This window comes from Amycolatopsis regifaucium (assembly GCF_001613935.1).
GTDB lineage: Bacteria > Actinomycetota > Actinomycetes > Mycobacteriales > Pseudonocardiaceae > Amycolatopsis > Amycolatopsis regifaucium.
In genome coordinates this window covers 1-57,671 of sequence record NZ_LQCI01000002.1, presented here as the reverse complement: position 1 = coordinate 57,671, position 57,671 = coordinate 1, and the positions used below count along the sequence as shown (strand labels likewise).

Here is a 57,671-nt window from a genome sequence, read left to right as displayed (position 1 = left end):
GGAAGAGGACGAGCCGGACTCCGATTCCGGTGACAACGACCCGCCCGCGAGGGGACCGTCCGATGAGGACTCCCTGCACGGCACGCCGGAGGAAGTCGACCGACGAGACGCGACGAGGGCCGGAAACGCGCCGACCGTGCCTGCCGTCGCCTCGGCCGCACAGTCGCAGGCCGCACAGCCGCAGGTCGGTCTGGCGCTGCCCGGCGGGCAGCGTCTCCTGCGCGTCGAAGTGTCTCCCGGCGACAGGGGCGAAGACGCCGAACTTCGTGCTCAGGCCCGCGACGTCGCCCGCTTCCTCCTGGACAATCCGGGAGCCGAGACGCGGATCCGTGTCATCGGTGACGAAGCGGAGAGCACGTATCGAACACTGGTCGCACCCGCTTTGGAGGAGGCGGTCCACCTCGCGCAGACCTCGCTCCCCGGCACCGCCCCGCGGCCCGGGACGGCGGCGCTCGGCCTGACGAACGCACCCGAGATCGTCGCCGGTGCGGGAAACCCGGTCATCGAGATCTGGGGCAGGGAAAGCGAAGACGGCGCCGCCGCGGGCTCTTCACATCCCGGTAAGGGTGAATATCGCCGACTGGCCACGATCCGAGAAGAGGACGAGCCGGAGTCCTCGCTTTCGAATGGGCGAGAGGACGGTACGCCGTCCGCGAGCCCGGCGACGAACAAGCCGGGCTCGTCGTTCCGGGAGGCCCTCCCGGAATACGCCCGCGACGGCAGGGCTCTGGGTCTGGTCGTGGTGAGCGAGGTCAAGGACCGCGACAAGGTCGGTGAACGCATCAACGAGATGCTGGCCCCGATCGGCACCGCGGCTCCGGAAGGCGTCAAGGCCATCGTCGGGAAGCTGAACCGCGCGAGGTTCGAGACCTTCCTCGGATCGGCACCGGGGCGGCCGGCCGGGACCGAGGGTCCGCGACCGCCGGGGGGCCGGAGCTTCCAGGTCCGGGCCGGCGAGAAGTGGTTCGAGGCGCACGTCGTCGCGGTGATGGATCTCGACGGCGCGACGCCCGGTGAGGGCAAGCGTGAGCCCGCCAGGGCCGTCCGTGAGGTACGCGACCAGCAGATCATCGGGCACACGCGGTCCCGGGCGGAGAATTCGTCCTACCGGCTTGGGCTTTCCACGATCTCCCTGATGAGCGCCGGCTGGCCGCTCATCGCCGGTGGCGGTACGGGACTCGCCCGGCCAGTCGGCATCCGCACCTCCGACACGTCCACGAACGCGCAGACCATCTGGCGGCCCAACGCCGAGGTGCGGAGCGCGAAAGTGCCCGTGAAGTACTACATCACGCTGACCGGTGAAGACGGCCAGTCCCTCGTGGACACCAGCGACGGCGAGGTCACCCTGCTGCTTTCGGACTCGCTCGCCACCATCACGGAACCGGCCGGGGTCTCGGCGGGAAAGCCATACCGCGGCTGGGAAAAGAGGATGGGCTACCTCGCCGTCGACGCGGTGGACTTCGACGAGCGGGCGCTGTTCGACAAGGTCCAGCGGAAGGTCCATCCTTCGGTGACCAAACTGGGGGCGCCCGGCTGGGCCGCCTTGCGGGAATTCGTGTCCGCCGCGAACATCCGCGCGCTGTCGAGGAAGCTGTGGCCGGGCGAGCCCGCGCCTTCCGCGGACCTGGTGAGTCGCCATGGCGCCTACCGTGAAGCCGCCCGGATGACCTTCCGCCCGCACGACGTCGAGTTCGTCGGGGTGGTGCCCGCCGAGGGCGAGTCCCGCACGGAGAACACCGTGACGGCCGAGGAATCGATCGCGTACACCTCGAAGTCCGGGCCGGACGTCCTCGGCGGTATCGGCGGTGGGGCGGGCGTGCCCGGGGTCGCGGCCGGGTACGGCGGGGTGAGCGGGGCCATCGCGGCGACCGTCTCCGACACGGCCGTCGGGGGACGGTCGGCCACCACGGGGACCAGCATGTACGTCCAGGGCGACGTCGGCAGCTATCGAGTGACGGGCGAGGTCGCCGTGCAGACCTTGCACGGTGACTGGGTGACTGAGCCGGCGACGAAGTACGTCCGATTGGACCTGCACGAGGCCGCGGCCGAGAACCTGCCGGTCCCGCCGGGATACGAGAAGCGTTTCATCGACGTGGGGCCGCGCTTCGAACCTCCGTATCTGGCAGCCGCCGCGGCGGGCGGGCACGTTCGCGCCGGGATCACGCCGGTCGCCGCGGGTGTCCTTCCCCGGATCGAAAACGCGTTACGGCGTACTCCCGGTCTGCAGGATCTGCTGCCGAAATGGAGCAGTGGCGAGCCGAAGACGTCCCGCGGCTCCGGCGACAAGGTCGAGGAACGCCTTTCGAACCAGCGGAAGCTGGCGTCGGTGTTCTCGGCGAGCGCTCTGATGAACCGGCTGGACAGTCTCCTCGGCCCCGGTGTGTCGACCCAGCTCAAACGCCGCGGCTTCTTCCACGACGAGTTCATCAGTGTGCGGGTCAAGGCCACCCTCGGCGCGGGCCGCCATTTCGGGCAGGTGGACGGGCGCACGGTGGCCGGGATCCAGACCACGGGGACGACCGCCGCCGGCGGTGCGAGCGCGGACCGCGGCTGGAGCGGCGGGCCGGAGGCACGCGGACGGGTCGGCTTCACCGGCGCGCTGGACATCGGGGCGATCACCAATGTCGCGATGACGCCGGTCAAGTTCGCGGCCGGCCGGTCACGGAAGAACACGGGTTCGGCGGGCAGCGCCGTGACCGTCGAACAGGTCGGCGCCGACAAGTCCCATGTCTTCGGCCACGACATCACGTTCGACGTCGAGATCGTCAGCCACCGGCGTCCTCGCCGCTGGGTACGGCGGTTGACCCCCGGATCGCCCTTCCGGTCGACCCCGAAAGTGCGCACGCTCGCGGGCTCACGGCCCGGCGCCGTGGTCCCGCTCACCCCGCTGACGGGCAAGACCGAGTTGTGGGTGAGCGATTCCGCGGTCCACGAAACCGATCCCTCGAAGTTCGCTCCGGGAGCCACGACGGTCACCCACCTCGATCCCGAGCGGACACCCACCATCGACGAACTGTCCGCGACGACCACCAGGGTGCCGGAATTCCTGTACGTCGAGGCCTTCGCCAACGCCGGAGAGCTGGGGGACCTGGCCGTCGACCTGTCCAACCGGGTCACGGACGGCGACGAGGTACTGGTACTCCCGGGCAGCAAGGGACACCAGCTCGTGCACGAGTGGTTCGCTCCCGAGACGCTTCGCGCGCTGCTCGAATCCTCGTCGATACCCGCTTTCCGTCGCAACGGCCTCAGTTACGGGCGCCGCGCCACGAAACGCACCGGAGCCGTCGGCATGCGGCTGGAGCTGAGCGAGCCGGTGGTGGTCAAGGTGTCCGACGTCGGCCGCGACAAGGTGACTCGCAGCGGCGCGACCAAGGCGGCGTCGGAATTCTCCCGTGTGAAAGCACTGGGATCCAGCGCGAACATAAACTTCTTCGCGCCCGACGCGACGTCGACGTCCGCGGCGGGTGGACGGATCGCGCTGGGTGGCTCGGGCAAGTTCTGGGGCCGGAAACGGGGCCGGTCGAGCGAGCAGACCGTCGTGGTCGACCACAAGGAACGGGCGTCGGCGAACAGCCGCACCGTGCTGGTCCGTTACGACGTCAACGCACGTATGGTCCTCGAATCCAGGCAGAAACGGATCGTCGACGGCGCGGTCTCCACCGCCGGGGCCGACAAGTTCATGCCGGGCTCGCTTTTCCTCCGGATGAGCGAGCGGCAGGCCAGGGCGCAGGGGCTGCTTCCCGCGGCCGAACCGCGGGAGACGGTGCCCAAGCTCGGCGCCCCGGAACTGGCGCTCGGCTCCTCGGGTTCTCTCGGCAGCTACGTCGCCGAGGACCTGCCGGATCTCTCCCGGCTGCTGCCCGCGCTGCGCGCCGGTCTCAAGGACGAGCACCGGGACCTCATCCCGAAGTCCGTGCTGGACGACGTGATGGGCAACGCCCAACGGCTGGGTGATCTGGTCGAAGGCGCGAACGCGGCGTCGCTGCTCGACAACGCGCTCGACGGCGGGTTGCCCTTGCGCGTTCACAAGCCGGGAGTGCTGTGGTCGGACGACTACAACGTCGTGTTGAAGGCCACCGCGGAGACCGTCGAGTTCGACGGCTACGAGAACGACGGCAGTGAGATCGAGCAGGCGATCACGAACGCGGCCATGAGCAAGTCCGTCGAAGAACGTTCGAAGTCCAGGGGTGGCTGGCTCCGTCCCGGCTGGCGGTCGTTGTTCTCCACCGGTGACCCCAGTGGTGGAGGTGCGATGGGCGGCTCGGCGGGCGTGGCAGGCACACGCGAGCGCACCGACCGCCGGGTCACCGGATCCGGACTGACCTCGATCCGCGCGACCACCGCGTCCGGGCCCGGTGCCCGGTACCGCGTCCGGCTGCGGTGGGAACTGAAGATCGAGCGCCAAGGCCGCGAGATCGGGTCGAGCGCGCTGACGGACCACATCACGATCCGGGCGAGCGCCGACGACCAGAAGCTCGGCGGCGGTGGCGGCATGGAACACGAGAGCTCGGTGATCCCGCTCGGACGGCACACCGAAGACAGCGTGAAGGAATGGCAGAGCGACGGCCGCAAGCTCCCGGCGGACGTACTCGTGGAGGGTTTCCGGGGCGCCGCGGACATCCGGCAGGGAGTGATCCAGGCGATCAAGGGCGCCGGGGCGAAGGCAGGGCTGACCAACAGCGAAACCGGCGCGATGAACACGCTCGCGCTGTCGGTGACCAACACGGCCATCCGGGCCAATCTCGTGAAGAGCTCCGGGGCTTCGCTGCCCTTGCCGGAGCTGTACACCATGTCGCTCGCCGGTGGCCAGGCAGCGAAGGTCAAGATCTACTCCAGGCTCACCGGGGCGCAGGTCGTCGGCTTGAGCGACCACGTCCGCTTCGACCAATCCGCGAAGATCCTGGAAAGCTTCACCTCCGACACGGCTCGTTCCGGCGCCGCGGGCGGCCAGCTCGTCGGTGGTGACGGAGGCATCACCGACCGGGCCGACAACCTGCACATCCCCGGTGGAGCCGACACCCAGGCGACCACGGCGACCGGCCAGCTTTCCGGCGCCACCTCGGGATTGCGTTCGGTGACCCTGCAGGACACGGGCCGGAGTGGACTGACCAGGTTCGACACCGAGCACCTGATCGTGGCGGAAGTCGACGGGGTCACCAGCGCCGTCGTCGTCCGGCTTCCCGCCTCGGCCCTGCCCCGGGTGATCAACGCCGACCTGGCCAAGGTGCTGGGCGTTCCGCTTCCGGCGAAGGCGGCGCAAGCCCAGGACGGCGTCTCGCGGGCCGCCGCGCTGTGGCGGGCGAAAGAGTCGATCCTCCACCGGAAACAGGGTGTCGCCGACCAGAAGTGGTTCGATCACCAGGCCGTCGAGCAACGGCTTCGCGCGATCGCCGGCGTGCCGGGCGAGGTCGGGGTCGATCCGCGAATCGCCGCACAGCGAGCGCGGATCGCCGCGAGTGTCGCCGCACTCCAGTCGGCCGGAACCGGTTCCCATGACGAAGCAAGGGAACGAAGCAAGCAGCTGACCGCGGATCTGGCCAGGGAAGAGGCGAATCTCGACGCCGCCGCCGAGGAGCTGGCCCGGACGCGGGCGGAACTGACCGCCGCCGCCCGCGCGGCCGACGTGGCCAGGACCGCCTGGCTGCGAGCCAAGGCAGAACTGGAAACCGAACTGGCGGAGCTCAACGCGACTCTGCGAGGGCCGGACGGGAAAGACAGCGCCGGACCGGGGAAGGGCGAGGCCGCTCCCACCGGAAAGGACACCGAGGCCGTTCTCGACTCGACGCCGACAGAGTCCGCCGATGGCCGGCCGCGGAACTCGTTGCCGGACTGGGTGCTGCGGAAATCGGACTGGGCGCGGGGACTGCTGGCGTCCGCGCGGGTGCCCGAGGACGTGCTCGCCGGACTGGCGGCGGAAGCGCGGCGGATCTTGTCGGCGCGGTTCGCGAACCCGGGGATCGCGGAACGGCGGGAAGTCCTGCACACCATCCTGACCGCCGAACGCGTGCACTACCACCTCGGCGGCGAAAGCCCCGCTTCCGCCGCAGGCCTGCTGCAGGTGCTGGCGCGGGAGCTGGCCGACGCGGTGGGGACAGCCGAGGCGTCTTCGTCGAAGCCGGATCGGAGTGGCCGGGCGAACGTGGCGGAAGTCGGCGTGCTCGTCGGTGACGGGACCTCGAAGCTGGCGGGTGCGGCGAGGTGGTTGCCGAAGGAAGAGGGCGTGCACGGGGTGGTGCTGCTCGATCACGGTATGCGTGATGTGGACCTGATCGAGCAGGCGATCCGGGCTTCGGGATGGCGAGAGGGCGACGCGATCCGGCTGTACGCCTGTGAGACCGGCGACCTGGAGCAGTTGGCCGTCGACCTGCGGGACAGGCTCGGCGTTCCGGTCGGGCATCCGGTCGATCTGCTGTGGCTGGGTGTGCCCGGGGCCGGGACCGCCGTCCGGGTCGGGCCGCTGGGCCACACCGAGGACGGGAAGCCGGTCTGGCCCGATGCCGACGGCGGTGGCTGGGTTTGGCAGGTTCCGCCCTCCTCGGGAAACCGTGAGGGCCGGATCGAGGGGAGCTACCGGCTGCCCGTTCCGGTCACCGCACCGGCCGGTCTTGGTCTCGACGCACCACGGCATTTGGGGCCCGTGGTCTTCCCAGTGCCGGCGGACGTCCTGAACTGGCGGCCCGAACAGGACGAGACGAAGCCGCAGACGTTGAGGGAATATTTGGTCCAAAGAGGACTTCCGGACGGCTTCGCCCTGAAATCGGGCACGCGCCGGACCTCGAACAAGGCCGCCAGGACCTGGATCCGTGCCTGGGCGGCGGGATTTCACGGCGTGAACGACGTCTTGGGAAATCCGTACACGCAAAGTGAGGTCGTCCGCATGTCCGGGGGACTGATCCTTCGTGAGGAACTCGGCCTGCTGTGGAAGGACCTCGCGCAGGGTAAGACGCTGGAGGAACTGGAACTGGCGGCGCCCGTGGCGGCGGAATCGGCAGCGGCCGGAGCCCAGACCTCCGGCAGGGTGACCGACGTCCCGGTGCCGGAGGAAGTGGTGCGGTGGCGGCCGGGCCCGACCGGGCCGAAGACGTTGCGGGCCTATCTGGAAACACTCACTCTGCCCAAGGGGATCTCGGTTCCCGCCTCGTCCGGCAGGTTGAACCAAGCCACCACGAAGTGGGTGCGGGCGTGGGTGGAGGGGTTGGCGAACGAGGACGATCCCGACACCGGACGGCCTTACAAACCGGCCAAGGTGTTCGCTCTCACCGGTGGACTGAGCAGTCTCCACACGGTGCGCGAGTGGCTCAAGGCGGCAAGACCGGCCGTCGAGGAAGACGAGCATGCCGCGGGCCGGTCGCGGGCCACGGGCGCCCGGGCCCTCCCACCGGGTGCCGACGTCGTCTACGAGCCACCGGTCGTCGAGTGGACCGGGCATCTGGCCGCACGTACCGAAATCGGGTTCGTGACCGCGCGGGACATCGACGAGCTGGCTCCGGTGGTGGACCGGCTGGTGCGGGAGATCCTGCGGCGTCGCAGGCAGGGATTGCAGGCTCCCGATCTCCGCTTGCGCCTTCATGTCGATCACAAGGACACGCATCGTCCGATCCAGCGGGAGCGGCTGGAAGTCGTCGGCAAGTTGGTGCGGGAGATGATCGACGACAGGATCGCCGCCTTGGCCGCGGCGGGCGAGGAGGTCCCGGTCGTCCCGGCGGAACTTCGGGTGAAGCTGGACCTGGGAACCCAACGTCTGGCTACCGGGAAGCGAACCCGGTTCGAGCTGGTGCGGCATGCCGATCATGGGCTGAAACCGGACGATTATCGCGAAAAGGCTCAGCTGGCGGTCGCGTTCGCCCAGAAGGCGGTCGGTCTGCCCGCAGCGCACTCCGATCAGGTCCGTTGGGTCCTGCAGGGTGAAACGATCCGAGCGCTGCTGTCCGGAGAAGACCGGATGAGCCCGGTCACCTTCGTCCTGGATCCCGCCTTCCATGGTTCGCCGGAGTTGCGAGAGCAGCGCGAGCGCCGTCTGAAGGACGCGGTCAAGGCCGCGGTGACGACGGTCTCGGTGGCGTACCAGAAGATCGGTGGTTCCGAAATCGACGTCGACGCCTTCGTCGGCGAGGTGAGGTTCGAAGACTCGGGTCGCGCCGCGAAGACGCTCGGCCCGGACCTGGTGGACATGGTCCTCGAGAACCCGTCCGCCGAATTGCCCGACTCGCACACCCTCGATTCCGAGATGGTGCCCTCGACGACGGATCTCAAGGCCGCCCTGCTGACGGCTCTCGTGGCGGGTGACGAGTCGATGCCGGTGACACCGAGCAACGCGGTGTCCTTCGCGGCCTTCAAGGCGATCGGAATTCCTCGGACGGAATGGTCGGCGCCACTGACGCGCGACACCTCGTTCACTCTCTCGCCGGATGACCTGGTGGCGTTGCGCGCCGCGGTGAGGGCCTTGGCTCCCGAAGTGCTCCGGCGTCAGCGGGCCGGAGTGCAGGCCCCCGACCTCCGGATCGTGCTGTCCATCAGTCCGCGAACCGAAGGCACTCCCGCGCACACGACGCGGCTTCGCGATGCCGCCGTGCTCGTACACGAAGAATTGCGGTCGGCGGGGGTGGACGAGGCCGGCATCGAAGAGTCCTTGAAACTGAGGATCAGCCTGGGAACGCGCATGAGCGACCAGAAAATGCGGCTCGAATTATTGCGGTACGACGAAGAAGGAAAGTCGCCACGGGAGTATCGGCGCATGACTTCACTCGATGTCGCTTTCCCCTCGCGGAAGCCCGGCCTGACCGCGGCGCAGGGCAATCGGGTGCGGTGGCTGGCACAGGGTGAGGCACTGCGGGCCCTCAAGGCGGGCGAAACCCGGATGCGGCCGTTCACCTTCACCGTGGGCTCGGCCAAGAGTGAGTCCGAGGAGCTGGCGGTCCAGCGCAAGGAGTACATCCAGGAACTCGTCCGCGAGGGTGCGAGGACGGTCGCGCTGGCGCTGGAGGCCCAACGGCGAATCGGGCCGGTCGACATCGCACAGTTCGCCGCCGAGGTGCTATGGGAGCGCTCGGATCACGTGGCCCGGCCGGGCGCACATGTGATGGCGAGTGTCCGGGTGGGGGAGCCGAGAGACGGCCGCGGGGCGGGCCCGTCCGAAATTCCCGCCGGCTCGGCGAGAGAGGCGGAACAGGCACGGGAACGACGGCGGAGGGCATCTCGTCTCGATCCGGAGGAAGCGGATGAAAGCGGGTTGGTCTCGGGGATCGCCGACGTCCGGGTCAGTGCGGGGCAGGACCTTCGGCCGATGGCTTCGCTGTCGGGGGAAGAACCCGCTGACTTCTTCCAGGACCTCATGGCCCCGGGGCCGGATTTGCTCCTGGAAGGCTTCGATCTCGACGCGATGATGGAAACCATGCCGGACTGGCTTTCCACGTTGCCGTGGGACCCGACCTTCTGGGAGATGCCGGAATGGGCCGATCCGTTCGGCGGCACGTCGATCGCGGACGTGGGAGTGCTCATCGGGGACGGTGACTCGAAGGCGGCCGGTGCGGCGAGGTGGTTGCCGAGGGAAGAAGGGGTGTTCGGGGTGGTGTTGCTGGAGCACGGGTTGCGTGATGTGGAGGCGATCGAGCAGGCGATCCGGACGTCGGGCTGGCAGCCGGGCGAGGCGATCCGGTTGTACGCCTGCGAAACCGGTGATTTGGAAGCACTGGCCGTCCGACTCTGGGAGCGGCTGGGAACACCGGTGGGGCATCCGGTCGATCTGCTGTGGCTGGGTGTGCCCGGGGCCGGTCCCGCGGTGCGGGTCGGTCAGTTCGGTCACGACGAAGACGGCAGGCCGATCTTGCCCGACAACGACGGTGACGGCTGGATCTGGCAGGTTCCGCCCTCGCCGCAAAATCGCGACGGCCGCGTCGAAGGAAGCTACCGTCTTCCCGTCCCTCTCGCGGCTCCGCCCGTCCTCGGTCTCGACGAGCCATTGCATCTGGACCCGGTGAGGCGGATCTCGGGCGGGACGGCGCGCCGTCGGTGACTCACGATGGCGGGGTAGAGATTTCGTTGAGTCCGGTTTGCTCGACTGTGTCCTGGACCCGTCCGCCGTCCGGATCGGTGCGGGTGAAGCGGACTCGAGAGGACATCTGATGGGCAACGGGAAGGCGGGACGCCCCGGCGTTCTGGCGATCACGGTGGTCACGGGCCTGCTCTGGGCGTCGTCACCCGCCGCGGCGCAGCAGGCACCCGCTCCGCTGCCGACCGAGCAGAAGGGCTGTCTGCAGGCACCGGAGACGACCGAGGCAGGCGTGCCCTGGGCCCAGCAGCGGATGGCGGTGGACCGGGTCTGGTCGTTGACGAAAGGCGCCGGCGTCACCGTGGGGGTGGTCGACACCGGTGTCGACGGGAATACCCCCCAGCTGTCCGGCGGACGCGTGAAGCCCGGCCTCGATGTCACCACCCCGGAACGCAAGCCGGCGAACGACGACTGCTTCGGGCACGGCACGTTCGTCGCCGGGATCATCGGTGCCGCCGTCCGGCCGGGGACCGGATTCGCCGGGGTCGCGCCCGAGGCCACGATTCTCCCGATCCGGTGCGCGATCACGACCGAGGACGGCTCACCGCCGGTCCTGACCGCGGCCGAAATGGCCAAGGGCATCCGCGCCGCCGTCGACGGCGGCGCCCGGGTGATCAACATTTCGGCCAGCACCGACAACCCGGATCCGGAACTCGCCGAAGCCGTCCGGTACGCCGCCCAGCGCGACGTCGTGGTGGTCGCCTCCGCCGCGAACACCGCCCAGCAAGGGGACCCGATCACTTACCCGGCCTCGTATCCCACCGTCATCGCCGTCGGCGCGATCGACATGCTCGGCAAGAAGGCGGACTTCTCACAGACCGGGAAGTTCCTCTCCCTGGTCGCTCCCGGCGTCGGGGTCACCAGCCTCGGGCCCGGCGGCGCGGGGCACTGGGTGGGCAGCGGCACCAGCTACGCCGCGCCGTTCGTGGCCGGCGTCGCCGCACTCGTGCGCGCCTACCGGCCCCAGTTGTCCGCCGAGCAGGTCAAGCACCGGCTGGAGGCGACCGCGGACCATCCGGCCGCGGCACTGCCCGACGCGCGACTGGGCTGGGGAACGGTCAACGCGATGGCCGCCGTGACGACACTGCTGCCTGAGGAATCCGGCACCGCGGCGCCCGTCGTCGCGGCCGAACCGGCGCCGCTGCCGGTGCCCATCCGTCCGGACGGTCCCGGCGAGGTCGTCGCCGTCGTCGCCACGGTCTCCGTGCCGGTTCTCGCGCTGCTCGGCCTGCTGGTGTTCCGGCTGTGCCTGGGTGCCAAGCGCCGCCGCTGGAAGCGGGCCCGGGTCGTCGAATTCTCCCGCCCCCGCACTCATTGAGTGACGACACTCCGCAGTACATGATGGCCCCCTTCCTTGCGCCTAGCGCAAGGAAGGGGGCCATCATGTACTGCGGAAGAGGCCTTCACACGCTGCGTTGGGTCGACCCTCTCGAGTGAGCCTGTTCTCCCTATGCCCCCGGTGCCGGCCCGCCCTCCACCAGCGGCGTCTGGACCAACCGGACCGATCGGCGCCGATTGATGAACTGCGCGCGCCCCGGCGGAAGTACCCGAGGCTTGAGGTTGCCGAGGAAGGAACCTTCGGTCTTCGGGCAGGACAACAGGAGCGCCGGGGTGCCCAGTTCCCACATGCGCCGGATCGCCGGGTTGCTCATCGACCGGCTCGCCCCCGCGGTGCTGCGCGCGAGGATGATGTGCACGCCGACGTCGGCGGCCTGGGCGAGCACCGGCATCAGGCCCTGCAGCGGACCGGCGCTTCCGGCGGATTCCGACAGTTCGAAGTCGTCGATGATGATGTAGAGCCGTCCACCGGTCCACCAGTCGCGCAACGGGAGCCTGCTCGGGCTGATCTCCGGACCGGGAATGCGCTTCTCGATGACGGAAGCCGCACCTGCGATCGACTTCGTCAGTGCTTCAGCGCCCACGGCGTATTCCAGCTGGTACTCGGCCGGGATCGAATCGCGCAGTTCGCGCCGGAAGTCACCGAACATGACGCGGGCTTCGTCGCTGCTGTGGTGCGCCACGATCGAGCGGGCGATGTGCTTGAGGATGTTGGTCTTGCCCGATTCCGCGTCACCGTAGATCAGCAGGTGGGGCGTGACGTCGAAGTCGTGCCATTCCGGTTCGAGACGCTGGTCTTCGAGACCGAGCGGCATGCGCATCTCCGCCGCGGGGGATGGCGCACGCGGTGCCGGTAGTTCCCGCGCGTGCAGGGTCTGCGGCAGGAGCCGGACCTTCGGCGCGCGCGGCGCTCCAGGCGGTGCCAGCGCTTCGGCGAGTTCCACCGTCGCCTCCGCGAGATCCTCGGTGCGGGAGTCGCCGTCGATCCGGGGGAGTGCGGCGAGGAAGTGCAGCCGGTCCGGGGTGATCCCACGGCCGGGGATCGACGGCACGGTCGCGGCGAACCGGCTGTTGATTTCGGAGTCGACGGGGTCGCCGAGTTTGAGTTCGAACCGCGTGCCCATGACGTCCCGGAGCCACGGCCGCATTTCCGACCACCGGTTGGACGCGACGACGAGGTGGATGCCGAAGCTCAGCCCTCGTGCGGCGAGTTCGGTGAACTTCTCCTCGATTTCCTCGAAGTCCTGGCGGATCGTGTACCAGCCGTCGACCACGAGGAACACGTCGCCGTAGGGATCGAGGTCACGGAAACGGCCCTCGGCGCGGGCCCGGCGGTAACTGACCATCGAATCGACGTTGTGCTCGGCGAAGATGGTCTCCCGCCGCGCCATCAGGTTGGTGATCTCCAGGACCGTGCGAGTGACGCGGTCGCGGTCGAGCCGGTTGGCGATACTGCCGATATGCGGCATCGCCGCGAGCGAAGACAGCGTCCCGCCGAAATCCAGGCAGTAGAACTGGACCTGTTCGGCGGTGTGGGTGAGCGCGAGGCCGCAGATCAGCGTGCGCAGCATCGTGCTCTTGCCGCTCTGCGGTCCGCCGACCACCGCCGCGTTGCCCTTGCTGCCCGACAGGTCGGCGATCAGCAGCTCACGCCGTTGCTGCGCGGGCAGGTCGATGAGCCCGACGGGCACGGTCATGTTCGCCGTGTTCAGGTCGCCGACCGGACGCGGGCCGTAGGTCGGGTGGTCCACCAGCGGCGGCAGCAGCTGATCCAGGGTCGCCGACGTCTTCAGCGGTGGCAGCCAGACCTGGTGCGCCCTCGGGCCGATGCCTCGTAGCCTGCCGATCAGCACGTCGATCATGGTCTCGGTGGCTTCGTTGGGCTGGTCCTCTTCGACGGTTTCGGGCTCTGGCGCCACCGGAGGTTCGATGTACCGCTGTCCGAACGCGACGATGTGCTGTTCGACAGCGAGCCCGGTCTGTCGTCGCTTCGGCCGGTAGGGCGCCGAGGAGAACGCGCCCTTGAACCGAACCAGGGTCTGGGTATCCGGCCTGAGGTAGCCGTTGCCAGGGCTGTTGGGGAGTTCGTAGGCGTCCGGGACGCCGATGACGCTGCGGCTCTCCATCGCGGAGAAGGTCCGGAGGCCGATCCGGTAGGAAAGGTGCGTCTCGACCTTGTGGATCCGGCCTTCGTCCAGCCGTTGTGAGGCCAGCAGCAGATGTACCCCGAGGCTGCGGCCGAGCCTGCCGATCATGGCGAAGACGTCGATGAACTCGGGTTTGCTCGAGAGCATCTCGCTGAACTCGTCCACCACGATGAACAGTGCGGGCATCGGCTCGAGCGGCACACCTTGGGCGCGGGCGGCCTCGTAATCCCGCCGGGAGGCGTAGTTGCCGGCCGCGCGCAGGTGTTCCTGACGCCGGTTCATCTCGCCGGTCAGCGCGTCCTGCATGCGGTCGACCAGTTCGAGTTCTTCGGCGAGGTTGGTGATCACCGCCGAGGTGTGCGGCAGCTGGTCGAAACCGAGGAAGGCCGCGCCTCCCTTGAAGTCCACCAGCACGAAGTTGAGGTCTTCCGGCGAATGGGTGGTGGCGAGCGCGAGCACCAGCGTGCGCAGCAGTTCGCTCTTGCCGGAGCCGGTGGCGCCGACGCACAGTCCGTGCGGTCCCATGCCGTCTTCGGCGGATTCCTTGATGTCGAGTTCGAGCGGGGAACCCGCTCCGGCGATGCCGATCGGCACGCGTAACCGCCGTTTGCCGGTCATCCGGTCGCGGCGGTACTTCACCGGATCGAAGGTGGCGACGTCGCCGATGCCGAGCAGGGTGGCCAGGTCGTAGTCGACGGCGAGTGGCTCGTCGTCCTCGGAGACCTCGCCGATCCGGAACTGGGCCATCGTCCGGGCGAGTGCGTTCGCGGCGACCTCGCTCATCCGGTCGGGACGGCAGAGCCGGGCGGTCTGCTGCTTGCCGACCCGGTCGAACGACACCGTCCGGACCTCGTCCGCGTCGACCTCCAGGAACAACGCCCCGGCCCGTTGCCGCCAGGGCAACGAGCCCGAGACATCCAGGACCACGGTGTTGCGGTAGCCCTCGTCGGCGACCCGATGGTCGGCCGGCACCGAAATCCCGTCGAGTACGAGGACGACGAACGGCTCCGACGCGGTGATCGGCGTGTCGGCCTCGAACCGCGGCCGCCCGGTGAACGAGGGCCCGCCGAGCAGGAGTTCGGCCTGCGTGATGTCGTCGGCGGCGAGCCGGCGCGCTCCGGCGGCATCGCGGCTTTCGGTGTCCTGGTGGTGGGGGAGCCACTTCAGCCAGTCCCACCGGTCCAGATGCTCTTCGGAGGCGCAGACCGCGACCCGGACGTCACCGGGGGCGTGCGCGGTGACCAGCTGGGCGAGGATCGCCCGCGTCAGGCCGAGGACGGCGTCGTCGTCGCCGGAGAACTGGATCTGCCCGAAACCCCGCAGGTAGACCGCGATCGGCGCGTCCGGGAGCGTGTTGTAGGCGCGCATGAACCGGCGCAGGGCGTGTGCGGTGAGCGGTTCGAGGTCTTCGATCGGCTGGCTGTTCGGGGGGACCAGCTTGAAGGTCGAGCGCTGAGTGCCCAGGCCGAGCCTGATCTCGCCGAAGTCGTCGTGGGCGGGGCGCCGTTCCCAAAGGCGGTAACCCAGTGCCATCGACCACAGCGCGTGCGGGTCCGGGTGGATCCAGCGGGCGGCCTTCCGCTGCGCGCCCAGCGCGTCGCGGGCCTGTTTGCGCAGTTGGCCGAGATAGCGGATGTAATCGCGCCGGTGGCCGTTCAGCTTCTGCTTGTGGGTGACCGAGTTCCGCACCATCTGCGTGATGAGCATGCCGAGCGCCGACAGCACCATGAGGCCACCGCCGATGTAGGCGAAGGCGCCGGCGCCGGGACGGACGAACATCATCACCATGGCGAGTGAACCGAGTGCCATGGGCGCGTACATCAGGACGCTGCTGATGCCGCCGCCGGTGTTCTCGGGCACGCCGGGTGGCGGCTGGAGCTCGGTTTCGATCTCGGGGGCGGGCGGTTTGGGCCGTCGCGCGCGCCGGGCGAACAGCGTGGTGCTCACAGGCTCTCCCTTGGTGAGTGGTTCTCCCCGTTTTCGGGGATCTCGGTCCGGCTTGGCCGCCCGCGGTGCGGCCGGGCTTAGCTTGGATGCCGGGACGAGGGCCTGGACCTGGAAGAAAGGGCCTGTCACCTGAGGTAGAGCGAACACAGCATCGCACAAAGAACGCGGCGAAGCTACCGTCCATTTCGGACGGTGAGAACAAACCGGCCGGAGGCTCCGGCCGGCCTGGTACACGTGCTGAACAGGGGCTGATCCGTGACGGCGTCCGAACCGGTACCGATCGTGGACCCGGAGATCGAAGTGCTGACCTTCGAGCAGCTTGTCCAGCTGGTCAACGAGGTCAGCCCGGACTCCTACTACGAGCGGGCGCAGGCTTTCGACACGGCGACAGCACGGTTGGAACAGATCCAGGACGACCTGGCGCGCGGGACTCGCGAATTGTGGGATGCCTGGCGAGGCGAAGGTGCCGAAGCCTTTGGCGACGACGTCCGGAACGTCAACGCCCTCGGCAACACGGCGATCCAAGCGATGGCCAGTCCCGGTTACGGTGCCACGCTCCGCCGGGCCGGGGACGCTCTCGCGCTCGCGCAGCAACGTATCCGCGACCTGCAGGCGCAAAAACGGGAGGGCGACCTCCCGGCCGCTCGGCAGGTGGTGCACGACCTCGGCGTCGCGTATCAGGAGATCGGAACGGCGATCACTCCGTTCCCCGGTGCCGAGACCGACGTCCCGGTGAACGGTCAGGGCCCGGCGGCGAACGCGTCCGCTCCCGCGGGGGTGACGCCTGCCATGGGCGCCACCCAGCCCTCCGCCGAAGGTCAGCTGGGTCGTCATGGCGGCGGGACGGGGACACCAGGAGGTGCCGGGATCGTGCCTGCCGCAGCCTTGCTGCCGATGGGCGTACCGATGGCGGAAGGGCGGCCGGGTCGGCAGGGCGACGTCTGGGCCGGGTTGCTGGAAGATACGACCCAGGGCACGACCGCCTCGGTGTCGCCTGCGGTCGTGGGGAAGGAAACGCCGGCCGCGCGACCGGCGTCGAGTGGCGAAACCGTCGACGGGCAAGGAAACGGCGCCTACTTCGCGGTACTGGGCCGGACACAAGGGGTGCAGGCCGGGCTTCGGAACACCGAGTCGAAGAAGGACAAGCGAAAGGATTCGTGCCGGGACGAAAGCGCAACCGCGGAGCAGGACGAGGCGCCGTTGAAGCCTGAGATGCCGAACGCGGACCTCACTTCGCCGGGTGCTTCGGCGCGCGCGGAGACCACCTTCGACGCGGATCTTCCGGAGCGCACCGCGGAGCCGGCCCCGTCGGTGGCGACCGTGTCCGCGACCGACGCTTCGTCCACGGCTCCTGCGAGTCACGAACCGGTCCATGCCAAGGGTCCGGCTTCCGAGCTTCCTCCGCCTCCGGCCACCACTCCCGTTTCCGAGACAGCGTCTTCGCCGTCTGGAACCGCCGCACCGGCGGAGGTCCTCAAGGCACCTCCGCTACCGCACGGCTCCGGCGCCGGTCTTCCCAACAACGCCACTCCGGCATCGCTGGGCGTTCCGATGCAACCGGCCGTCACGCCGGTCGCGGGGGAGACTTCCTTGCCGAGCGCGTTGCCCGCTTCACCGGCGTTCCGGCCCGCCGGCGGGTTCGACGCCAGTTCCACCCCCGGGCTTCCTCCGGTGGTTCCCGGCGGGACCGGTTCGCCCCGGGTTCCCGGGGAGGCCATGCACGGCACCGGTGGCGGTTTCATGTCGCCGATGCTCGGGGGCGGCGCGGTCGGCGGAGGCCAGGACACGGAGAACGAACGGCAACCGATGGGTCTGCTCGGCGTCGACCCCAAGGTCTGGGACGCCTCCGGCAACGCACCCCAGGTGCTGGGCCGCTCGGCCGCCGCACCGCCGCCGCGGGCACTCGACCTCGACGACGCGAAGAAGAAGGCCATGGAAATGGTGGACTCCGTGCTCGGACGCCCCGATCGGAAAGACGACGATCGAATCGCCGAGTGAGAACGAAGCGATCGCGGAAGTGGCTATCGCGTGTCCGTGAAGGCCTCCTTTCCTACCTTCAGAGTAGGGAAGGAGGCCTTCACGGACATTCGGCAGCCAGACGCGGCAGACCGAGAAGTGGCCGTCGCCTGTCGTGACTTTGTTGGGGCGCAACGATATTCACCGTGCGAGCGCATGTCACCGATCTCGCCGGTGCCTGTCGTCACACTCTGTCGATAATGACTATCGTTGCCAATAACATGGCCATACTTCGATTCGGATGCCGGTGCTCACCGAAGCCATTGTCGAGGAGTGCTGAATCCCGACCTCGACAACGCCGGACTCGACCGGGTGCTCGACCTGCCCGGTGACGGCCATCCGCTGATCCCCTCGGCCATCGCGTGTTCGTCACGCGCGCGCCGAACCGATTTTGAGGACGACGAACCATGTGTGGAATCACCGGCTGGGTCGCCTTCGACAGCGACCTCACCACGAGCGTGCCCGTCATCGAGGCGATGACGGAGACGCTGGGCAACCGCGGCCCGGACGCGGGCGGGACCTGGATCCGCACCCATGTCGCGCTGGGTCACCGACGGCTGGCGGTCATCGACCTGCCAGGAGGTATGCAGCCGATGGAGGTCCGTACCCCGTCCGGGACCGTCGCGCTCACCTTCTCCGGTGAGGTCTACAACTTTTTGGACCTGCGCGCCGAACTCGAGGGCCGGGGGCACCGGTTCACCACCCGCAGCGACACCGAAGTGGTGCTGCGCGGTTATCTGGAATGGGGTGAGGCGGTCGCTGAGCGGCTCAACGGCATGTACGCGTTCGGGTTGTGGGACGAGCGCTACGGCAAGCTCGTGTTGATCCGCGACAGAGTCGGCGTGAAGCCGCTCTACTACCACCGCACCTCCGACGGCGTGTTGTTCGGCTCCGAGCCGAAGGCGATCCTCGCCAATCCGCGGTTCCCGCGCGTCGTGGACACCGGTTGCCTGCGTGAGCTGGTCGGTTTCACCAAGGCTCCCGGCTGGTCACTGTGGAAGGACATGTACGAGGTCGAGCCGGGGACCGTCTTGACCGCGACCCGTGCGGGCATCCGGCACCACACCTACTGGCGGTTGGAGACCACGGCGCACACCGACGACCCCGGCACCACTGTGGAGAAGGTCGGGGAGTTGTTCGGGGACGCGGTGCGGCGGCAGACAGTGTCCGATGTGCCGCAGTGCGTGCTGCTCTCCGGCGGCCTGGACTCCAGCGCCGTCACCGCGGTCGCCGCCGCGGAACTGCGCACGCGCGGGGAGAAGACCCGCACGTTCTCGGTGGATTTCGCCGGGTACGAAGAGAACTTCCGGCCCGACGAGTTGCGGGAGACACCGGACTCGCCGTTCGTCCGTGCGGTCGCCGCGCACGTCGGCTCGGTGCACCACGACATCGTGCTCGACTCCCACGCGCTGGCCGACCCCGCATTGCGGCGCGCCGTCGTCGCGGCACGGGACATGCCGATCGGGCTCGGTGACATCGACTCCTCGATGTACCTGTTGTTCCGGGCGATCCGCGCCGAGTGCACGGTGGCGCTGTCGGGCGAGTTCGCCGACGAGCTGTTCGGCGGATACGCCTGGTTCCATCACCCGGCGGCCCGCGACGCCGACACGTTCCCGTGGCTGGCGTTCAGCAACGCCTACACCGGTGACCGGACCGAAATGCTGCGACCCGAACTCAGCCGCGACCTGGACATCGGCGCCTATGTCGCCGACGAGTACCGCACCGCCGTCGCCGCCATCGACCATCTCGACGGTGAGGACGCGCTGGAGCGCCGGATGCGCCGCAGCAGCCATCTGCACGTGACCAGGCTGGTGCGCGCGATGCTCGACCGCAAGGACCGGATGTCCATGGCCGTCGGGCTGGAGGTCCGGGTGCCCTTCGCCGATCACCGCCTCATCGAGTACGTCTACAACGTGCCGTGGTCGATGAAAGCCGACGGTGGCAGGGAAAAGAGCCTGCTACGCGGGGCGGTCGCCGGGCTGTTGCCCCGATCGGTCACCGAGCGCGTCAAGAGTCCGTATCCGTCCACACAGGACACCGGTTATGCCGAAGCGTTGCAACGGCAGGCGAACGACGTGCTCGCCGAAGCCGGGCATCCGCTGTTCGCGATCTTCGACGCGGAGTGGGTCCGCGGCGCGGCCACGCGGGATCCCGCCGCGGTCACCGGCAGGCTGCGCACCGGCCTGGAACGACTGCTCGACCTCTACCACTGGTTCGACCTTTACCGACCCGAGCTCCGGCTCGGCTGAACCGGTGCCGCACAAGGAGAATTACATGAACACAACCGTACCGCACGTACTCGGTGACGACTTCGTCCAAGACGCGCACGGCGTCGGGGCGAAGTTACGCGAAAGCGCGCCTATCCGCCCTGTCGTGCTGCCCAGCGGCATGCCCGTCTGGCTGGTGACCGGGTACGAAGAAGCCAGAGCCGTCGCGGCGGACCCCCGCTTCAGCAGCCACCGGGTGTACGACCGGATGCATCGGTCGGCGCTGGGCGAAGACGAGGAAAGTCCGTTCTCCGAGGACTTCGCGATGAATCTCCTCAACCTGGACCCACCGGAGCACACCCGGCTGCGCAAGCTGGTCGCGAAGACGTTCACCGGCCGGGCCGTCGAGTCGCTGCGACCGCGGATAGCACAGATCGCGGACGAGTTGCTCGACGCGATGACGGACCGTGATTCCGTGGACCTGCTGGAGTCCTACGCCTACCCGCTGCCGATCCGGGTCATCACCGAGCTGCTGGGGGTGCCGTTCGAGGACCACGAGCAGTTCACCGCGTGGTCGAAGACGATGGTCGACGGCGGAGCGACCGAGGAGGCGGGCGCGGCGACCATGCGGATGGCTGGCTACCTGCACGGGCTGATCGCGGCCAAACGCGAGAACCCTGCCGACGACCTGCTTTCCCGGCTCGTGCACGCCGGTGAGGACGGCGACCGGCTCTCCCCATCGGAGTTGATCGCGGTCTCCGTCGTCCTGCTCATCGGTGGCTTCGAAACCACGGTGAACCTGATCAGCGGCGGCGTCCTCAGCCTGTCCCGCCACCCTGCCCAGCTCGCGCTGCTGCGGGCGGACCGGAGCCTGATGCCGACCGCGATCGAGGAGTTCCTCCGGCACGAGACACCGAACATCCTGTCGTCGCCCCGCTACACCACCGAAGAGGTCGAGATCGCCGGTGTGGTGATCCCGGCGGGCGACTTCGTCATGGTGTCGTGGCTGGCCGCCAATCGCGACCCGGCCCGCTTCACCGACCCGGACCGGCTGGACATCACCCGGCCGCGGGGCGGTCACCTGGCGTTCGGCCACGGCCCGCACTTCTGCCTCGGGGCACCACTGGCCCGGATGGAGGGCGAGATCGCCTTCGGGCGCCTGCTGGACCGGTTCGCCGACATCGAGGTGCTGTCCGCCGTGGACGATCTGCGCTGGCGCGACAGCACGGCCATGCACGGCCTCGAATCGCTGGTGCTGAGGCTGCGATGACCGCAGGCCTCCGCGGTGCCGGAGGTCGCCCGGAACCGGGGTATTCGGGGTCAGGACGAGTGTCCACTTCGGGCAGACCGGGTGCGGCGTGCCGCGTTCCGGATCCGCCGCTTCCTATCCTCCGGTCATGGTCGTGGTGTACCAGCAGAAGAGCGCGCCGTTCGCGGTGTACGAAACCATCGGCGACTGCAACCTCGCGTACCCCTACGCGCGTATGCCGAGTAAGGGCGAGGCCCGCGGCGGCGTGCGCAGCTTCACCTGCGCGGCGGCGGGGTTGTGGGACGATCTGACCGTCAGCGGGCACAAGTACACTTTGGACTTCCTGCCGGACGACATACCGGTCCGGGGCGAGCCGGACCGTCTGGGTGCCGTCGTGGCGACCCAGTGGGGGCATCCGCCGATTCTCCTGTTGGCCGGACGCGTTCCACTCCACTGGGCGTGGGAGGCCATCACCAAGGCATGGCCCACCACGCTGGACGGTGCGGCGCGTGTCCTGCACTCGATCTCGCGGTAAGCGAGGCGAGCGGGCTCCCGCTATTCCCGGGCGAGGTCGACGATGTTACGCAACCCGTCCACCACGACGGTGTTGTAGTTGAAGAGGAGGATGCCGGCCCCGCGGCTCCGCCATTCCTCGATCTGGTCGGGGCGATGCACGAGCGCGCACAACGAACACTGTGGCGCGGACTTCACCGCCTCGGTTATCCGGTCGACGGCCGACCGGTAGTCCGCATGCTCGAAGTCCCCTGGTATACCCAGCGAGAGTGACAAGTCGGTCGGTCCGATCCAGACGGCGTCGACGCCCTCGGTCGCGGCGATCGCGGCGCAGTTCTGGACGGAGTGCCGGTCTTCGGCCTGGACCACGACGACGGTTTCGCGCGCGGACCTGGCCAGATGCTCGTCCAGGGTCAAGGTGCCGTGACGGCCTGCTCGGGTGCTCACCGCGAGGCTGCGGATTCCCCGGGGCGGATAGTGCGCGGCGCGGACCGCGGCCTCGGCGTCCTCGGCGTTCGACACGTGCGGGAAGACGATTCCGGCGGCACCCGCGTCCAGTGCGTGCAGCGCGGACGAAGGATCACTTCCGGCGACACGCACCAGTACGGGGATGCCGGCGGCGTCACCCGCCCGGATGTGCTGCTCGACCTCGACCGTCTCGGCGGACGCGTGCTCGGTGTCGAGCAGCACGAAGTCGAAACCCAGGTGCCCGGCGAGTTCCACCGCCGAATGAGCCGGGACCTTGAGAATCAGGCCGAGCAGCGGATCGCCGCCGACGACGCGGGAACGCAGGCTCACCGCGCACCGCCCGGCCGCGGACGGTTCCAGCCACGCGCCTCGTCACCGGGGGCTTCCCAACCGTCCTCCGTCACGATCAGGGTGTCCTCCAGTTTGACGATGCCGACTTCGGGATTGGACAGCGTCGTCTCCAGGGACAGGACCATGCCCGCTTCGAGTGGGGCCTCCGCGTGATCGGCGGGGTAGGGGACCGGCCCGGTGCCGGTCAAGCGAGGGGCTTCGTGAGTGATGAGACCCATCCCGTGCCCGACGAAGAACATCTCGTTCGCGTGGGGACACTCGGCGAGCGCCTTGTCGGCCAAGGCGAAGACATCGCCACCCCGCCTGCCGGGCGCCACCGCCGCGCGCACGCTCTGTTGCACCGCTTCGACCTCGGCCAGCAGATCGCGCATCAAACCGGTCGGTTCACCCGCCACCGCCATCCGCGCCAGATCGCCGATGTACCCCTGGTACATGCCGCCGGAATCGAGCGACAGCAATTCCCCCTCCCGCCACACCCTGGACGACGGGGCGCGATTGAACTCAGGACCGCACGACACCAGGCAGTAGTCGAAGACCAGTCCTCGATCGGTCTGTTCCCTGCGGAACCGTTCGACGATCTCACGCTTCGTTTCACCGGGACGGGACGCGGCGAAGGTGGCCGCCATGGATTCGATGATCCCGACCGAAGCGGTCCGTACCAGATCGAGCTCTTGAGCGGATTTGATCGCGCGTACCCCTTCGAGGACAGGATGAGCGTCCACGAAGGTCGCCCCCGGCAGCTCGGTGCGAAGCACTTCACCCGCGTCGAACGGAAGAAAGGCCTTCTCCACGGCGATGGTCGTGTTCTCCAGGCCGCGTTCCCGCAGCCCGTCCACGATCGAGCGGGCCGTGTCCACGCTGGACCAAGACAGATGTCGGACGTCGGGTACCCAGAGCGGGAAAACGGCGGTCCCCCATTCCTCGTTGCCGCAGCCGACATAAAAGGACTTCTCGGGTGCGCCCTTGAAATAGACGAGTGCGGGAAGGTAGCGGGACACGCCGATCGCGTCGAGATTGGCGAAAAAGAAGTACCGATATCCACCGAGCAGGTGCTGGATGGAGAAGCGAGTGGTGGCGATCACCGCGTCGGCGCCGAACTTCTCCATAAGCGCGTCCATGCGGCTCTGGTCGAAAGGCAGGTCCATGACACTCCTCAAAGAATTTCCTGTGGAAAAGCACGCCGGGTCAGTATAGTTTCGACCGGTGAGTTCCCCTTCGGGCGAGAATCGAGTGCAGATATGAACAAATCATCCGGCGGTACGCAGGCCGCTTCCGATACCCGATCGATCATGGACCGATTCCGGTTGACCGGCAAAGCGGCCATGGTGACCGGAGCGGGGCAGGGCATCGGCCGTGCCTTCGCACATGCCCTCGCCGAGGCGGGTGCCAAGGTGGCGGTCGTCGACCTCAGCGCGGACCGCGCGGCGGAGGTCGCCGACGAGTTGAAGGAGAAGGGCGCGGAAGCGATCCCGGTCCACGGCGACGCCGCCGACGAACGTTCCATCGAAGAGTTCGTGCACACGACAGTGGAGACGTTCGGCCGGCTGGACATCGCGGTGAACAACGCGGGGATCAACCTCAATTCGGCTGCCGAGGAAACAACGCTCGACGAATGGGACATGGTGCACAACCTCAACCTGAGGGGTGTGTTCATCGCGTGTCAGCACGAAGCGAGGGCGATGTTCCCGAACGGTTACGGAAAAATCATCAACACGGCGTCGATGGCGTCGCTGATAGTGCCTCACCCCCAGAAGCAGGTGTCGTACAACGTTTCCAAGGGAGCGGTGGTGAGCCTGACCAGGACACTGGCCGCGGAATGGGCCGACCGCGGGATCCGGGTGAACTGCATATCGCCGGGAATCATCAGGACCGCCCTGATCGAAGAATCCGAGGCACTTGCTCCACTGGTGGACGAATGGATTTCGACCATCCCGGCCGGCCGGCTCGGTGAAGTCGCCGACCTGCAAGGCGCTGTCGTCTACCTGGCCAGTGAGGTCTCCGACTACATGACCGGGCACAACCTCGCGATCGAGGGCGGCCAGACCTTGTGGTAGACCGGTTCCCGTCGTGCGTCACGCGACTTCCAGTGAACCGCGCAGGGCCATTTCCCGTTGCAGTTCGATGGCCGAGACCAGTTCCTCGTCGCGGACGTCGTTGACGAACAGATTCTTCCCGATGCCGACGGGCAGTGGCAGCCGCTGCTGCCCGTCGCGGCGCCGGACCGTCGCGTGCAGCGCCTGCATCAACACCTCTGGCGTGTGCAGGGGGCTCCAGGTGGGCAGTCCGAGATCGGACATCACCGCGAACACGCGGCCGCACTCGTCCTCGTCCATCAGTCCGCGCCCGTAGGCGAGCGCGGTGCTCAGCGCCATGTCGAGGCACACGGCTTCACCGTGAAGCATCGACGGGAGGCCGAGCATTTCCACCGAGGGACTGAACGTGTGCCCGTAGTCCATGCTGCGTTCCAGCGTCTCTTCCCACAGATTGGGTTCGAGTTCTTCCAGCATGCCGCTGATCGCGGCTTGGAGGATGGCGGTGGCGGCACTGTCTCCCTCGGCCGACAGCCCTTGGAAGTGCTCGTCCAGGACGAGCCGGCCGTGTCGCTCGAGAAGGCCGAAAAGGGCTTCGTCCTTGATCAAGCCGACCTTCAAGATCTCCGCGAGACCGTTGCTGATGTGACGACGGCTCAACGTCGAGAGGAAACCCGGATCGAGCAAGGTGAGTTTCGCGGCCGCGTACGTGCCCAGCTGATTCTTGTGACCGTTGAAGTTCACTCCGGTCTTCACCCCGACCCCGGCGTCGACCAGGCCGACCAGGGTCGTCGGGACCCGCACGAAGGGAGTTCCGCGACGGTAGAGACTGGCGGCGAGCCCGACGATGTCCATGACGACACCGCCGCCCACGACGATGACCGGCTCGCGCCTGCGGTCGATCCCGAAGTGGTCGAGCCGCTCCACGAAACGCAGTACCACGTCGATTTCTTTGCGTACTTCGCCCGACTTCACGACCATTATCTCGTGGGTGACGTGATGGTGATCCAGGTACTGCCGAAGGTCGGCTCCGTACAGCCTGTCGACGGCTTCGTCCACCACGACGAAGCGGCGCGGCGCTCGGCCATCGCCCGGGCAGCCGGCGTCAAGCAGGTCGGTACGGTCCACGTCGAAGACGCGGTGACACAGCCGGACCTCGTAGTGGACCGGTTGCGAGGCCTTGACATGCCAAGAGGAGTTCCCTGCCATGGGCGCGACCTTCGTCGTGGCGGGCTTCCTCGGCGCGGGCGGCGCGAGAGGGTTCGGCGCGCCTTCGTTTTCCGATCGACGGAGAGCTTTCGACGAATCAGGCATTTTCATTGCCTTTTCTTCCTTGGTGAGAGACCCGGGTCAGGGCCGGACGAGGTGCTGCTCGGCCGCGACGGCGATCAGCGATCGGGCGTAGCGCGCGGCGGCGGCCGGGTTGAGGTGGAAGAACTTCACGGGTGCCACCGACTCGATCTCCAGCAGCAGCAGCCTCCCGGTGGCGGGATGGCGGAGGAAGTCCAGCCGAACCGACATCGGCTCTACCGGAACGGTCTTCAGGTAGGCCTCGTAGGCGGCGTCGATGTCGGCGAGATCCTCGCCGTGTTCGGCGTAGCCCGCTCGGGCGTTCGGATGGAACTGTGTTCCGGCGCGTCCCGCCGCGAGGATGGCGTCTTTGGTGATCGCGTGGGAGAACTCGCCGTCGATCATGATGATCCCGTGTTCTCCCAGAGTGTCGATGCTGGAGATATAGGGCTGCACACAGGCGGTCACCCCGGCCTGCTCGAAGGCTGCCAGCTTCGCGACCAGGTCGCGCTCCTCGGTGACCCGCGCGGCACCGAGTGTCCCGCCGGACGAGATGGGCTTGACGACGACGGCTCGCTCGCCGAAGTCGCGTTCCGCGCGGTCGATCGTTTCAGCGGCGATCGTGCCGATCCGGTCGCCGGGCCGGACCAGGGTGGTCGGGATGGTCCTTGCTCCGCACTCCTCGACCAGCGGAAGGTATTCCTTGCTCATGCCGCCCACGATGATCGGGTGCGGGTTCGCCAACCGGACACCCTGCCGATGCAGGGAATCCACCCACTCCCGGAATTGCCCCAGCTTCAACCACATACTCCACGGGGACTGCACGGCGACCACGTCGAACGCGGTCCAGTCCACGCCGGGACAGTCGTCCCAGCTGAGGATCCGCGTGCCGCAGCCCTGTTCTTCGAGGCTGGCTTGCAACAGCGGGGTGTCCCGGTCGGACCAGTCCTTGCCGGGAAAAGCGCTGGAGGTCACGAGTGCGATGTCCACGGATTGCCTCTCCATACGTTCACGAGCGCTTCGATCGGCAGAAGCCGAAGGTATTTCCGAAGGAACCGCCCACAATGCCGATTCCGCGGACTGGAACATCGGTCCATCCCGGACACCGGCCGCCGGCGGGGACGTCCCGTTTCTCGTGAAGCTACCGGTAGAGCCCGTCTTGCCGGCGTCCCTGTGGACATTCGGGCAGGATCGTTGGACGAAGCGCGTGGGGACGCGCCGCGCCCGCTTTCGTGGCCCGCGCGAGTCCGCGGATCAAGAGCCTCGCAGCGATCGGAACGTCATCCGGATCTGGTCGACGAGAGCGTCCGGCTGCTCAAGGGCGGCGAAGTGACCTCCGCGTTCCAGCTGGGCGTAATGCAGTACGTGCCGATAGCGCCGCTCGATCCAGCGCCGCGAGGCTTGCACGGCCTCGCCGGGAAAGATGCTGAAGCCGGCGGGGACGGGATCGGGTTCCGTCGAAACGCCGGACATCGCGCCGTTTCGACGCTCTTCCCAGTACAACCGGGCGGAGGACGCGGCGGCGTTGGGCAGCCAGTAGAGCATGATGTCGTCGAGGATCTCGTCTCGCGAGAGAACGTTTTCGGGATTGCCGGCGCTGTCGGTGACGTCTTCGAACAAGGTGTAGATCCAGGCGGCCAGTCCGGCCGGTGAGTCCGCCAGTGAATAGCCGATCGTCTGTGGCCGAGTGGCTTGCTCACGGGCATAGGCGTCCAGTTCGTCGCGGTAGCGTCGCGCGTGCGCCATCATCCGCTGTTCTTGTTCGGTCGCCTCGGCCATCTCCTCTTCCGTGGGGAAGACCAGCGGCAGGTTGAAATGCACACCGCGACATCGGTGTGGCGCCTTGCGGGCGAGCTGCTCGACGACGGACGCGCCCCAGTCACCGCCCTGCGCGAACCAGTCGTCGTACCCCAGGCGCCGCATCAAGGTGATCCACGCGTCGGCGACCCGGGAGATGTTCCAGCCCGTCGTGGCGGGTTTGTCGGAAAAGCCGAAACCCGGCATGGACGGGACCACGACATGAAATGCGTCTTCGGCGCGGCCACCGTGCGCCACCGGATCCGTCAGCGGGCCGATCAGCTGCCGGAACTCCAGGACCGAACCGGGCCAGCCGTGGCACAACAGCAGTGGCCGCGCGGCCGGTTCGGCCGAGCGAACGTGCAGGAAATGAATGCCGATCCCGTCGACGACGGATCGGTACGAGCCGAGGGTGTTGATGTCCCGTTCGGCCCGTCGCCAGTCGTAATCACCGGCCCAGTATTCGCAAAGCGCACGGATACGAGCGAGCCGAGGTCCTTGGCTCCCGTCCGTGACCGTCTCCCGGTCCGGCCATCGGGTAGCGGTCAGACGGCGCCGAAGGTCCAGCAATTCGGCCTCGGGAACCGCGATCGTGAACGGCTCGACGACCGCGTCGGTGGGGGTGAGTGTCATCGGTGCTCCTAGGGCCTTCGACAAGGGACGACGCCACCCTAACGCATAAGTGGAAGAACTATTCAACTTGGAATTTTTCCTCCACTTAGGTATCGTCCGGTAGGTGACCGACCAGCCGCCCCCATCCCTGCGTCGCGATGCCGAACGCAACCGGCAGCTTCTGCTGCGCACGGCGTTCGATCTCATGGCCTCGAAGGGACTGGACGTCTCCTACGAGGAAATCGCTCGAGCCGCGGGCACCGGGATGGGCACGATGTACCGCCGCTTCCCGCAGCGACAGGATCTGCTCGACGCCTTGTTCAGCGAGCACATCGAGACCGTTCTCGGCTTGGCCGAGGAGGCTTCACGGCGCGATGATCCTTGGGAGGGGCTCTCGTGGTTTCTCGAGCGGCAACTCGAGATCGAGGCACAGAGCCGGGGGCTGGGTGAATTGCTGCGCAGCCGCGACCAGGCCACCACACTGGTTCAGCGGGCACGCCGTCAGATGACCCCGCTGGTAGCCGACCTGATCGACAGGGCTGTCCGCGCGAGGCAACTGCCTCCCGGTGCCACCCCTGCCGACTTCGTCGCGGTGCACGTCATGGTGGGCAGTGTCATGGACGCTTCCCGGAGCTTCGCCCCACAGCTGTGGCGACGCGCGCTCCGGATCGCCCTGGCCGGCATGCGCCATGCCGACCTTTCCGGTCAGCCTCCGGAAGAAGCGGTCATCGAACGACTCTACAACGAACAATCAGACTGAAAAGGAACTCATGATCGCTCTACCCGGCCCTTTGATCGCGGTGCTCAACGCGAAGGCCATCTGTTTCGTGACGACGCTCATGCCGGACGGATCACCGCAGATCTCTCAGACCTGGGTCGGCACGGACGGCGAACGGGTCTTGATCAACACAGTGGACACCCACCAGAAGACCCGCAATGTCCGGCGTGACCCGCGCATCGCCATCGGTATCGCCGATCCCGAGTCACCGGCCCGATGCTGGGCGCTGCGCGGCAGAGTCACGGCCATCACTCCCGACGGTGCCCGAGACCACATCGACGAGTTGTCCCGGAAGTACCTGGGCCGTCCTTATCCCGGCTTCGAGGGAGGGGCCGAGCAGCGCCGCGTACTACTCGCCGTCGAGGTGGACAAACTGCACACGCCGTAACCCGGTGCGGATGCGGTTCCGCACACCAGTACATGAAGGCCCCCTTCCTTGCGACAGGCGCAAGGAAGGGGGCCTTCATGTACTTCAACTCCGAGAACCGGGCAGGCCCGGCCCGATCAGGCCCTTGTGGACGTTCGGGCAGTCGCGTTGGACGAAGCGCGTGGATATGCGCCGGGGCCCGGTTCGCTGACAGAGGATCTAGCGCGAGGCCACTTCGAGAGCGCTAGGGGCGACTGACCAGATGAGCCCGATTGAAACCGCAACCACAGTCCTTGACCCTTCCGTTCCCTTCGACCTGAAGCAGTTGGATCTCGTCGGACGTCCGACGAAGGTCGAGTTGTCGGAGAACGCGATCGCGAGCATCACCCGCGGCCGCGAGTTCGTCGAGGGGGTACTCGCTCGCAACGGGCGACCTGTTTACGGGGCGACCACCGGCTTCGGCCCGCTCGTCGTCTTCGAAGGCCGGGACAGCACCACCGACCAGTGCGACAACGTTCTGCAGCATCTCACCGTCGGGCAGGGAGCCGACCTGCCGATCCCCGTCGCACGCGCGTCGATGCTCGTGCGTGCCCGGTCGCTGGCGCATGGTCTGTCCGGCGCCTCACTATCCACTGTGGACGCTCTATGCCGGATGCTCGCCACTGGCTTCACTCCCGCCATCCCGACCTGGGGTTCGGTCGGGGCCAGCGGCGACCTCGTGCCGCTCGCCCACGCGGTCCAAAGCCTGCGCGGAGTCGGGCACGCCTACGTCGACGGCGAGCGGATGCCCGCGCGGGACGCACTCGGCGTCGCCGGGCTCACGCCGCTGGAACTGGACGGCCGGGACGCGCTGGCCCTGGTCAACGGCACGTCGGTGACCACGGCCGCGGCCGGACTCGCGGCGCTGTCCGCGCGGCGGTCGCTCCAGGTCGCGATAGCGCTGACGGCTGCGCTCGCCGACCTGCTCGGAGCCGCGCCCACGTTCGCCGCACCCTCCCTGCTGAAGGCCTTCGGCCATCCGGACGTCGCCACCACCGGGCAGGAACTGGCCTGGTGGCTGGAAGGGTCGATACCGTCCCCGGACCGGCCCCTGCAGGAGCCCTACAGCATCCGGTGCACTCCACAACTGCTGGGAGCCGCGCGTTCGGCGATCGGGTGGTCGACCGAGACGGTCTCGCAGGACCTGCGAGGGGTCAGCGACAACCCGCTGTTCTTCCCGGACGAGGATCTCGTCGCCCACGGCGGCAACTTCTTCGGTCAGCCTTCCGCTTTCGCCTCCGATCTGCTCGCCTCCGCCGTGACCCAGGTCGGCAACCTGGCGGAACGGCAGATCGACCTGCTGGTGGATCCCGGCCGCAACGGCGGACGGCCGCCGATGCTCGCCGCCGAACCGGGCAGGCAGCACTCGATCCAGGGTCTGCAGGTGATGTCGACCGCGCTCGTCGTGGCGATGCGCCGGGCCTGTACACCGGCGGCGATGCAAAGCGTGCCCACCAACCTGCACAACCAGGACGTGGTCCCGTTCGGCACGCAGGCGGCGCTGACCGCCTACGAGCAGTCCCGCATGCTGCGTCTTCTGCACGGAGCCCTCGGCGTCGCGGTGCGGCAGGCGGCGCACCTCGACGACCGCGGTTCGACCGCTTCGCACTGCACCGGCCTGGTGGCCGCGCTGTCCGACCGGATCGACCCGATCACCCGCGACCGGCCGCTCGACGAGGACATCAGGATCGCCGCGGACGTGCTCGACAGCTACGTCCAGGAGGCGAATCCATGGACACCCCGGTAATCCCGAGGATCGTCATCCCGCTGCCTTTGGAGCACCTCAGCCCGTGCTCGGCGGAAAAAGGTATCGCGACCGGTACGGTGCCGCGTCAGCGAGCCGCCTCCTGTCCGGCGGCGCTGAACGTCCAGCCCGTGCCGCCGCCCCCCATCGATTCGGAAGCCGAATTCGCCTGGTACCGCTGGGTTCTGGGGCATCACGGGTCCTTCGTCACCTGGCGGCTGCTTTCCTCGGCCCTCGATCGTCGCGACTTCGACGAGGCAGCGGCCCTGTACGACGCCTACTCGGCGTTGCTGCTCTATGCGGGCAGTTGCACGCCGGAGGTGTACGCGGCGGTGGTCCGGCCGCGGATGACGGCGCGGCACCCGGCGATGAGCGGCACGTGGGCACGCGACTACCGCCACATCACCGCGCAACTCGCCGAAGTCGTCCCGGCACGCGGTTCGGCGTTGAAAGAGGCGGTCAAGTTCAACCGCCTCGTCCATATGACGGTGGCCTACCGTCTCGTGCCGACCGGACGGTCCCTCCTGCGGGACGCCGGCCACGACGTCCACCAGGAGCCCACCGAGGAAGAGCAGTCGATCATCGACGACTTCTTCCTGATGGACCGGGCGCCGAACTGCGTGCCCGGTTTCGTGGCCGCACTGCGTGCCCGGGTGTCGGCGATTCTCGCGGACGTGCACCTGAACCCGGCGCGGGCGGGCTACGACCGGGAAGCGGTGAACCGTTTCCAAGAGGAAGTGCCGGAACACATCGGCCGCCTCGTCTCGATCGCCGAGGCGAAGCTTTGGGAAGGAGCCAACGCATGACGAACACCGAGACACAGCCGGAGAAGGCGGTCTCGCTCACCCCCGAGGTGCTCGAGTACGTGCGTGGGCAGCTTCCGCCGTTCACCGAGGTCCAGCAGGAGCTGATCGACGCCACGCTCGCGCTGGGCGGGGTCGCGGAGATGCAGGTACCACCGGAACAGGGCGCCTTGCTGACTCTCCTGGCGAGGCTGACCGGCGCGCGCGTCGCCGTCGAGGTGGGCACGTTCACCGGGTACTCGACGCTCGCGCTGGCCGAGGGGGTCGGCCCGGGCGGCAGGGTGATCACCTGCGACATCTCCGACGGCTGGCTGGAAATCGCTTCGAACGCCTGGACCAAGGCCGGCGTGGCCGACCGGGTGGAAACCGTCGTCGGGCCGGCGGCGGAGACCCTCGGGCGGCTTCCCGATGAGCCTTTCGTCGATCTGGCGTTCATCGACGCGGACAAGGTCGGCTATATCGGCTATTGGGAGGCGCTCGTGCCGAGGATCAGGCCGAACGGTCTCATCGCGGCCGACAACGTGCTCTACGCGGGTGAGGCGGCCTCGCCCGACGCCGAAGGCAACGCGCGCGCGATCCGCGCGTTCAACGAACACGTGCTGCGTGACGACCGGGTCGAGTCGGTCATGCTTACCGTCGCGGACGGATTGACTTTGGCACGCAAGAAGAATTGAGGTCGGGCCGTGGGAGACGCACAGCCGGCCGCGGCGTGGGAAGTGCCCGCCGAGGTGAATCTCCATGACCACGTCCTGCGCTCCACCGCGGCGGCGGGGGACCATCTCGCGATAGTGGATCTTTCGCGAGGTGCCCGCCGTGAATGGACCTACGCGCGGCTGCGCGCGGCCGTCGCGGGGCTCGCGGGCTGGTTGCGGCGGAACGGGGTCACCGACGACGACGTCGTGGTGGTGCTGACCGAGAACAGCGCGGAATTCGTGGTGGCCTACCACGGGATCCTGGCGGCGGGCGGGGTGGTGCTCGCGCTCGACCCGCGGGACACCGCGGAGCACTGGCGGGCCACGATCGACACCTGCGGCGCGAAGGCACTGATCGCCGAAACGGCCCTGAAGCCGCCGGAGTCCGCGCTGCCGGTCGTCTGCGTCGGTGCGACCACTCCGGGCGGTACGGCCTGGGAAGACGCGGTCGCGGCCGAGCCGGCTCAGGCTCGGCCGTCCGGGGGCGACCGGACCGCGGTGCTGATGAGTTCCAGCGGCACGGAAGGCGTGCCGAAGCTCGTCGAGGTGACCCATCGCAACCTCACCTCGAACCTCGGCCAGATCGACCATCTGCACCTGGTTCACGGCGACGACGTGGTGCTGTCGGTGCCGCCGCTGCGGCACATCTACGGCATGCAGATGGCGATGAACCCGTCGCTGCGTGCGGGGGCGACCCTGGTGCTCGGATCCACCCCGTTTTCGGCCGAAGACTTCCTCCGCGACGTGACCAGCGAAGGGGTCTCCCTCTCCTACCTGGTACCCAGTGTCATCGCCGAGCTGGGGAAGACCGGACGGCCGCTACCGTCGTTGCGGATGATCGTCTCGGGTGGCGCGCCGCTTCCTTCGACGGACGGCACCCGGTGCGCCCAAGCCCTCGGCGTGCCGGTGGTGCAGGGCTTCGGGATGACCGAAGCGGGATGCGTGAGCTTCAGCCCGGACGGGGTGGAGGTGCCGGAGGGGTCCACCGGGGTGCTGGTCCCGGGCACCGAGGTCAAGTTCCTCGGCTCGGCGGACGGAACCGAATCCGGTGAACTGTGGTTGCGCGGGCCTCAGATCGCCCCCGCCTCGGCGGACGCGGACGGCTGGCTGCGTACCGGTGACCTGGTGACCCGCGACGCGGACGGTTTCCTGCGGATCACCGGGCGGGCGAAAGCCCTGATCAAGTACAAGGGACATCAGGTCTCACCCGTCGAGCTGGAAGAGGTGGTGACGAGTCACCCCGCCGTGTCCGAAGCCCACGTCGCGGGTGTTCCCGACCCGGTCGCGGGGGAGATCCCGAAGGCGTTCGTCGTCCTCGAAGAGACTGTCTCGCTGGCGGAGATCACCGCGTACGTCGCCGAGCGGGTCGCACCGCACAAACGCGTGCGGGCGATCGAACGGGTCGGCGCCATCCCGCGGTCTTCGACCGGCAAACGAGTGCGACCACCGGCTTTGCGCGTGCTGGTCACCGGGGGAGGACGCGGGCTGGGGAAGACCTTCGCCCTCGCGCTGGGCGCCTCGGGCGCGAACGTGGTCGTCGCGGGCCGCGATGAGGCCGCTCTGGCCCAGACCGTCCTGGAGATCCGCCAGGCCGGCGGCACCGCGACACACGTGGCGTTGGATGTCACCGACGAGGCTGCCGTGACCAGCGGCGTCGCCCAGGTGATCAACGAATGCGGTGGTCTCGACGTCGTGGTCAACAACGCGGGTACCCCGGGCCCGACCGGTCCCCTGTGGGCGGTCGACGAGCGGGAGTGGCGGCGCGCGGTCGAAGTCAATCTGTTCGGCTCGGCCGCCGTGACCAGGGCCGTAGCGCCCGTGCTCACCGGGCGCGTGGTGAACGTGGTGAGCCGGGCGGGCCGGGTCGGCTGGCCGAACGCGAGTGCGTACGCGGCGTCGAAAGCGGCCTTGATCTCGTTGACCGCCAGCCTGGCGGGTGAGTTGGGCGAAACCGGCCGGGTCGCGGTGGCGTTCGACCCGGGTTTGGTGGACGCGGGCATCACCAGGGCTCATCTGGACCGCGGCCCGACGGGAGTGCCTTGGGAGGACGAGATCCTCGCCTGGACACTGAGAGCCCGTGAAGCCGGGCGTTTCACCTCCACCGAGGTCGCGGCCGACGCGCTGGTCGCCGTCGCGACCGGAGCGGCGGATCACCTGAGCGGCCGCTATGTGCGTGTGGAGGATGTGAAGACCGAACGTGTCGTGTCGCGTTGAGGTGTGTGGAAACAGGGACCTTGAGCGTCCCGATTTCCCCACACCGGTCACGTTCGGTCACACCCTCAGGTCCGGCGATGAGGCAGGACCTCGCCGGCCAGCGCGCGCCGTCCGCGGATCCCGAGTTTGCGGTAGACGTTGGAAAGGTGGAACTCGATCGTGCGCACGGTGAGCACCAGGCGAGTCGCTATCTGCTTGTTGCTGTAGCCGTCCTGGGCCAATTCGGCGATCTTCAGTTCCTGCGCGGTCAGCGCAGTCCGCTGCACCGGAGTCTCCAGTTCGCGCAGCAACTCCTCGATCTTGCCCGTCAAGGTCGCGTCACCGATGAACCGAGCCGCCTTCCCGGCTCGGAGAAGCTGGGTCTTTCCCTCGAGATGCTGGCCGGACGCGACGAGTCTTCTGCCCTGTTCGTAGCAGACGGTCGCGATCCCGACGGGGGATCGGGCGAATTCCAGCAGGTCGATGGCGTCTCTGAAGCGGGCGGACGGCAGGTCGGAGTCCTCGATCGTCTCGAGGACATACAGCCCCCAGGCCATTTGGGCGTGTGACCGCCACGCCGTCGCGAACTCGTACTCGTGCGCCGCCGCGGTGACGGCGATATCGGGCTTTCCGGCGGCCGCGGCGGTCAAGGCCAGCAGCCCCTTGCGGCGCGCGACCGAGTACGTGGCCGCCACGTCCCTCACGGGAAGTTGCGAACACTCGCGCAGGTCCCGATAGGCCTCGTCGGCCCTGTCCGTGATCAGATGCAGCCAGCCGCGCACCCCCAGCAGCAACGGGCGCATGGCCGGCCATTTTCGCGCGAGCAGGCCGAAGTCGTGCCTGCGGAGGACCTGATCGGCCAGATCTGCTTCGTTGACCGCGACGAGCGCTTCGATGTAGAGGGGAACCGCGAGATCACGCAGGCATGACGGGGACGCCGTGTCGGCGAGCCGCGCCAAGGCTGTCCTCGAGCCCACCAGGTCACCGGAGTGCTTGGCGTGCTCGGCCCGCATCAGGGCGACGTGGTCGGCGAAGCCGGCACGGTCTCGCTCCAACCTCCACACATGTGCGTCCGCGCTCTCGAGTTCACCGGTCCGCAGGAGAATCGTCACTCCGTGCCAGAGGCAGCCGGGGTCACGCGAACACGTTTCGTCGCTGAACACGAGTTCGGCCTGCGCGGCCGTCGCCAGCCGATCTGTGCCGCGGATAAGCATCGCCAGCGCCTTCGTCGCCTGGCAGTTCGGATGCGGTTCCGGCAACAGGGGCCCGATGAACTCAGGGTCCGCCGGCGGAAGCGCCCACTGTGGCATTTGATCGAGCTTCACCCGGCCTCCTCAGGTCCTTGGGGGACATTGTGCACGTCCTCCCGGGACATTCTGCACGATCGCGCACGTCGTGGTTCGGCCACTCGGGTGAAGGAGCTCGCCCGGATGCCGGAGTCACGTCACCGAGCCGAAAGCGTGGCGGGTCGCATCACCGCTTCTCAAGACGCGTATCGGAGGCGCGCGAAAGATTCTTGACCGCGCCTGTCGAGACCAGGATGGACAACAACGAGTAAATATCTCGCGCTGATCGCCCATGAATTGATCGAGTGAAGACAGCCGGCGTGATGCAGGCAGTGGACCTCTTTTCCGTAATGCGGTAGTCCTCGTTCGCTACTTACGGTGAGCGAGGTGCATGTTTTTCGCTTTCCATTGCACAAAAGGGCCGAAACTTATCTCCTATCATTCGGACGTGTTAATATTTGTCGCGCGGAATTGTATCCTCCTTTTGGCGTGAAATGCAGTGTGAAACCGAGATATCCGGAGTTCCTGTGCACGCGAATCCTCTTTCTTCGACCTTTCTCTTTCCCGGCCAGGGTGCCTATCTGGCCGGTGTCTTCAGTGGCAGTGAGCAGGCGTTTCCCACCATGGCCGCGGAACTCGGCCGGTTGGATGGATATTCGTTACGGACAGGTGGCCCCGAGGTGACGCACCTGCTCACCGATCCCACCTCGCCCACCTTGGACCACCTTTTGGAGAACGACGTCCCGGCGCTGAGTCTGGCGATCTTCGCCTCCCAAATCGTGGCCGCACGGCTTTACCAAGAAGAGTTCGGCCTTTCACCGGCGCTGCTCATGGGCCACAGTTTCGGCGAGTTCGCCGCGTTGGTGGTCTCCGGCGCCTTGACGCTGGAAGAAGGAGTCACCCTCGTGGTGGCGCGTGACCGAGCGTTACGGGCTTCGGGAGCGACCGGGGGAATGGTCGCCATCGAAGCGGGCTTCCGGCGGGTGGAGAACCTCGTCGCCGCGATGGCCGACGGCAGCCTCACCGTCGCCGCGGACAACGCCTATGACCAGGTGGTGGTCTCCGGTTCCGGGCAGGCCGTCGCCCGTCTGGCGTCCGTCGCCGGCGAACTGGGCGTCAAGGCCACGGTCCTCCGGGTGCCTTACCCGTTCCACAACCGCCGTCTCCTGGACGGAGCCAACGAACTGTTCGCCCGCACGGTGGCCACGATCGTTCCCCGCGTGCCGCGCATCGCCGTCCACTCGCCGGTCCTCGGGCGTCGTGTGGAGACGCCCGAGGACGTCTTGGAGGTGCTGTCGAGCCATCTGGTCCGGCCGGTGCGCTTCCTGGACGCCCTGCACGCGGTCCGCGGGGAGGGCGAGACCCGGTTCGTGGAGTGCGGCGCGCGGTCGACGCTGGTGGACCTCGCGAGCGCGACCGTGGCCGGGATCAGCACCAGCGCGCCGTTCCGCCGCCGTGCCGACCACGCGGGTGTGCTGGCCGAGGTACGCCGGCTCGAGGCCGGGCCAGATGGCTCGGAGACGGCGCCCGCACCGGCGCCCGTGACTCCGGTCGTCCCCACGCCCGCACCGGCGGCACCCGTGGAACCGGTGCCCACTCAGCGGGTCACTTCGGTCTCGAGCGAGACCGGTGACGAGGGAGAAGGTCTCTCCGAGCCGAAGGTGCTCGACGAGCTCAAGACCCTTTATGCCGACGCCGTCGGCTATCCCGCCGACGTCTTCGAAACCGGCGTGGAACTCGAGGCCGATCTCGGTATCGACTCCATCCGCCAGACCGAACTCCTGCAACGGGCGAGGAAACGCTACGACGTTCCCGAGGCCGATCACATCCGGATCACCGACTACACGACCCTCGAATCCATCGCCGGGCTGATCGTCGAACTGAGGCACCAGGGAGAGCGGGTGTGAACGGCCAGGACTTCCGCGGCAAGATCTGCCTGATCACCGGCGGCTCGAAGGGGCAGGGCCGGGCGATCTCGCACGAACTGGCCGGACGCGGCGCCCATGTCATCGTCAACTGGTTCCACGACGAGGCCGCGGCCGAAGAGACCGTCCAGGCCATCGTCTCCGCCGGTGGCTCGGCGGAGGGCCTGCGCGCCAGCGTGGCGAAGGCCGAGTCCGTGGACGCGATGTTCGCGGAGATCGGACGGCGGCACGGGCGGCTCGATGTACTGGTCAACAACGCCGCCCGCGGTGTCTTCGAACCGCCGGAGGTGCTGACCGAGCACGACTGGGAACGCGCGATCAACACCAATGTGCACGGTCCGCGCCGCTGTTCCAGGGCTGCTTTCCCGTTGATGCGGCAACACGGCGGTGCCATCGTGAACCTCGGCTCGATCGGCACGAGCGTGGTCATCGACAACTACCTGTGCCCGGCCGTCTGCAAGGGCGCGCTGGAACAGCTCACCCGATACCTCGCCGTCGAATTCGGGCCGTACGGCATCCGGGTCAACATGGCGTCCGCCGGAATGCTGGAAAGCCGGACCGTCGAGCTGTTCCCGGACAGCGAAAAGGTGCTCGAAGCCACCGTCGCGGGCACGCCGCTGAACCGGCTGGGCACCTTCGAAGAGAACGCCAAACTCGTCGCCTTCCTGGCGTCGGACCAGGCGTCGTGGATGACCGGCGAAGAGGTCGTCAACGACGGCGGTCTCCGGCTGGGCGGAGCGTTGATCCGCGCCGGAGGCACCTGGGGCGGGCGGGAGCGGATCGCGGCCGCCGCGGCCACACCCCAGGTCACCACTCCGAAACCGGTCGTGGCACCTGCACCGGCCCGCACCGCACCGGTGGCTGACAACGCCGAAGACGGCTGCGTCGCGATCGTCGGCATGGGCCTGGTCGTGCCGGGAGCGGAATCACCGGAAGAGTTCTGGAACCTGCTGCGGACCGGGACACCCGCGTTCTCCGCGCCGGGTGACCGCTACCCGGACGAGACCTTCTGGGCGGCTGCACCGGGAGAGCGGGACCGCACCTATGCCGGTGTCTCCGGTTTCGTCCGGGCCGGCCGGTCCGACGACGTCGCCCCGGAGGCGAGCCTGTCCGCGTCCTGGCTGCGCGGCGCATTGCGTCAGGCACTGCCTGCTTCGGCGGTCCGCGGCTTGAAGACCAGCTGCCATATCGGAGCCTGCTCCGACGGCGATCAGCACTTCGAACAGGCGATGGTGGTGGAGGGCTACGCCCGGCGACTCGCCGAGCAGTGGCCGGGAGAAGAACCGGTTTCGCTCGACGAACTCCGTGCCGCCCTGCGCACCCGCTACGACCTCGACAGCGGGCAGGCCGCGGGACATCTGCCGGACGGAATCGTCCGGCACGCCATCGACGGACTTCTTCCGGGGGACACCGCGTTCACCGTGATCGACACGGCCTGTTCGTCTTCGCTGTACGCCCTCGACCAGGGGATGTCCGCGGTGCTCGAGGGCCGATCCGAACTGGCCCTTTGCGGGGGCTATTTCATGGTCACCCCGCGCTTCAACGTGCTGTTCGGCAAGCTCTCCGGGCTCAGCAAGGCGGGCAAGGTCGCCTCCTACCAGCGGTCGGCCGACGGGACGCTGTTCTCCGACGGTGCCGCCGTCATCGCGTTACGCCGTCTCTCCGACGCCCGGCGCGACGGCGACGAAGTGCTCGCCGTCCTCACCGGCTTCGGTGCCGCCGCGGACGGCCGGGGTCGCGCCATCGCGGCGCCGAACGCCCGAGGCCAGGGACTGGCGGTGGCGAGGGCGGGCACGGCGTCGCGGGTGCCCGCGGCAGAAATCGGCTGGATCGTCGGGCACGGCACCGGCACCAAGGCGGGCGACGCCGTCGAACTGGCGGCTCTCGATGAGGTTGCCCCCGCCGTTCCGGTGCTGTGCACCTCGAACAAGTCGCTGGTCGGGCACACCGGCTGGGCCGCGGGCGCCGTCTCGGTGATCCATGCCGTGCTGGGCTTGCGCAACGGCGTCGTGCCCGCCCAACGGCCCATCCCCGAGCGAAGTGAGCTGCTCGAATCGCACCGGGTCACCGTTCCGGTGCGGGACACACCGCTGCCCGCGTCGTCGCCCACCGTGGGTGTCTCCGGATTCGGATTCGGTGGCACCAACGGACATCTGCTGCTGCGGAAGGAACCTGCCCCCGGCACGCCCGTGGCCCGGAGCAAACCGGAGGCCGTTCACGACGACCCGATCGTCCTGGTGGGCTGGTCCGCGCATCTTCCCGGAGCACCCGACGGCGCCACGGTGCTCGAGCGGCTCCGGGCGGGGAAGCCACCGGCCGAAGCCGCGGCCTTCCCCTCGCCGTATCCGGCACCGGCGGTGCGTGTCACGAAGATGCCACCCGCCGCGTCCGACGCGGTGGACCGGACACAGCTGATGGCACTGGAGGTGGCCGATCGGTTCGTGACGGAGAACGGTCCGCTCTGGCGCGGCATCGAGCCGACCACCGGGGTGATCGGCGCGCACTACGGTCCGGCGACGACGTGGTTGGAGACGGCCTTGCGTTGCTACGCCGACGATCTCCTGTCCTGGAACCCGCCAGGACTGTCCGAGGACGACTTCGCCGTGGCGGCCGAGGCCGCCGTCAAACTGGTGCGGGAGACAACGCCTGTGACCACACAGGACAGTCAGCCCGGCCTGATGGGCAACGTGATCCCGGCCCGGATCGCCAACCACTACGACCTCAACGGCCCGGTGGTGCTCGCCGACGCGGGGCCGGCGTCGACGCTCCACGCCGTCGACATCGCGCGACGGTACCTGCGCGAAGGCACCCTCGACCTCGCGCTCGTACTCGCGGTCAACGGCAACAGCACCTCGGAACTGGGGACGCTCCTGGGCCGGGAGGCGCTGGGGGAGGGCGCCTTCCTGCTGGCTTTGGCGCGCCGCGGTGACGCCGTCGCGGCCGGCTGGCCGGTGCTGTGCGAGGTCTCGACGGAGGCACCGGTGGCGTCCGGGACGGAGCCCGGTGCTCCCGAACTCGACTACCTCGGCGCTCACGGCGCGATCGACCTGCTCAGCGCGCTCGCCACGCTGGACGAGACGCCTCGACGCGAGATCGCCGGGGCTTTCCCGGCCCCGACGGTGACGCTCTCCGCGCCCGCCCGTCCCAAATCGACCCGGCGCAACGATCGCTACGTGTGTTCCTTGGCCGAAGATCTCGAACCGGTGGCCGAAAGCTGGACGATCCCGCCCGGTCCCGACTGGCTGGTGCTCGCTCAGCCGGGATGCGCGGAGCTGGTACCCGCGGCCGTGCGCGAAGCGGGTGCCGTCGTCCGGGAGCTGGACGGTGCGGTGCCGGTCGAAGAGCAGGTCTCCCTCGGCGATGGCCGGTTCTCCCACGTCCGCATCGTCGTTTCGACGCGGGAAACGGGCTGGCCGGCCTCGGCGGACAACGACCTCGTGCTCACCCACGAGGCGCTTTTCCTTGCCGCGAAAGCCTGTCGTGACCGCATCGACGACGGCGGGTCGCTCGGCGTCGTGATCGACGACGCTCTCGCGGGTGGTGTGCCCCACCCGGACACCGGACTTTTCTCGGCACTGGTGAGCAGCCTCGCCTGGGATCTGCGCGGCGCCCGGCTCGCCGTGGTCATCGGCACCTCGGACTGGGCCGTGGTCAACCGGGAACTGGCGAACTACGGCGGGAATCCCGTGGTGATCCACCGTGACGGGAAGCGGCTGCGGACGACGATCGTGGCCTCGCCGTCGGAGCTCGACGAGATCGGCCCGGTCCTTCGCCCCGGCGCCGTCGTGGTGACCACAGGGGGCGCCCGGGGGATCACGGCGGCTTGTATGAAGGAACTCGCCACCGCGCAACGGATCCGGCTCTGGCTCCTCGGATCGTCACAGCTACGAGAGGTGCCCGAAAACCTCCTCGACGCGCCTGACTCCGACTTGAACCGCCTCCGTGGCGAGTTCATCGCCACCGAACGCGCGAAGCGGCCGGACCTGCCGGTCCGCGAGCTGAACGCCCAGTTCGCCAAACTGCTCAACGCCCGCGAGTCGTTGCTGAACCTGCGTGAACTCCGTGCGTTGTGTGGTGAGGACGCGGTGCACTACCTCTCCTGCGATCTCAACTCGGCCGAGGCGGTCACCGCGGCGATCCGGCAGATCCGGGAGACGGATCCCCTGGTGGATCTGCTCGTCCACGGCGCGGGCCTGCACAACGGCGGTGACATCTCGCGGATCACCCTTGACGGCCTGCGTCGGATCCGCGACGTGAAACGGCGCGGATACCACAATCTCAAGGAAGCGTTCGGGGACGCGCAGCCCCTTTCGTGGTGCAACTTCGGCTCGGTGGCCGGACTGGTCGGCCTGCCGGGCGAGACCGACTACGCACCGGGAAACGACTTCCTTCACGGTGCGGCCAGGGCGAACACCTTCGCCCGCGGTCTCGAAGAACGCACGCTGGTGTGGCCGATCTGGTCCGAGGTCGGCATGGGTGGTTCCGATCTGATGCAGGGCAACAACGAGCGAGCCGGGATCATGGCTCCGCTCAACCCCGCCGAAGGAGTGCGGCACTTTGTCGCGGAACTGACCCGATTCCCGGCTTCCGAGCCGTTGGTCGCCTTCCTGAACCCGAGGGAGCGGGAGACCTTTTCCCAGCAGTTCCCCGGTTTCGTGCGGAATCGTCCGGCTCGGGCGCCTTGGCTGCTCGGCACGCCGTACCGATTCGACGCCGGCTCGGCGGAGTGGGTGCTCGAACTGGGGGATCGGACAGCCGGATTCCTCGCCGACCACCTCGTGAACGACAAACCCACCCTGCACGGCACCGGCCTCGCCACGGTCGCGGCCGAAGCGGCGGCGGAACTGTTCCCTGACCGCCCGGTGAGTGCCCTGCGCGATCTGCGGTTCCACGCGTTCGTGGCACCGAAGGCCCGACCCGGAAGCCCTTATCGGGTGACGGCGACGGTCACCGGCCACGAAGGCGAGAAGGCGCTGGTGAAGGTTCGGATCACCAGTGACGTCGTGGACCGGCGTGGTCGGGTGCTGCGCCGCGACCGGCCGCATTTCACCTGCGTCGCCGAACTGGGGCCCCTCGCTTCGCCGCCGAGGGCGGCGGAACGGGTCACGGGGAAGCGGTCGGACGATCCGTACTATCGACCGGGTAGCGGGGTATATCTCGGCGGTGTCTTCCAGGCGACTACCGAATCGGTCGAAGGCCCCCGCGGCTCGAGTGCCCGGTGGTCGTACGTGCGCCCGGTGACCGAGTCGGACCGCGCACTACAGGAGAATCCGCCGGTCCCGTCGGTCCTGCTGGACGCGCTGGCTCGGACACGGATGTTGCGGACGGACGAAAACGGCGTCCACCTGCTCGCCGTTCCCAGGGCCATCGGGCGGATCGACTTCTTCACCGCGGGAGGTGACGGCCCGGTCTCCCGCGCGAACCCCGACGGCATCGTGCTCAACCACGTCGCCGCCGAGAACGTCGACGAGGCGTCCACAATGGATGGTCGGGTGCTGATCCGGATCACCGGCTGCGAGATCTACGACGTGGACGACACCGAAGCTCGCTAGGCTACGGCCAGTACATGATGGCCCCCTTCCTTGCGCCTAGCGCAAGGAAGGGGGCCATCATGTACTTCACCGCGAAGGTGAAAAGTAACATCGGGCACTTCTCTCCTGGATTCAGGCAGCTCGCTTGACAGTCATCGAACCTCAAATAAGCTTCGACAGAAGAATGAGCGAACAGAACGCGGAAACGGCGGCCCGTGCCGACGTCGAGAACGGGCATCATGAACTCGTCGGGCAGCCGAGCTTGCCGGTCCTGGACGGGTTCCGGGCACTGCTGGTGGGTCCGCATCCGGGCAGACGCCGGAATCTGGCGGGCAGGCTCAAGGTCATGGGCGCCGAGACGGTCACCGAAGTCAACGCGCCACACAGTCTACCCGGGTCGGAGAGCTACGACCTCGTCCTGTTGCACACTCGCCAGGCTCCGCGCGAAGTGGCCGACCTGGTCAGCGGTCTGCGTCGGCAGGGCCGGAAACGTGTGATCGTGATCGCGTCCGGGGAGGATCCGGCACCGGCGACCGCCGCTTTCGCCGCGAACGCGGTCGGCTACCTGGTCGACAGGTTCGAGCCCGCGCCGCCCGCGGGCCGGGCCATCCTGGACGAGTCAGTGCGGGGCCTGTCCGAGCGCGAGCTCGAGATTCTTTCCCTGGTGGCGGACGGGAAGTCGAATCGGGAGATCGGTATCGAGCTCGCCTTGTCCGTGAACACGGTCAAAGGACATCTCGCCCGGATTTCCAGGAAGCTGCACACCGGCGACCGGTCGCGAATGGTCATGCTGGCGCTCCGGTCCGGAGCGATCAGCTGAACTCGCCGCGTGCCGCCCGAATGAGGGGATATCGGTGTGACCGCCACTGCGGCCGGGAAAGCGCGGCGATGACCCCGGAGGCCACGGGCAGCCAACGGTCCTTCGGCGACGGTTCGCGCAGCCACTGCACGGCGCCGCGTGAGGTGACCGTCGGCGGCAGCAAGGCCTTGGTGGGGGAACGGTGGAACAGCACGCCTTTGGGCAGCTCCTCGTCCGAGACCACGCAGTCGTCCGATTCGACGAGCGCGAACGCTCGGAACGGAGCACCGGGCACCAGCAACATCGGGCCACGAGGCAAAGCGGCGGTCGCGGCGAAAAGGTGTTCGCCGCCCCGGAACGGCACGGAGACCGCCGCCATGCCACCGGAGAGGCACAGTAGCAGCGAGTTCCCCTGAATTTCGACATCCCAGGCGAAATTGGCCTTGTAGAACTGGGCGGCCGCGAGCAGTTTGGGAGATACTCCGTCCATCACCTTGACCGTCGCTCCGGAAGAGACCGTTCCCATGGAACCCGCCATTCTGCTCACGATCCTGTAGTCGTCACCGCATCCCTTCGGAATGCTCGGCTTCCATTCTGTGCGCGGCGACTTCATGAAATCTCTATATACGGGCGTGGTCGCCGACGCGACGGCCCGGCATTTTCAGGAACCGGTCCACGCGGGTTCACCGTCGGCCGACGGGGTCAGTGCCTTCATGACCCGGCCGAGGGCCACGGTGTCCGGAATCGGCGGCGAACCGTCGATGTCGTTGATATAGGCCACGAATTCGGGATCCGGGGTCAGGTGGTGCTCCCGAAGGTAGTAGGTGATCGAGTCGGTCCACACCCAGGATCCGTCGGTGTAGAAATTCGTCGGCACCATCGCCCCGCGTTCGGGTTCGACGATGTCGTCCATCAGCACCGAAGTGACGAGCAGCAACGTGCCCGACTCGAGATACTCGCAGATCCTCTCCCGCTCGCCATCGTCGGTGATCTTCGGCCGGTCGGGATCGAACATGGGCCCCGCTTCAGGGTCGACCTTGTCGAAGACCCTGGCCACCTGGACCTCGGAGTCGGTGTCGGCGGCCCAGAGCAGCCTGCCGTTCTCTTGCGCGGCACGCTGATAGCGAAGGCCGCCGCCGGTTCCGAGCGGGATCACCTCGACCTGCGGGTCCCGTTCGCCGGCGGCGATCAGGCTCTCCTGGAATCGTCCTGCCAGTTCGGCCGGTGCCGAGGCCTCTTCGTGCTCGTCGTCGACCTCGGCCACATACACCACGCGAGGGGGCGGGTAAGGCGCGTCGTCGATGGGGCTGCGTACGACGCTCCACAGGCCGCGCAGGCCGGGTTCGCCGATCGCGGTGGCGAGCAGGTCCTGTTCGGCGAGCGCGGAGATCAGCATCGCGTTGTTCGTGTCCTCGCTTTGCCCGCCCTCGCCGGACTCACCCCATTCCACCGAAAATCGCCACGGCGGCGGAATGTCGTCGGGGGTGAGTTCCACATTGGCCAGTGAACTGGGGTCGCCGCCCTCGGCCTGGAGCAGCTCACCCAGCACATCGAGGTCGTCCTCGGTCAGCGGCAGTGTCGTCCGCCTGCCCGCGAAGACCAACAGCCGGGCGACGTCACCGCATCGGTGCTCCGCCAGCATGCCGCGGGCATGGGTGAGGGTGTCGTCGGGCAGCCAGCCGGCGGTGCGGAGCAGCATGCCGTGAAGCTCAGGGGTGAACGGGTGGGTCATCATCGCTCCCGAAGGGTCGCCGGTCACCCGTCATTCTGACGCCGGTCGAAAAGCGAAGCCGGGGCAAGGGCGATGAAGTGCCCCAATGTGCATCTTTCGCCGAAATTCATGACATCGTGGGAGCGGAGTCGGCACCGACGGCCGACGACAAGCCGGCCCTCGTCGAGGAGATCCGGGGCAAAGGGGATGGACGAAAGCTCGCCCGTCGCGCTTATCCACGTCAAGATCTATCAACGGTGAGTAAGTTCCGGTCTGCCGAAGAAAAATCGGCACCGGAAAGCACATGCACGGTCGGCGACTCGGCCACTTGAGCGAGAAAGGGCTGGATGATGTCGAACGCGCAATCCGCTCCCTGGGAATGGCCGGAAACGCGGTGGCGGTCCATGGTGGCCGAGGTCGGTGCCTCGAACGCGCTGGAGCTCGGGGCCTGGCCTCGGAACGCCACCGTGGCCGTCGCGATCTCGGTCGACGTCGACAACGAGACCCTTGTCCTGTCCCGGGGTATGGACGGGCCCGGTCTTCTTTCCCAGGGCCAGTACGGTGCCCGTGTCGGCTTGCCCCGGGTTCTCGAAACCCTTCGACGGCACTCCGTTCCCGCCACCTTCTTCTATCCCGTGGTGTCCACCGAGCTCGATCCCGCGGGCCTCGCCGCGGTGCGGGCGGACGGACACGAGATCGGTCTCCACGGGTGGATCCACGAAAAATGCGGGGATCTGACGGCCGGACAGGAACGGGAGCTGGCCCTGCGCAGCGCGGAGGCGATGGAAGTCGCCGCCGGAGCCCGTCCGGTCGGTTTACGCACCCCGTATTGGGACTTCACCGCGCACACGCTGCCGATCATCCGGGAACTGGGTCTCGAGTACGACTCCTCGCTCATGGCAGACGACCAGCCGTACGAGCTCCTGCACCGCGATGAAGCGACGGGGGTGACGGAGGTTCCGGTCTCCTGGATCCGCGACGACGCTCCGTACTTTCCTGACGACGCCTTGGGAAAGCAGGTACTCGCGCCGCACGAAGTCCTGCGAATCTGGCAGGACGAGTTCGACGCGGCCTACGCCGAGGGTGGCCTGTTCACCCTGGCCCTCCACCCGCACATCATCGGACACCGGTCCCGGATCAAGGTGTTGCGCGAGTTACTGGCGTACATCGCGGCCCGCCCCGGTGTCTGGTTCACCACCCACGCCGACGTCGCCCGGCACGCGGTGGCACAGCGAGCGCGTCCCGCCGGGTGATGACCGGCCGAACTCGTTTCCCGACCGAGAGGATCGTTCACCTTGCCCACAATCAGCCGTGTCGCCGAGGACCGGGTAGACACCCTGGTCGACGTTTACGCTCAGGCCTTCTTCGATGACCCTGTCTTCTCGTGGATCTTCCCGGACCCGGAACGCCGGGCCGAAGCCAACCGGCGCTTCTTCACCGTGATCGTGGAATCGACGTTCGCGGGTGGCGGCCTGGCCCTGCAGATCGAAGACTTCAGCGCGGCCTCCTTGTTCTATCCACCCTCCGTCCTGCCAACCGCGCAAGACCATGCCGATGTCCTGGCGCGACTGGAAAAGGAGTTGGACGATCAGGCGGAGCGAGCGGTCGCCTTCATGAACCTGCTCAACGACAATCACCCGCGAAACCTGCCGCCACATCTCTACGGAACCTACCTCTCGGCCGTTCCCGGGCAGCAGGGCAAGGGACTCGGTACCAGGCTCAAGATGGCCCAGTTCGCCCTCGCCGACGGCGCGGACGCCGGCGTTTACGGCGAAGCCAGCTGCCTGCGCAATCTCGCTCTGTACGAGCGCCTCGGACAGATCCGCCTCGGTGAGGCGATCACCCTCGAGGGCGGTCCGTCGCTGTACCCGATCTGGCGGCCGCAGGCGAGCAAGCGCGCCGGCAAGTCCTGAGGACGGCGTTACCCGAGGAGAGCACATGGACCGGTGGGGTATCACCATCCCGTTGCCCGGAGTACCTCTCGCACGACATCGGGAGATCGTCGAAGAACTGCCGGATCTCGGGTACACCGACCTCTGGACCTCCGAAAAGGCGGGTACCGACGCCTTCACGCCGTTGGCGCTGGCCTCCCAATGGGCGCCGGGACTACGGCTCGGTACCGCCGTCGCTCAGGTGTACACCCGCGGCCCCGCCCTGCTGGCGATGAACGCGGCCACGCTGGCCGGGCTCGCGCCGGGCCGTTTCGTCCTGGGCATCGGCGCGTCGTCGCCGGTGATCGTGCGGAAGTGGAACGCGACGGAATACGCGACCCCGCTCCGCCGGGTCCGGGACACCCTGCGGTTCTTGCGGACGGCCTTGGCGGGCGAAAGAGTGAGCGAGGATTACGAGACCTTCTCGGTCAGGGACTTCCGCCTGGAGCATCCGGTCGATCCACCACCGGAGCTGGCGCTCGCCGCGTTGCGACCGGAGATGCTGAGGCTGGCCGCGCGGGAGGCCGACTGCGCGATCACCAATTGGCTCGCGCCCGGCGATGTACCCCGGATTCGCAAAGAGGTCGGACAGGACATCGAACTGGCGGCCCGCGTCTTCGTCTGTCCCACCCCGGACAAGGCCCTGGCGCGCAGGCTTGCCCGCAGGCTCATCACCGGCTACCTGACAGTGCCCGTCTACGCCGCTTTCCACGAATGGCTCGGCCGCGGCGAGGCCCTCGCGCCGATGCACGAAGCCTGGTCCCGAGGTGATCGCCGCAAGGCTATGGAGGTGATCCCCGACGAGGTCGTGGACGACCTCGTCGTGCACGGCGGTCCGGAACACTGCCGTGCACGAATCCAGTCCTATGTCGACAGTGGCCTGTCGACGCCGATCATCGCGTTGGTCGCGACCGGTGACTGTCCGATGGACCATGTCCGGAAGCTGGGGCCGTCCTGACGTATCCAGAGAATTTCGGGCACAGTTCCGGTCGGAAACGCCTTTGTTCTCGGCCGGGGCACCCTGACCGCGACGACGACGCCGACCCGGGCGATAGGGTCGGTGCGGTATTCGGCTCGGCGTGCTGGGAAACCACCGGCCTGACACCGCGGAAGAAAGTCCAGGGAGACAATCCATGCTGATGACCGGCAAAGTGATCCGCTACGACGAGCTGCGGGGTTACGGCTTCGTGGCGCCGGACAGCGGCGACGAAGATGTCTTCCTGCATGTGAACGATCTGACCTTCGACAAGCGGCTGCTCGCGGCGGGGGTACAGGTCCAGTTCACCACAGAGGAAGGTCCCCGCGGGCTGAAGGCGTCGGACGTCACGCTGCTCGATCGCGGTACTCAGGAAGTTCCGGCCCGGGCCGACCGAGGACCGTCCGTCCGCCATGGCGACCATGACGTACTCACCGCCCAGGATCTGCGCGAGGAGGTCACCGAAGTGCTGTTGCTCGGCGCGCCGATGCTGACCGGTCAGCAGATCGTCGAGATCCGGCAGGGTTTCATCGCGTTGGCGTTGTCGCACGGCTGGGTCAGCGACTGATCGTCGCGGGTGGCTCAGCGCGATGAGCCGGTACCCGATCGGCGGTTTCGTGGCCGGGACCGGCGTGTTTAGGGGAAATGAAGTCTCGGCGTCAACACTGGGACCATGAACAACGAGATGATCCCATCAACGTCCGAGAACGTCTCGATCAAGCACGTGGCGCACAGTCACGATGTGGTCTTCGTGCGCGCGCTCCCGAATGTCGATGACACGCTCGTCGAAGTCGAACTCCGCTATGACACCAGCGATCCCTTCGCGATCAAAGCCCGCTTCCTGCGTGGCACCCCGAACGAGATCGACTGGCTGTTCTCCCGTGAACTCCTCGCGGCCGGTCTGCTCGAGCCCACGGGGGAGGGCGACGTCCGGATCGGTCCGTCGGTCTCCGATCCCGAAGGCGTGCAGATCGATCTGAAGACCCCGGACGGTGCGGCCACCTTCACGGTCGGCGCGGAAGACCTGAAGCACTTGTTGGACTGTAGCCACGCCATGGTGCCCCGCGGTGAGGAATTCCTTTGGATCGATTTCGAATTCGAGCTTCACCGTCTCGTTTCCGGCTGAGATCTCGAAGGTCGCCTCCAGTAACCGGGCCGTGAGTGTTGAGGGGTAAGGCGAACATCGCGCGACGCCATTTTTGCCTTATCCCTCGGTGGGGGGCGGCCGTCCTTGCCCAGTCGGTTCCTTCGGTCAGCGCACTTGCCCGATCGCGCATTCGGCGTTGCTGAATCGGGCGATCTCCACCGTGGCGGTGAGTATTCTGTCCGTGCGAAATGTTCGGCGGAATCCCACTTCCGGACCGGCTGAGGAAAAGAACGAGCACAGGGTGATCGCGTTCGGAAGGGGAGACCATGAGCGAACAGCCCGGGGAGACCGCTGCCGGAGAAGCTCCCGGCAGCAGGCTGCTGCTACTGCTCGACCCTGAGTTCAGGATGAGTGAAGAGCAGCGGGAACTGCCGCCGCAGGTGGTCTTGGGCGCGTGGGTCGTCGACGAGGCGGGCGATCCGAGCCGCTTCCATCCGAATCCCGACTATCGGCCCAGCACTCCCGGCTCTCCGTTGGATCCTGTGGACGCGGTGCTCCGCGCGCTCGCCGACGGCCAGGACGTCGCGGACCAGTTTCCCGTCGTGCTCCGGGACACGATGCTCGGTATAGCCACGGACGACGAAGGCGTCGCGGTGATCAAGCCGGCGCCGGACGGGGTGCCGTCGGTTCAGGTGACCACCTCCCATGGCCACCGTGAGCGTGTCGGTGACGACCTTCGCTGGCTGGACGTCACCGTCGAGGAGCTGGCCGAAGCGTTACCCTCTCGGGGCGTGGACGTGCTGTTGAACCCCGGCTCACCCGCGTCGATGCGGGTGCTCGCGGACGCGATCCGCGCCGCCGCCCAGAGCGAAGACGCCTGACCGCTTCAAGCGTCCTTCCCGGTCAGAGCCGGAGTTCGCCGGTGGCGATCGCGGTCGACAGTTCGATGCGGGAGCGGTAACCACTCCGGGTGAACAACCGGCTCAGCCGGCCCTCGACGCTCTTTTCGCTGGTGATCAGCGCCGCGGCGATCTGCTTGTTGCTGAGGCCTTCGGCGGCCAGTGTCGCCAGCAGTCGCTCGTTCTCCTCCACCGTGTTCCGGCGCCCGGGCACGACGATGCCGTGCTTCTGCATCAGCGTGCGGGTCTTCGCACGGTGCATGAGCGCGCCGAGTCCGCCCATCAGTTCGTAGGCTTCGCTGAGCAGGGCGGGATCGGCCACCCCGTGTTTGACCAGACGCGCGATGAGGACCGACAACTCGAACGGCTGACCGCGTTCATGGGCCATCCGCAGGCATTCCGCCGCCGCGTCCGCGTTCTTGGTGACCGCAGCGCGCACGAACGAGGCGAGCAGGACCGCCCGGCCTGTTGGCAAGGCGGCCGCCAGCCGCTCGATGTCCACCAGACAGCTCTCCGCGGTCCGCGGGTCGTCGAGGTCGAGGGCCAGATCCGCCAGTTCCGCGCCGGCGGTGTCACAGCCGACAACCAGGCCGCGTTCCCGGGCGACGCTCAACGCGGTGGTGAGCCGATCGGCCGCCCTCCGCGGATCGCCGAGCGCGCGATCGATCAGGGCTTCGGTGAAGTCCATCAGCTGGGCGAGGACCGGCGTGCTCTCGCCGGCCGCGGTCGCCAGTTCGCGTGCGGTCGTGAGCCGTCCCTGGCAGACGAGGGCGGAGACCGTCGCGGCGAACATCCCGGTCGTGGCGGCGGTGAAACCGGGAGCCGATCGGTACGCCACACTTCGGCAGGCCAGCTCGGTCGCGGTCCGGAAGTCACCGCGCAGGACCGCGGCCGTCGTCCGGTTGGCCGGCCCGACCTCCTCCCAAGACAGCTCCTCGTCGGCCAGCAGGTTGTCGGCTCGGTCGAGTTCGCCGTTCAAGAGCAAACCGGTGAGATGCGTGTCGACCAGCTCGACGCGGTAGGGCGCGACATCGCGCAGCGGCCAATCCCGCCGTTCCAGGAGACTTCGCTCGAAGAACTCAGCCCGGCCCTGCCAAAGGCCGCCGAGCGCGCTCAGCAGGCGCGCGACGACGGCTTGAGGCCCGCGGGAGTGGATCGCCGGGACGGCGGCGTCCGCCCATCGCACCGCTTCCACCCAGCGGTCGAGCAGGGCGCACGCGGTCGCCCGGATCAGCGCCCGTGAGCCGGGATCCCCGGCCAAGCGGTGGTCACCGTCCGCGATGTCGCGCAGCGGTTCGGTGTCGCGCCGGCCACTGAGGCCGCGAAGCAGCAGCGAATGGGCCTCGAAGACGGCGTCCGGGTCCAGCTGATCCGCGAAGTCGCCCAGCACCAGCCGGATCGTGCGCAGGCTTTGCTCGTAGTCGCCATTTCGATGGTAGGCGGCGACGAGCAGCAGGAGTACCTTCGCCCGTTCTGCCCGGTCGCCGGCGAGTTCCGCGGCGGCGTCGAGCCAGCGGAGCGCCGAAGCGGTACCGTCCGGTCCCGCTTCGGTGGCGCGGCGGATCAGTTCCTCCGACGCCCGCGCCGGATCCACGGACCGGCCGGCTTCGGCCAAGAGGTTCGTCCGATGCTCCAGGTCGGGGCAGTCCGCGGTGTGCGACCACAGGGCCTCGACGGCGGCCTCCGCCAGTATCCGGCGTTCGTACGGTCCGCAGGACTCGGCCAGCGCGGCGGCTTGGCGGGGGAGGGGGAAGCGCCACGACGCGCCCGCGCGATGGAGCACACCGGCGGCTCGCAGGGTTTCCAGGCGGTCGAGCAAGTCCTGCTCGGAGACGCCGAGCACCGTGGCCGCCAGCCGAGGTGCCGCACTTCCGAGCGGGCACAGGAAAGCCATGGCCTTCGCTGTTTCCCAGGCCGCTGTACCGAGTGCTCTGACCGTCGCGACGGATTCGCCGGGCGGAAGCGGATCCTTCGCGGCCATCGCGGGGACGAAGTACGCGGACCGGTTCACCACCCGGATCGCGCCGCGCCGGCGCAGCGCCTCCACCGTCTCGCTCACCGCGGAGCGCACGCCGCGGCTCAGTGCGTGTACGTGGTCGACGAGCGCGGGTTGGGGTGCGGCCTCCAGCGAGTTCCTCAGGTCGTCCATGAGCAGGTCCTTGGTCAGTGGACGCATGCGCAAGGTGAGGATCAGGTTCTCCTTACGGAGCCGGGCCAGCGCCTCGGGGCCGTAGCGAGCGGCGGCACCGTTCGCGGGGACACGCAGCGCGCCGACACAGGTCAGGCGACGGCCGTCGAGCATCGGGATCAGCGCTTCGAGTACCGCGAGGGAGGACCGGTCGATCCACTGCAGATCGTCGAGCAGCAGGACCGTGCCGTCGCCGGCACGACGCAGAGCCGCGGCCGCGGCGTGGGCCGCACGCAGCGCCACCGCCGGTTCTTCGGCCGCACCGGCGACCGGGCCGATCGACGCCCACGCGGGCTCGCCGGCTATCGGCCCCCGCAGCTTGGTGGCCGTTTCACCCCGCAGCTCGTCGGTTGGAAGGGCGAATCGAGCGGGAGCGACGTCGCCGGTCGAGGTGAACCGCATCGCCGAAACGTGCCTTCGATCCGCTTCGTAGCGTTCGGACAGCCGCGCGAGCAGGTTCGTACGACCGGTGCCGGCGAGCCCGGTGAGCAGGACCAGTGGTTTCTCCGCCTCGAGAACGGCGTCGAGAATGTCTTCCACTTGGCCATCATCGACGCGACCGGCGGTGGAACCGGGATCGGAAAGGTGAACTGGTCCGACATCGTGCCCGAACTGACAGGTCGAAAAGGGAGGATCGGACAAGGTGCCCTCCGGAGGATTGACCGCCGCTTTTCGAAAAGTCCGTCGGGAGGCGGAGGAACTCGGGGACCTCGGCCAGTCGAGGCACCCGGCCTGGATCGAACGGGCGACGAGGCCCGCCGCCTGGATCTGTCCCGCCGTGGCACCACCGGCCAATGAACCAATCTGAGTTGCCCGTCCATGGTGCCCGGTTGCCTGATCGGGCAAGGTGTGGCTCCGCTGTTCGAAGGGGACGGCAACAGGATTAAGGGCAGAAATCCCCGTAAAAGAGGCCACGCGCGCAGGTCGCGATCGGTTCGAACCGGCTTTTCCGGTAGTCGTGGGGACGAGCTGTGCTGCCGGTGTGTCGGCGCTGGTCGTGAATAGTGAGGAATGGTGTGATGACGGATTGGGCGGCGGCATTCGACAACGCGGATCTGGGTGTCGAGCAGGCATTGGCGGATCTGGAGCGGGAGAAGCAGAAGCTGCGGGAGGTGAGCAAGATCTGGGAGGAGAGCACGACGACCGTCCGGGCGAAGGACAATTCGTTCTTGATGACCTTCGACGGACGCGGTGAGTTGACGGACGTGTCGTTCCAGGGATCGAAGTACCGCTCACTGCCTCCCGCCCAGTTGGCACATCAGATCGTGGAGGCGGTGCGACAGGGCCGTACCGAGGCGTTGGCGAAGGTCGAGAAGGTCATGGGCACGGGTTCGACGACCGGCCTCGATTTCGCCGGGGTCGCGGGCGGCAAGGTCGACCCCATGGAGATGATGAACTCGCTGCTGGGACCGATGCTGGAGGGTCTCGATGGGCTCGGCATGAGCGTTCCGGACTCCTCGGACAAGGACAAGGCCAAAGGCAAGAAGAGCGACTGACCGTCCCAGTGGACCGGTCACCGGCCGGGGCGGGCTACCTGACGATCGTCGGTGCTCTTTGAGTGTCTACACGTGGCCTGCGGCTTTGCTGGCCTGAAGTTCGTGATGGCCTCATTTCTTGCGCTTAGTGCAAGGAACGAGGCCTTCATGGCCCGGTCGCTGTCGGGCTCACCCGCCGTAGGCGGTCCTTGGTGAGTGGTCCTCCCCGTTCTCGGAAGGAACGCCCGGCGAGGCCGCCAGCCGCGTGGTCCGGCGCTAGCGTCTGGCCCGGACACGGGTCTAGACCTGGAAGGAAGGCCTGGTGCCTGATGGAAGAGCAGACCCAGCATCGCACGACGAGTTCGGCGAGGCTCCGTTTCGTCCTCGGCGGACAGGCAAGGGATCTGGCCCTGCCGGCCGAGGTTCCCCTCGTTGATCTGCTGCCCGCGATCCTCGCCCAGTTCGGCGCCGAGACGATCGAGCAGGGCGCCGAGCACGAGGGCTGGGTGGTTCAGCGGATCGGCGAAGCCGCGCTGGACGAAGACCGCACCTTGCTCCAGTTGAGCGTGGTCGACGGGGAGAGCCTCCATCTGCTTCCCCGCGCCGACCAGCTCGCCGCGATCGACTACGACGACCTGGTCGACGGGGTGGCGGAGCAGGTGCGGGAGCATCCCGGTGCGCTGACCCCGGCGCGGGTCGGCTGGATGTTCCGGCTGGGTGCCGTGGCCCTCCTGCTGCTCGCCTGCTGGTTGCTGCTGGTCGGCACCGCCGTGGCGGCGCAGGTACTGCTCTCTGCCGGGCTTTCGGTGGTGCTCCTGGCAGCCGCGGCCCTGGTGGCCCGTGGCGCGGCCAAACCCGTACCGGCGGTGATCCTGGCCGGGGCCGGTGTCGCTTTCGCCGCGTTGGCGGGCTGGGACCTGGTGTTCCTGCTCGATCCGGCCGCGATCGCGATGATGGCCGTCACCGGCGCGGCGGCGGGAGCCCTGCTCGCCCTGCTGGTCGGGATCATGGTGGTCGCGGACGGCGCGGCACTGTTCGCCGGGGCGATCCTGTTCACCGTCGTGCTGCTGATCACCGGCCTGATCGGCTCCGTGACCCCCGCGGACCCGGCCCAGGCCGCCGCCATCGGCCTGGTGACCTCCCTGATCCTCGCGCTGTTCATCCCGACGACCGCGTTCCGCCTGTCCGGGCTGACCCTGCCGATGCTCCCGACGGGTGCCGAGGAACTACACGAAGACATAGACGCGGTGTCGCACAAGGTGGTCGTGGATCGCGGTAGCGCGACCTTCGGCTACTCGACCGCACTGCACGTCGGAGTGGGGGCGGCGCAGGTCGTCCTCCTGCCGGTGCTCGATCTCGCCGCTGACGGCTGGCACCTTACGTTCGCGCTGGTCATCGCCCTGCTCCTGGTGCTGCGATCCCGCCATCCGAGCGGCATGATCCAGCGCTGGGCGGTACTGGCACCCGCCGCGGTCGTCGTGCTGCTGGTCGCCGCCGATCTCGGGCTGGCGCAGCCGATGGAGACCCGCTTCGTGGTCGTGGTCCCGCTGGTCCTCCTTGCCGGATTGTTCCTCCTCGGCGGCGAACGCCTGCCGGGTAAACGGTTCCGGCCTTACTGGGGCCGCACGGTCGAGATCTTCGAACTGATCACGGCCATCGCGGTACTGCCGATCCTGTTGCAGGTCCTGCACGTCTACAGCTTCATGCGACACCTGGCCGGCTGATGAAATCACGCAAAGACCAAGTTCAGGCCTACTTCTTCGTGGTCGGGCGACTGGCGGCGGCGGTGACACACGGCAAGCCGGACGCGCTGGAGTCGCCCAGCAAGCGAATGACCACCGGGACCGTGCTCGGTTTCGTACTCGCCGCGGTGACGATGGGCGTCTTCGGCATCTTCGGCATGTTCGTGCCCTCGACCGGCAACTCCTCGTGGAAACAGGACGGCGCGATCGTGATGGACGAGACCAGTGGCGCGCGGTACGTCTATCTGGCCGGTCAGCTTCGCCCGGTGCTCAACTACTCGTCCGCCCGGCTCGTGGCGGGCCAGTCCGGTGGTCAGGTCACCTCCGTTTCACCGAACGCGCTGGCCGGAACCCCGGTCGGCCAGCCCATCGGGATCGCCGGCGCGCCGGACGCACTCCCGGCGGCCGACAAGGTGACCGGTGGCACGTGGACGGTCTGCGCGCAGCTCCCCGGTTCCGCGACAACGCAGAGCTCGGTAGTGAGCGTCCTCTTAGGACATGGGCCGGGCACCGTGCTCACCGATAACCAGGCTTACTACGTGTCGGCACCGAGTGGTGAGCTGTATCTGGTGACCCGCGGTAAGCGCTTCAAGCTCCCGAGCAGTTCGGTCGCCGTCGCGCTCGGCTACGGCACCCAGCGGCCCGTCGAGGTGCCTTCGTTGTGGCTGAACACGATCGTCCAGGGCCCGGACTTCGTCGCACAGTCGGTACCCGGTCTCGGTCAGCCAGGACCGGTGATCGACGGGAAACAGAGCCTGATCGGCCAGATCTACCAAGCGCGCAATCCGGCGATCGGGACCGAACAGAACTATCTCGTTCGCCGGGACGGCTTGGCCGCGCTCAGCCGGACCGGAGCGGCACTTCTGCTCACCGCGCCGAGCACCCGGCAGGCTTATCCGGACGGGCCGATCGAAGCGGTCCAGGTCACGCCGGACGCCTTGACCGGCGTGGCCGTCTCGGCGACCGCCGGGATCGTCAACGAGCTGCCACCGACTCCTCCCGAGGTCGTCACCCCACCACCGGGTTCGCAACCCTGTGTCCGCCAGGATCCATCGGCGGGCGCCGGCCAGGCGACGGTCGCCGAACTGCTCCCCGACAACCAGGTTTCGCAGGCCTCGGTTCCGCTGGGCACGCATCAGGCGGGTATGACGGCCGACCGGGTCTCGATTCCGGCGGGCAGGGGTGTTCTCGCCCGGGATGTGCCCGCACCGAATGCCTCCTTGGGTGTGATGTATCTGGTGACCGAAGTGGGGGAGAAATATCCTTTGGCTGATGCGGAGACCGTTGCCGCGCTGGGTTATACCGAATCGGCGGCGGTTGCGGTGTCGATGCGATTGCTCGATTTGCTGCCGACCGGGCCGGTGCTGAGTGTGGGCGCTGCCCGTCAGGCTCAGGCCGTGCGGCCTTGATCGCGGCTGTTCTGCTCGTAAGGGGAATCCCTACCGGAAGCCTGGAGGGCCGCGGAAAGCGGATTCGGGGCTGGTTCGGGATT

35 protein-coding genes (1 of these 35 running past the window's edge) are annotated in these 57,671 nt (G+C 68.0%); 25 read left to right on the top strand and 10 right to left on the bottom strand.

Annotated elements, in window-relative coordinates:
- Positions 1-10,012: the end of a WXG100-like domain-containing protein gene (locus AVL48_RS01455; RefSeq protein ID WP_061988622.1), read on the top strand. 17,759 nt of this gene lie to the left of the window's left edge; only the last 10,012 of its 27,771 coding nucleotides appear in the window; the start codon falls outside the window, past its left edge; it ends in the stop codon at positions 10,010-10,012.
- A gap of 109 nt (positions 10,013-10,121) precedes the next feature.
- The gene (mycP, locus tag AVL48_RS01450) at positions 10,122-11,366 is read left to right on the top strand and encodes a type VII secretion-associated serine protease mycosin (RefSeq protein WP_074038273.1); all 1,245 of its coding nucleotides are present in this window, start codon (positions 10,122-10,124) and stop codon (positions 11,364-11,366) included.
- A 130-nt stretch (positions 11,367-11,496) separates the two neighbouring features.
- On the opposite strand, the gene eccCa is transcribed toward mycP, so the two are convergent.
- Positions 11,497-15,480 carry a type VII secretion protein EccCa gene (eccCa, locus tag AVL48_RS01445; RefSeq protein ID WP_061988624.1) on the bottom strand — a complete coding sequence of 1,328 codons (3,984 nt, stop codon included), beginning with the start codon at positions 15,478-15,480 and terminating at the stop codon, positions 11,497-11,499.
- 255 nt (positions 15,481-15,735) lie between these two features.
- Here eccCa and AVL48_RS01440 point away from each other — a divergent pair, with 255 nt between their 5' ends.
- The 4 genes from AVL48_RS01440 (at position 15,736) to AVL48_RS01425 (ending at position 21,487) form a co-directional block, all read left to right on the top strand.
- On the top strand, positions 15,736-17,478 hold the full coding sequence (locus AVL48_RS01440) for a WXG100 family type VII secretion target (protein WP_061988625.1): 1,743 nt from the start codon (positions 15,736-15,738) through the stop codon (positions 17,476-17,478).
- 425 nt (positions 17,479-17,903) lie between these two features.
- Positions 17,904-19,745 (top strand): asparagine synthase (glutamine-hydrolyzing), encoded by a 1,842-nt coding sequence (asnB, locus tag AVL48_RS01435; protein WP_061988627.1) that lies wholly within the window; start codon positions 17,904-17,906, stop codon positions 19,743-19,745.
- 25 nt (positions 19,746-19,770) lie between these two features.
- Positions 19,771-20,973: a cytochrome P450 family protein gene (locus tag AVL48_RS01430; RefSeq protein WP_061988629.1), complete on the top strand. Its 1,203-nt coding sequence runs from the start codon at positions 19,771-19,773 to the stop codon at positions 20,971-20,973.
- Positions 20,974-21,100: 127 nt separating this feature from the next.
- Positions 21,101-21,487, top strand: a complete 387-nt coding sequence (locus AVL48_RS01425; RefSeq protein ID WP_061988673.1) for a hypothetical protein — start codon at positions 21,101-21,103, stop codon at positions 21,485-21,487.
- 20 nt (positions 21,488-21,507) lie between these two features.
- On the opposite strand, the gene AVL48_RS01420 is transcribed toward AVL48_RS01425, so the two are convergent.
- Together AVL48_RS01420 and AVL48_RS01415 are read right to left on the bottom strand one after the other, a co-directional pair.
- Positions 21,508-22,263, bottom strand: a complete 756-nt coding sequence (locus AVL48_RS01420; protein WP_061988631.1) for an HpcH/HpaI aldolase family protein — start codon at positions 22,261-22,263, stop codon at positions 21,508-21,510.
- Positions 22,260-23,429 carry a M24 family metallopeptidase gene (locus tag AVL48_RS01415; RefSeq protein ID WP_061988632.1) on the bottom strand — a complete coding sequence of 390 codons (1,170 nt, stop codon included), beginning with the start codon at positions 23,427-23,429 and terminating at the stop codon, positions 22,260-22,262. The genes AVL48_RS01420 and AVL48_RS01415 overlap by 4 nt, the downstream gene beginning before the upstream one ends.
- A 144-nt stretch (positions 23,430-23,573) precedes the next feature.
- On the opposite strand from AVL48_RS01415, the gene AVL48_RS01410 reads away from it, so the two are divergent.
- The gene (locus AVL48_RS01410; RefSeq protein ID WP_244162602.1) at positions 23,574-24,338 is read left to right on the top strand and encodes an SDR family NAD(P)-dependent oxidoreductase; all 765 of its coding nucleotides are present in this window, start codon (positions 23,574-23,576) and stop codon (positions 24,336-24,338) included.
- An 18-nt stretch (positions 24,339-24,356) separates the two neighbouring features.
- Here AVL48_RS01410 and AVL48_RS01405 read toward each other — a convergent pair whose 3' ends face one another.
- The 3 genes from AVL48_RS01405 to AVL48_RS01395 all read right to left on the bottom strand — a co-directional run bounded on the left by AVL48_RS01405 (position 24,357) and on the right by AVL48_RS01395 (position 28,034).
- On the bottom strand, positions 24,357-25,523 hold the full coding sequence (locus AVL48_RS01405; RefSeq protein WP_061988675.1) for a sedoheptulose 7-phosphate cyclase: 1,167 nt from the start codon (positions 25,521-25,523) through the stop codon (positions 24,357-24,359).
- Positions 25,524-25,664: 141 nt separating this feature from the next.
- A complete protein-coding gene (locus AVL48_RS01400; RefSeq protein ID WP_061988636.1) occupies positions 25,665-26,594 on the bottom strand; it encodes an ATP-grasp domain-containing protein in 930 nt (309 codons plus the stop codon).
- 264 nt (positions 26,595-26,858) lie between these two features.
- A complete protein-coding gene (locus AVL48_RS01395; protein WP_061988638.1) occupies positions 26,859-28,034 on the bottom strand; it encodes an epoxide hydrolase family protein in 1,176 nt (391 codons plus the stop codon).
- 103 nt (positions 28,035-28,137) lie between these two features.
- Here AVL48_RS01395 and AVL48_RS01390 point away from each other — a divergent pair, with 103 nt between their 5' ends.
- The 6 genes from AVL48_RS01390 to AVL48_RS01365 all read left to right on the top strand — a co-directional run bounded on the left by AVL48_RS01390 (position 28,138) and on the right by AVL48_RS01365 (position 34,650).
- A complete protein-coding gene (locus AVL48_RS01390) occupies positions 28,138-28,773 on the top strand; it encodes a TetR/AcrR family transcriptional regulator (RefSeq protein WP_208616275.1) in 636 nt (211 codons plus the stop codon).
- A gap of 10 nt (positions 28,774-28,783) precedes the next feature.
- Positions 28,784-29,179, top strand: a complete 396-nt coding sequence (locus tag AVL48_RS01385; RefSeq protein ID WP_244162603.1) for a PPOX class F420-dependent oxidoreductase — start codon at positions 28,784-28,786, stop codon at positions 29,177-29,179.
- 241 nt (positions 29,180-29,420) lie between these two features.
- Positions 29,421-30,944: an HAL/PAL/TAL family ammonia-lyase gene (locus AVL48_RS01380; RefSeq protein WP_244896121.1), complete on the top strand. Its 1,524-nt coding sequence runs from the start codon at positions 29,421-29,423 to the stop codon at positions 30,942-30,944.
- Complete coding sequence (locus AVL48_RS01375; protein ID WP_244162604.1) at positions 30,929-31,747, top strand: L-tyrosine 3-hydroxylase; 819 nt, start codon at positions 30,929-30,931, stop codon at positions 31,745-31,747. Before AVL48_RS01380 ends, AVL48_RS01375 begins: the two co-directional genes overlap by 16 nt.
- Positions 31,744-32,418: an O-methyltransferase gene (locus tag AVL48_RS01370; protein ID WP_061988640.1), complete on the top strand. Its 675-nt coding sequence runs from the start codon at positions 31,744-31,746 to the stop codon at positions 32,416-32,418. Before AVL48_RS01375 ends, AVL48_RS01370 begins: the two co-directional genes overlap by 4 nt.
- Before the next feature lie 9 nt (positions 32,419-32,427).
- Entirely contained in the window at positions 32,428-34,650 is a 2,223-nt protein-coding gene (locus AVL48_RS01365; RefSeq protein ID WP_061988642.1) for an SDR family NAD(P)-dependent oxidoreductase, read from the top strand.
- Positions 34,651-34,715: 65 nt separating this feature from the next.
- Here the strand turns inward: AVL48_RS01365 and AVL48_RS01360 are convergent, their stop codons facing one another.
- Complete coding sequence (locus tag AVL48_RS01360) at positions 34,716-35,954, bottom strand: helix-turn-helix transcriptional regulator (RefSeq protein WP_061988644.1); 1,239 nt, start codon at positions 35,952-35,954, stop codon at positions 34,716-34,718.
- 488 nt (positions 35,955-36,442) lie between these two features.
- Between AVL48_RS01360 and AVL48_RS01355 the strand changes: the two genes are divergently transcribed.
- The 3 genes from AVL48_RS01355 (at position 36,443) to AVL48_RS01345 (ending at position 44,191) form a co-directional block, all read left to right on the top strand.
- Positions 36,443-37,822, top strand: a complete 1,380-nt coding sequence (locus AVL48_RS01355) for an acyltransferase domain-containing protein (protein ID WP_063816593.1) — start codon at positions 36,443-36,445, stop codon at positions 37,820-37,822.
- Complete coding sequence (locus AVL48_RS01350; RefSeq protein ID WP_061988646.1) at positions 37,819-43,392, top strand: SDR family oxidoreductase; 5,574 nt, start codon at positions 37,819-37,821, stop codon at positions 43,390-43,392. Before AVL48_RS01355 ends, AVL48_RS01350 begins: the two co-directional genes overlap by 4 nt.
- 163 nt (positions 43,393-43,555) lie before the next feature.
- The gene (locus AVL48_RS01345; RefSeq protein ID WP_082857507.1) at positions 43,556-44,191 is read left to right on the top strand and encodes a helix-turn-helix transcriptional regulator; all 636 of its coding nucleotides are present in this window, start codon (positions 43,556-43,558) and stop codon (positions 44,189-44,191) included.
- Here AVL48_RS01345 and AVL48_RS01340 read toward each other — a convergent pair.
- Together AVL48_RS01340 and AVL48_RS01335 are read right to left on the bottom strand one after the other, a co-directional pair.
- Positions 44,184-44,660, bottom strand: a complete 477-nt coding sequence (locus AVL48_RS01340; RefSeq protein WP_244162605.1) for a hypothetical protein — start codon at positions 44,658-44,660, stop codon at positions 44,184-44,186. The genes AVL48_RS01345 and AVL48_RS01340 overlap by 8 nt on opposite strands.
- Positions 44,661-44,831: 171 nt before the next feature.
- Positions 44,832-45,869: a hypothetical protein gene (locus AVL48_RS01335; protein ID WP_248846466.1), complete on the bottom strand. Its 1,038-nt coding sequence runs from the start codon at positions 45,867-45,869 to the stop codon at positions 44,832-44,834.
- A gap of 416 nt (positions 45,870-46,285) precedes the next feature.
- On the opposite strand from AVL48_RS01335, the gene AVL48_RS01330 reads away from it, so the two are divergent.
- From AVL48_RS01330 to AVL48_RS01305, 6 genes are all read left to right on the top strand, one after another.
- Entirely contained in the window at positions 46,286-47,134 is an 849-nt protein-coding gene (locus AVL48_RS01330; RefSeq protein ID WP_244162606.1) for a polysaccharide deacetylase family protein, read from the top strand.
- Positions 47,135-47,176: 42 nt separating this feature from the next.
- Positions 47,177-47,794: a GNAT family protein gene (locus AVL48_RS01325; RefSeq protein WP_061988650.1), complete on the top strand. Its 618-nt coding sequence runs from the start codon at positions 47,177-47,179 to the stop codon at positions 47,792-47,794.
- Positions 47,795-47,819: 25 nt separating this feature from the next.
- Positions 47,820-48,770, top strand: a complete 951-nt coding sequence (locus AVL48_RS01320; RefSeq protein ID WP_061988652.1) for an LLM class F420-dependent oxidoreductase — start codon at positions 47,820-47,822, stop codon at positions 48,768-48,770.
- 175 nt (positions 48,771-48,945) lie between these two features.
- A complete protein-coding gene (locus AVL48_RS01315; RefSeq protein WP_061988653.1) occupies positions 48,946-49,356 on the top strand; it encodes a cold shock domain-containing protein in 411 nt (136 codons plus the stop codon).
- 105 nt (positions 49,357-49,461) lie between these two features.
- Positions 49,462-49,914, top strand: a complete 453-nt coding sequence (locus tag AVL48_RS01310) for an SsgA family sporulation/cell division regulator (protein WP_061988655.1) — start codon at positions 49,462-49,464, stop codon at positions 49,912-49,914.
- Positions 49,915-50,201: 287 nt separating this feature from the next.
- Positions 50,202-50,756, top strand: a complete 555-nt coding sequence (locus AVL48_RS01305; protein WP_061988657.1) for a type VII secretion system-associated protein — start codon at positions 50,202-50,204, stop codon at positions 50,754-50,756.
- A gap of 22 nt (positions 50,757-50,778) precedes the next feature.
- Here AVL48_RS01305 and AVL48_RS01300 read toward each other — a convergent pair whose 3' ends face one another.
- Complete coding sequence (locus AVL48_RS01300) at positions 50,779-53,502, bottom strand: ATP-binding protein (protein ID WP_061988659.1); 2,724 nt, start codon at positions 53,500-53,502, stop codon at positions 50,779-50,781.
- Positions 53,503-53,981: 479 nt separating this feature from the next.
- On the opposite strand from AVL48_RS01300, the gene AVL48_RS01295 reads away from it, so the two are divergent.
- The 3 genes from AVL48_RS01295 to eccB all read left to right on the top strand — a co-directional run bounded on the left by AVL48_RS01295 (position 53,982) and on the right by eccB (position 57,588).
- Complete coding sequence (locus tag AVL48_RS01295; protein ID WP_061988661.1) at positions 53,982-54,458, top strand: YbaB/EbfC family nucleoid-associated protein; 477 nt, start codon at positions 53,982-53,984, stop codon at positions 54,456-54,458.
- A gap of 308 nt (positions 54,459-54,766) precedes the next feature.
- Positions 54,767-56,161, top strand: coding sequence for a type VII secretion integral membrane protein EccD (gene eccD, locus AVL48_RS01290; RefSeq protein WP_061988663.1), 1,395 nt, complete (start codon positions 54,767-54,769; stop codon positions 56,159-56,161).
- Positions 56,161-57,588, top strand: coding sequence for a type VII secretion protein EccB (gene eccB, locus AVL48_RS01285; RefSeq protein WP_061988664.1), 1,428 nt, complete (start codon positions 56,161-56,163; stop codon positions 57,586-57,588). The genes eccD and eccB overlap by 1 nt, the downstream gene beginning before the upstream one ends.
- The last annotated feature ends 83 nt before the right edge of the window (positions 57,589-57,671 follow it).

Bases quoted from the DNA above. Each gene is read 5' to 3' on its own strand.
- mycP (WP_074038273.1), top strand. From the start codon at position 10,122: ATGGGCAACGGGAAGGCGGGACGCCCCGGCGTTCTGGCGATCACGGTG.
- asnB (WP_061988627.1), top strand. From the start codon at position 17,904: ATGTGTGGAATCACCGGCTGGGTCGCCTTCGACAGCGACCTCACCACG.
- AVL48_RS01430 (WP_061988629.1), top strand. From the start codon at position 19,771: ATGAACACAACCGTACCGCACGTACTCGGTGACGACTTCGTCCAAGAC.
- AVL48_RS01425 (WP_061988673.1), top strand. From the start codon at position 21,101: ATGGTCGTGGTGTACCAGCAGAAGAGCGCGCCGTTCGCGGTGTACGAA.
- AVL48_RS01415 (WP_061988632.1), bottom strand. From the start codon at position 23,429: ATGGACCTGCCTTTCGACCAGAGCCGCATGGACGCGCTTATGGAGAAG.
- AVL48_RS01410 (WP_244162602.1), top strand. From the start codon at position 23,574: ATGGACCGATTCCGGTTGACCGGCAAAGCGGCCATGGTGACCGGAGCG.
- AVL48_RS01405 (WP_061988675.1), bottom strand. From the start codon at position 25,523: ATGGCAGGGAACTCCTCTTGGCATGTCAAGGCCTCGCAACCGGTCCAC.
- AVL48_RS01395 (WP_061988638.1), bottom strand. From the start codon at position 28,034: ATGACACTCACCCCCACCGACGCGGTCGTCGAGCCGTTCACGATCGCG.
- AVL48_RS01385 (WP_244162603.1), top strand. From the start codon at position 28,784: ATGATCGCTCTACCCGGCCCTTTGATCGCGGTGCTCAACGCGAAGGCC.
- AVL48_RS01380 (WP_244896121.1), top strand. From the start codon at position 29,421: ATGAGCCCGATTGAAACCGCAACCACAGTCCTTGACCCTTCCGTTCCC.
- AVL48_RS01375 (WP_244162604.1), top strand. From the start codon at position 30,929: ATGGACACCCCGGTAATCCCGAGGATCGTCATCCCGCTGCCTTTGGAG.
- AVL48_RS01370 (WP_061988640.1), top strand. From the start codon at position 31,744: ATGACGAACACCGAGACACAGCCGGAGAAGGCGGTCTCGCTCACCCCC.
- AVL48_RS01345 (WP_082857507.1), top strand. From the start codon at position 43,556: ATGAGCGAACAGAACGCGGAAACGGCGGCCCGTGCCGACGTCGAGAAC.
- AVL48_RS01340 (WP_244162605.1), bottom strand. From the start codon at position 44,660: ATGGACGGAGTATCTCCCAAACTGCTCGCGGCCGCCCAGTTCTACAAG.
- AVL48_RS01335 (WP_248846466.1), bottom strand. From the start codon at position 45,869: ATGCTGCTCCGCACCGCCGGCTGGCTGCCCGACGACACCCTCACCCAT.
- AVL48_RS01330 (WP_244162606.1), top strand. From the start codon at position 46,286: ATGGTGGCCGAGGTCGGTGCCTCGAACGCGCTGGAGCTCGGGGCCTGG.
- AVL48_RS01320 (WP_061988652.1), top strand. From the start codon at position 47,820: ATGGACCGGTGGGGTATCACCATCCCGTTGCCCGGAGTACCTCTCGCA.
- AVL48_RS01315 (WP_061988653.1), top strand. From the start codon at position 48,946: ATGCTGATGACCGGCAAAGTGATCCGCTACGACGAGCTGCGGGGTTAC.
- AVL48_RS01310 (WP_061988655.1), top strand. From the start codon at position 49,462: ATGAACAACGAGATGATCCCATCAACGTCCGAGAACGTCTCGATCAAG.
- AVL48_RS01305 (WP_061988657.1), top strand. From the start codon at position 50,202: ATGAGCGAACAGCCCGGGGAGACCGCTGCCGGAGAAGCTCCCGGCAGC.
- AVL48_RS01295 (WP_061988661.1), top strand. From the start codon at position 53,982: ATGACGGATTGGGCGGCGGCATTCGACAACGCGGATCTGGGTGTCGAG.
- eccD (WP_061988663.1), top strand. From the start codon at position 54,767: ATGGAAGAGCAGACCCAGCATCGCACGACGAGTTCGGCGAGGCTCCGT.
- eccB (WP_061988664.1), top strand. From the start codon at position 56,161: ATGAAATCACGCAAAGACCAAGTTCAGGCCTACTTCTTCGTGGTCGGG.